A 57,139-nucleotide genomic window follows, 5' to 3' on the forward strand; every position below is an offset into this window, starting at 1 on the left:
GCGTTGACCAGTTTTTCCATCTCGTCCATCGCGGTGCCGCTGCTGACGCCATTCGCGGCTTCACCCACAATCTCCAGCGATGAATAACCGTTGTAGCGTTCAAGCCGCGGTGAACCAGTTTCCCAATGACTGGTGGCGAAAGCGGAGAAGGGCACCATGCCGCCGCTGCTGTTGCGCACGTACCACTTATTAATGTCTTCCGGCAGCATACGATATTCGGCCGCCGCCTGAACGTAGACCTTTTTCACCCGACCGCGATCGAGGAAATCATTCACGTAGCTTGAGCCCCAGGCGGTGGTCAGCGTGTCGTTGATGGTATCGAGTGAGACGCCCAGCGCCTGCGCTTTGCGATCATCAACATCAATCTGCAACTGCGGGCTGTCATCAAGTCCGTTGTGCCGCACCCGCGACAGCGACTTATCATTGGCGGCCATCTCCAGCAGCTTATCGCGCATCGCCATCAGCTGCGTATGCCCGACTCCGGCGTGATCCTGCAGTTGCAGGTCAAAGCCGGATGAGCTGCCCATACCAGTGATCGCCGGCGGGCTACTGGCGATCACCCGGCCCTCTTTGATCTTCTGAAAGGCTTTTGTGGCACGATCGATAATCGCGAATGAGGTGCGATCGGTGCCGGGGCGATCTTCCCAGTTTTTCAGCCGCACAAACAGGCGCGCTACGTTCTGACCGTTACCGCCAGGACCGGCACCGATGGTCGAGAACACCGACAGCACATTGGCTTTCTCTTCAGTCAGATAGTACTGCTCCACTTTTGCCACCACGGCGGCGGTTTGCTCCAGCGTCGCGCCTGCCGGCAACTGGACCTGGGTCAGGAACACGCCGCGATCTTCCAGCGGCAGGAACGAGGTTGGCAGACGCAGAAACAGGAAGGCCATCAGGCCGATAAGCGCCAGATAGAGCAGCAGCCAGCGGCCGCCCTTACGCAGAATGCCCGCCACGCCGTGCTGGTAGCGGTCAGCATTTTTATTGAAGTGACGATTAAACCAGCCGAAAAAGCCGCGACGATCGTGCGACTCGCCGGGCTTCACCGGCCTGAGCAGCGTGGCACACAGCGCGGGCGTCAGGATCATCGCCACCAGCACCGACAGCACCATCGCCGACACAATGGTGATCGAGAACTGGCGATAAATGGCCCCGACCGTGCCGCCAAAAAAGGCCATCGGCACAAATACGGCGGAGAGCACCAGCGCAATACCCACCAGTGCGCCCTGAATCTGGCCCATCGATTTACGTGTTGCGGCGCGCGGCGACAGTCCCTCTTCGCTCATCAGGCGTTCAACGTTTTCCACCACCACGATGGCATCATCCACCAGTAACCCGATCGCCAGCACCATGGCGAACATCGTCAGGGTATTGATACTGAAACCGCAGGCGTAGAGCACGCTGAAGGTGCCCATCAGCACCACCGGCACCGCGATAGTCGGGATCAGGGTAGCGCGGAAGTTCTGCATAAACAGATACATCACGCCAAACACCAGCACGATCGCCTCCAGCAGCGTCTTCACCACATCGGTGATAGAGGCTTTGACGAACGGCGAGGTTTCATAGGCGATTTTCGCTTCCAGTCCGTGAGGAAAATAGTGCGACAGCTCTTCAATACGCGCCCGCACCAGTTTGTCGGTATTCATCTCATTGGCGCCAGAGGCCAGTTTCACCCCTAGTCCGGAAGCGGGCTGGCCGTTGTAGCGGCTGAGGTAGTCATATTTTTCTGCACCCAGCGCTACGCTGGCGACGTCGCCCAGCGTCACTACCGAGCCATCCGGATTGTTTTTCAGGGTAATCGCCCGGAACTGTTCCGGCGTCTGCAGCATCGACTGAGCATTCACCGTGGCGTTAAGCGCCTGTTTCGCGACTGATGGCAGGCCGCCCACCTGACCGACGGCGACCTGGGCGTTCTGCGACTCGATTGCGCTGACCACATCATCGGTGGTCAGGGCGTAGGCGATCAGTTTGTTGGGATCGAGCCAGATACGCATCGCATACTGCGAGCCGTAAGCGTCAACCTGGCCGACGCCATCGATGCGGCTCAGCGGGTCCTGAATGTTACTGGCGACATAATCTGCAATATCCTGCTTATCCATGCTGCCGTCGGTGGAAACAAACGCCACCATCAGGATGTTGCTGTCACCGGTTTTATTGACCGTCACGCCCTGCGACTGCACTGCCTGCGGTAATTTGCGCAGCGCGGACTGCAACTGGTTCTGCACCTGCTGGCGCGCTTCATCCGGATCGGTTCCGGCGGTAAAGGTGAGCGTGATCTGCGCCTGGCCGGTATTACTGCTGTTGGATGACATGTACATCAGGTTATCGATGCCGGTCATGTTCTGCTCGATCACCTGGGTCACGGTGTTCTCCAGCGTCTCCGCCGAGGCGCCAGGGTAGTTAGCCGTAATGCGAACGTTTGGCGGTGCCAGATCGGGATACTGTTCAATAGGCAGCGAAATGATGGAAAGGGTGCCGCAAAGACACAGCAAAATCGCCAGAACCCAGGCAAAGATGGGTCGGTCGATAAAGAAATTCGACATTAAATCGACACTCCTCAGTGCTTTTTTTTTATCAGGAACGAGACCCCAGGAAAGGGTGCACCAGCAGAGCAACCGGATGATCTTCGCCACGATTTCCCGCCGTCACTTACTCTACGTGCGGTCAATTAGGAAATCGTGGAGAAATTGTGGAGAAAGTGTAAATTCCCCGATTATTTAACGATGGCGGCTTTCAAGCCAGAGTACCGTGGCGGCAACGCGTGAGCGCACATCCAGTTTACGCAACAGATTGCGGATATGCACTTTTACCGTCTCTTCCGAAATATGCAGAATGGCGGCAATCTCTTTGTTCGACAGACCGCGCGCAACTTCCTGTAGCACGTCACGCTCACGTTCAGTCAGCTGACGTAACGGATCGGCGCTGTGCTGGCGGTTAGCCAGATAACGGGCGACGCCTTCGCTGAAAACTTTTTCGCCCTGCGAGGCCTGCAGAATCTGCGCCAGCAGGATCTCCGGCTCGCTATCTTTCAGCAGATAGCCATCGGCACCGGCATCGACCATGGTGAAAATATCGCTGTGGGCGTCGGAGACGGTCAGAACCAGAATGCGCGATCCGATGCCTTCATGACGCAGCGCTTTAAGCGTATCCAGTCCCGACATGCCTTTCATATTCAGGTCGAGCAAAATCACGTCGGGTTCCTGCCGGCGCGCTTCTGCCAGCGCTTCAGTACCGTTGTTGGCTTCGGCGATCACCACCAGTCGGGGGTCCAGCGCCAGCAGCTGCCGGATACCCCGGCGCATCAGTGGATGGTCATCAACAATCATCAACGTTAATACGGGCTGTTGCATGTTCTTTTCCTTTTCCCCGATTGGTATCAGGCGGTTATGCGTGCTGCGGCTGACGCGGAAGGCTGCACCGCAGTGGCTTTGCCGTTCGTCAGTGGCCAGAAGGTGTCTGGCGATGGCACATCTACAGAGTTAATCCGCTTCAGAACGTTATTCGAACTGACGCGTCGGACGTGGTGGAAAACGCAGCGCCACCTGGGTGCCGCGAGGCAGAACGCTGATGCTCAGATTGCCGCTTAATCGCTGCGCACGTTCCGCCATAATGGTCAGTCCATAGTGGCCAGGCGGCTCGTCGGTGCTGCTGATGCCGACGCCATCATCGGTGATAGTCAGTAAGTGCTCACCTTGTTCGGTGCGCTGATAATCAATAGTAATGCGCTGTGCGCTGGCGTGACGAATCGCGTTCAGCAACGCTTCCCGCGCGATCTGTAACACATGCACCTGCTGCTGGGCTTCCAGGCTCTCCAGCCCCGGCTGATAGTTAAAGTCAATTTTCGCCCCGACCTGTTCCTGCAGCGAGGCGATCATCGCCTGCATCGCCGCCACCAGATCCGCCTGTTCAATGGTCAGGCGGAAGGTGGTCAGCAGTTCGCGTAACTGGCGATAGGCATCCGCCAGCGCCTGATCAAAGTCAGCAATGATACCGTGTGCGGCCTGGTCAGATTTATCGACGGTGCGCCGCAGCAGCGTGAGCTGTATGCGTAAAAATGAGAGCGACTGCGCCAGCGAATCGTGCAGTTCGCGAGCGATGGTGGTGCGCTCCTCAATTAGCAGCATCTGCTGATACTGCTTCTGCGCCTGCCAGATCCAGATGGCGCGTCCCAGCATCGCTGCCAGGCTGCGCATCAACTCCTCCGGCGGCGAAGAGGCGTGCGCCTGCCAGCGCAATTCACCTGGCTGCTGATCGTCCTGATGCAGCGGTAACCGTCGCCAGTCTGCTGCCGCATCCTCTTCACCGGCGCGAAACTGAAAACGGTCGCTGTCGAGCCGAATCGCCGTGAGTTTCTCGCGGGTCAGAACGTTATCCAGCACCGCTTCAAACAGCGCCGGATGCAGCGGGCTGGCGGTCAGCATTTGCGAGCTGTCATACAGCAGCGACAGCGTGCGGTTCGCCTGGGTGAGATCTTCGGTTTTGGCACGCACCGTACTTTCCAGTAACTGATAGTGCGAATGCAGACGTGTCGCCATGCCGCTGAAGGTGTGCGACAGCACCTTAAGCTCGTTCTGCTGCGCTACGTGCAGCGGCGGAAAATTAAAATTGCCGCTCTCAACATAGCGACTGGCGGTGACCAGCGCGTTAAGCGGGCGTACCACCTGCTGTCGGGTGAAACGAATCGTCATCAGCGCCAGCGCGACAATCGCAATCACGCCCGCCAGGCTACTCGCCGCCACCAGATGCATTTTCAGTTCGGTGTAGCGCTGCAGCCCCAGCACGAAGCGATCGATCTCGCCGACATAGAGCGGCACCTGTTGCTGATAAGCCAGGGTATCACCCTGTTCCAGCCGCTGCTGCAGTGACGGCCAGACCGCACGCAACCGCTGGTAGAGAATTTTCACCTCGCGCGGTACCCAGGGACGATCCAGCTTTTGCAGTACCGGTGCATCAAGCGTTTGCTGGAACAGCACCAGGTGCTCAGCCAGCTGCTGCGGCTGACGGCTGGCATCCCAGGCCATACGGTAGCTCTGCATTCGCAGTGAGCCAGCCAGATTGATCGCCTCGGCATCGCGCTGACTGCTGAAAAGCGTGACCAGCGCCAGACCGGTGGTGAGCAGTGACAGCAGGACGATGGCGCTGAGCGCCTGTGCAATGCTGCGGGTAACGGAACGTTTAACAATCACATGAATAGCCCTGTAAGGAGTGCGGGATTATAAGAGAGCGGTGACGCCACGCAAAGTCCCAATACACTGTTTGTTGCACAACCCGTTACATAAAGTACATAAAATCACCGCAGCTGACCCTTCCCAGGATAACGCGCACAACCCGGGTTAAAAAATAATCACCTTTACATTGATCCTATGTTGCCTTTCATTGCAGCGTTAATAATTCATCCAGTCATTAACGACGTTGCAGATCACATTTTGCAGATCACATTTATGGAGCATCCGATGAAAAAACTGAATGCAGTTCTGGCTGGTGCCCTGTTAGCCACCGCCTCATTTTCGACCTTCGCCGCGCAGCCGGTTGATCGTGAACAGGCGCAAAGTATGCAGAGCATCGGTAGCGTTTCGGTATCGAATGTACGTGGCTCGCTGGATGATGCCAGTCGCCAGCTGTCGCAAAAGGCTGAAGAGATGGGTGCCAGCCACTATCGCGTAATCGGTGTTGATAACCCAGGCGACTCCAGTCTCTGGACCGGCACCGCTGAGATCTACCGCTAAACCGACCCTCCTGTTTCCATCCCTGTAGCTTTTACCGGCCCGTTTGAGGCCGGTTTTTTTGTTTTTGTGCATCAGTACCGATTCTTACAAATCAACCTGTGCAGTTACCCACTATATTTTGCTTCGTTCTTGCAGAACGGGTAGGATTCATCGCCGTTAATTCCCGCGCTGCTTTCGCTAACTCACAGGCAGACGCACAGAGGAAAATACCCCATTTCGCATGGCATAACGCAATCGTTTGGATGTACTGCGAATGATGGTCAGGACAAACAGGAAAGCTATGAAATCGAATAAAAAATCTGCGGCCGAGATGCGCGCTGCAAAAAGACGCTGGCTGAATTCGCACGACAGCGGCTACCAGAAGGCGATGGGCAACCGTCACGTTCAGATGATCGCTATCGGCGGCGCCATTGGTACCGGCCTGTTCCTTGGTGCCGGTGGCCGCCTGCAGGCCGCTGGCCCGGCACTGGCCATTATCTACCTGGTGTGTGGCATCTTCTCATTCTTTATCCTGCGCGCATTGGGCGAACTGGTGTTACATCGCCCCAGCAGCGGCAGCTTCGTCTCTTATGCCCGTGAGTTCCTCGGTGAAAAAGCCTCCTACGTCGCCGGCTGGATGTATTTCGTCAACTGGGCGATGACCGGTATCGTCGACATTACCGCCGTTGCGCTCTACATGCACTACTGGGGCGCGTTTGGCGATGTCCCGCAGTGGGTCTTTGCACTGGGCGCGCTGGCGATTGTGGGTACCATGAACATGATCGGCGTGAAGTGGTTCGCCGAAATGGAGTTCTGGTTCGCGCTGGTCAAAGTGCTGGCGATTGTGCTGTTTCTGGTGGTGGGCGTGGTGTTTCTTGGCACCGGCAAACCGCTGGATGGCAACAGCACCGGTTTCCATCTGATCAGCGATAATGGCGGCCTGTTCCCGCATGGCTTACTGCCCGCGCTGGTGCTGATTCAGGGTGTGGTCTTTGCCTTCGCCTCGATTGAATTAGTCGGTACGGCGGCAGGCGAGTGTAAAGACCCGAAAACCATGCTGCCAAAAGCGATCAACAGTGTGATCTGGCGTATTGGCCTGTTCTATGTCGGCTCAGTCGTGCTGCTGGTATTGCTGTTGCCGTGGAACGCCTATCAGGCGGGTCAGAGTCCGTTTGTGACCTTCTTCTCGAAACTGGGCGTGCCCTATATTGGCAGCATCATGAATATCGTGGTGCTGAGCGCGGCGCTCTCCAGCCTCAACTCCGGCCTCTACTCGACGGGACGTATTCTGCGCTCCATGTCGATGGGCGGATCGGCGCCGAAATTCATGTCTAAGATGAACGGTCAGCAGGTGCCTTATGCCGGCATTCTGGTCACCATCGGCGTTTATGTGATTGGCGTGGTGCTGAACTACTATGTGCCGTCACAGGTGTTTGAGATTGTGCTGAACGTTGCGTCGCTGGGGATTATCTCCTCCTGGGCCTTTATCGTGGTTTGCCAGCTGCGCCTGCGTAAAGCAATCAAAGAAGGCAAAGCGGATGACGTCAGCTTTAAGCTGCCAGGCGCGCCGTTTACCTCATGGCTGACGCTGCTGTTCCTGTTCAGCGTGCTGGTGCTGATGGCGTTTGATTACCCGAACGGCACCTACACCATCGCTTCTATTCCGCTGATCGCGGTGATTCTGGTGCTGGGCTGGTTTGGCGTCCGTAAGCGCGTCAGCGCTATCGCCGAAACCGAACACGATCACCATGAAGAAGAGGCGAAGCCAGTCCGGCTGGCTGACGAAAGCCCGCGTTAATCTCTGCCTGTTATAAAGAAGCCAGCCTGCGTGCTGGCTTTTTTATTGCCGTTCGCCAGCCACCCCGACGGGCGAATTCAGATAGTTTTCCCGCCAGCTTCATCCTATGATGGCAGACTCCCTTTATGCCGTAGCGGAGCAAGCATGTCGTTTAAGATCAATATCATCAAAGATAAGTTGCTGTCTGAAAACTGGTTTGTGCTACGCAACGTCACCTATGACATCACCGACCAGCGTGAGCGGGTGATTCGCCATAAACGCGAAGTCTACGATCGCGGAAACGGGGCGACTATCCTGCTCTATAACCGCGAAAAGAACAGTGTGGTGCTGACGCGTCAGTTCCGCATCGCCACCTGGGTCAACGGTAATCAGGACGGCATGTTAATCGAAGCCTGTGCCGGGTTACTCGACGACGATTCCCCGGAAGATTGTATTCGCAAAGAGGCGATTGAAGAGACCGGCTACGCGGTCGGTGAGGTAGAAAAACTCTATACCTGCTATATGTCGCCGGGCGGCGTTACCGAGCTGATCCATTTCTTCGCCGCCGAATATAATGAATCGTTGCGTGACAATGCGGGCGGTGGCATTGAAGATGAGTCGATCGAGGTGCTGGAGATCGGATTCCCGGAGGCGCTGGCGATGATTAAAGATGGCCGTATCTGCGATGGCAAAACCGTGATGCTGTTACAGCATGCACAGTTAGCGGGCTGGTTAACACCCTGACGCACGCCGGTCATCGATCCAGTTTTATCCTGAGAGCCAACAGCCGATGCGTGGCTTTCGAACCAATCATGCACGCTTTTTAAGCAGTTAACCGCGCTTTCTGGACGGGTTCACAGAATGCGGCCATCAACGGGCCCGTTGATGCGCTATCATCTCCACTCTGAGTATTCGGGGATCGATTTTCTTAATGTCGTATTGGATGAAATCGCTGTGGCTGTCGTCTTCGCTATGGGTTGCCTCTGTGCAGGCCGATCCGTTGCAGAAGTCATTTAACGACTGGCAAATGACCTGCAACAACGCGGCATTCTGCGTGGCACGCAATATTCCGGGTGACAAAGGACTGGTAATGACGATTTCGCGCCATGCGGGCGTCAATGACCGTCCGCTGTTGCGTATTGACTATGGCAGCGCCTACAGCGGCGATCTGCCGGGCGGGCCGCTGCAGGATAATCTGTTACTCGATCAGCGCCGCCTGAAACCCGATCTGAAACACTGGACGGTGGAACCCCATCATCTCGCCACCAGCAACGCCATCGCCATCGATGAGTTTCTTGATCTGGTGCTGGACGCCAAAACCGTGCAGCTCACTTACGATCCCAATGCGCTGATCTCACTTCGCGGCATGAAAGCGGCCCTGCTGCTGATGGATGACGTGCAGGGCAGGGTAAACGGCATGAGCGCCTGGGTTAAGCGCGGCGATCGTGCCAGCTGGGATGTCCCGCCGTCGCCATCCCTGCCGCAGTTACCGCCAGCGCCGCCACCGCCCGCAGCCCTGACCCGCGAAGAGACCAGCGGCCTGATCGACTACGGCACCTGGCGAATTAATACCGACTCCTGCTCGCTGGACCCGATGCGGCGCGAAGTGAGCGTCGCGCCACTGACCGATCAGAAAGCGCTGCTGCTGGTGAGTTGTGAAATGGGTGCGTATAACGTCATCGATCTGGCGTTTGAGGTGACACGCAGCCAGCCCTATGTGGCGCGCGGCGTGACGCTGACCCTGCCGTTTACTCCACCTGGCGGCAGCGAACGGCAGCTTGATCTGATTAATGCCGAGTATGATGCGGCCACCGGACAGCTCTATACCTTCGGCAAAGGGCGCGGACTGGGAGATTGCGGCAGAGCGACACGCTGGCAGTTCGACGGGACGCGGTTTGTACTGGCGGAGTATGCTGAAGAATCGACCTGTGATGCCTGGCACAGCAGCGATGACTGGCCCACCCTGTGGGTAAGCCAGTCCGCGGCAGCAGTACAACAGCGTTAACGAATCGCCTGCACCATCATCGGTGATCCGAGCTGATTCCCCACCAGTTCGGCCAGCATATTGTTAACGCCATCGCTCATCGGCGTGAAGCGGGTGAGCGGTGAACGGGTAACCACCACAAAAACCCCGACGTTATGCTGCGGCACCATCGCCATATAGGTAATGAAGCCGCCACCGCCGCCGGTTTTCTGAATAATGCCGGGACGTCCCTCTTTGGGTCCCATATAGACCCAGCCCATTCCCAGCGCGTCGGCTTTGCCCGGCACATCCATGCCTTCGACTTTGTGTAACTGGTCACGACGATAAATCAGCGTCTGCAGACGATCGATCTGAGGCGTGCGATGGTTCACGGATGAGTTAAGGAACTGCTGCATCCAGCGGCCCATGTCATCTGGCGTGGAGTAGACGCCACCGCTGCCAATCGCCGCCAGGGTATTGTTGCAAGGGCTGGCCCCTTTCTCGGCGACCATCAGGCGGCCGCACTGCTCGGGCGACGGGGTAAAAGTGGTATCTTTCATGCCGAGCGGCCGGGTAATCAGCTGCTGGAACAGCGCCGGATAAGGCGTGCCGGCTGCCCGCGCTAAGGCATCGCTCAGCAGATCGTAACCCAGGTTGGAATAGGCGGCATTGCTGCCCGGCGCGGCTTTAAGCTGGGCGCGCGACAGCCAGTCCCAGCGCTCGCCGCGTGTTGGCCAGACAAACACCGGACGATGCGGTTTACCGCCCGGCTGCTCACGCGGCAGACCGCTGGTGTGGGTCGAGAGGTTAATCAGCCGAATCGGCTGGCCGTTGAAGCTCGGCACCCGGGCGCCCGGTGGCGCATATTTACTCAGCGGATCGTCAAGGCGAATCTGCCCGCGCTCCGCCAGCTTCACCATCACCTCGCTGGTCATCAGCTTACTGAGTGAAGCAATACGAATCAGCGAATCCTTCTGCGGTCGCACATTGTTGCCTGGCCGGGTTTCACCAAAGCTGGCGAAAACGCGCTGATTACCATCAATCGCCACCAGTGCCATACCGGTCGCGCCGCTGCCGTAGAAGATATGTTCTGCATAGCGATCGACAATCTGTGACGCCAGCAGCGGATCGGGCGCGACCTGCGCCATGCTTTTTAATGGAAGCAGAGAAACCATCAAGGCCAGTAAATAAGATGTGCGCATGTTCAACGGAGAGGGCTTCGCTATAGAAACGGAGAAAAATGCTGCCTTAATCTTCAACCTTTGGCAGGCAGCGAACCGCATCATTCCGTCAGACCACAGATAGGAAGAGGCGGGCGGCCAGCGTACAGGCAGCGTAAAGTATGACGGGTCTATAGTAATCAGTTTGCGCGAGGCGTGAAGAGGGGAAAAGAGATTTTTTTCTGTTTCAGGCTATGAGCAGAAATGGCCCTTCCCGCAAGCGCGGGAAGGGCAAAAGCATTAAACTGGCTTGAGTAATGCTTCAGCGTGGCTGACGATGTTTTCAATCGTGAAGCCAAACTCAGGGAACAACTTACCGGCCGGTGCTGATTCACCGAAGGTGGTCATTCCGACAATCGCACCATCCAGGCCGACATACTTGAACCAGTAATCGGCGATACCGGCTTCAACCGCCACCCGCGCTTTCACGCCGCTCGGCAGCACCGATTCACGGTAGGCAGCATCCTGCGCATCGAACAGATCGGTCGACGGCAGTGAGACAACCCGCACTTTATGGCCGCCGGTGGTCAGCTTCTCCGCGGCGCCCAGGGTGATCTCAATCTCCGAACCGGTAGCAATCAGAATCACCTCTGGCGTACCGTCACAATCTTTCAGCACATAACCGCCGCGCTTGATGTTCTCAATCTGCTCTGGCGTGCGCTCTGGTTGCAGCAGGTTCTGACGTGACAGGATCAGCGCCGTCGGGCCGTGATGACGCTCTACCGCCGCTTTCCATGCCACCGCTGTCTCGACCTGATCGCACGGACGCCAGACGCTCATGTTCGGCGTCAGGCGCAGGCTGGCGATCTGCTCAACCGGCTGGTGCGTCGGGCCATCTTCGCCCAGACCAATCGAGTCATGGGTGTAGACCAGAATCTGCCGCGCCTTCATCAGGGCCGCCATACGCGCCGCGTTACGTGCGTACTCAACAAACATCAGGAAGGTTGCGGTGTAAGGAACAAAACCGCCGTGGTGCGCGATCCCGTTACCAATCGCCGTCATACCGAACTCACGCACGCCGTAGTGAATGTAGTTACCGGCCGGATCGTCTTTAATCGACTTCGAGCCGGACCAGATGGTCAGGTTACTCGGCGCCAAATCAGCGGAACCGCCGAGGAACTCAGGCAGTAACTTGCCGTAGGCTTCCAGCGAATTTTGCGATGCTTTACGGCTGGCAATTTTCTGTGGATTAGCCTGCAGGTCATTGATGAATTTGGTGGCTTCTGCTTCCCAGGTCGACGGCATTTCGCCATTCATCCGGCGCTCATACTCCAGCGCCAGCTCAGGATGGGCCTGCTTATAGGCGGCAAATTTCGCATCCCAGGCTTTTTCGCGCTCCGCACCGGCCGCTTTCGCATCCCACTGCTGATAAATATCGGCCGGGATTTCAAACGGCGGATAGTTCCAGCCGAGCTGCTTACGCGTCAGCGCCACTTCTTCCTCACCCAGCGCCGCGCCGTGCGACTCCTCTTTACCGGCTTTGTTCGGCGAACCGAAACCGATAATGGTGCGGCAGATAATCAGTGACGGCTTATCTGTGACGCTCTGTGCCTCTTTAATCGCCTGGCTGACGGCTTCCGGATCGTGTCCGTCGATGTCGCCAATCACATGCCAGTTGTAAGATTCAAAGCGTTTATGGGTGTCGTCGGTAAACCAGCCTTCGGTTTCGCCATCAATGGAAATGCCATTGTGATCGTAGAAGCCGATCAGTTTGCCGAGGCCAAGGGTACCGGCCAGCGAACAGACTTCGTGCGAAATCCCTTCCATCAGACAGCCATCGCCCATGAAGACATAGGTGAAGTGGTCAACGATGTCGTGATCCGGACGGTTAAACTGCGCCGCCAGCGTGCGTTCAGCAATCGCTAAGCCAACCGCGTTTGCCAGTCCCTGACCCAGCGGGCCAGTGGTGGTTTCAACGCCAGGGGTGTAGCCGATCTCCGGGTGGCCCGGCGTTTTTGAATGCAGCTGACGGAAGTTTTTCAGCTCTTCAATCGGCAGGTCATAACCGGTCAGGTGCAGCAGGCTGTAAAGCAGCATCGAACCGTGGCCGTTGGAGAGGATAAAGCGGTCGCGGTCAAGCCAGGCGGGGTTGGTCGGATTGTGCTTGAGGAAGTCGCGCCAGAGCACTTCTGCGATATCTGCCATGCCCATAGGCGCACCGGGGTGACCTGAGTTTGCTTTCTGTACCGCATCCATACTCAGTGCACGAATCGCGTTTGCCAACTCTCTGCGTGAGGACATAAAGTTCTCCCTTGTTAAGAATCAGGGCGGGAAATTCCCGCCCGACTAAAATTGAACACTACAGGCGTGCGGCCAGCACATCTTCCAGCTTCTGCTGGTCAACCGCGAACTGACGGATACCGTCAGAAAGTTTTTCCACCGCCATCGGGTCCTGATTATGTTCCCAGCGGAACTCAGCCTCAGAGAGCGGCGACGGCTGATGGAAGCCTTCGGTTGACGGCTCCAGTTTACGCTCCAGCGGCGCATCGCTGTTCTGCAACTCTTCCAGCAGGTTAGGCGAAATGGTCAGGCGGTCGCAGCCGGCCAGCGCCACAATCTGCTCCACTTTACGGAAGCTGGCGCCCATGATGATGGTGCTGTAGCGATGCTTTTTGTAGTAGTCGTAGATGCGACGAACGGATTTCACGCCCGGATCTTCATCGACCACATAGGGGTCCATCGGTTTGCGGCTGTTGTACCAGTCATAAATGCGGCCAACAAACGGCGAGATCAGGAACACGCCCGCCTCGGCACAGGCCCGCGCCTGGGCAAAGGAGAACAGCAGCGTCAGGTTACAGTTGATGCCATTCTTCTCCAGCTCTTCCGCCGCGCGGATGCCTTCCCAGGTGGAGGCCAGTTTGATCAGAATACGTGAGCGATCGATACCGTGCTCTTCATACAGGCGAACCAGTTTCTCTGCTTTGGTCACACACATGCCACGATCGAAAGAGAGGCGCGCATCCACTTCGGTCGAAACACGGCCCGGTACGCTTTTCAGAATCTCCATACCGAGGTTAATCGCCACTTTGTCACTGGCGTTGATGATCTGCGTCTCTTTGCTGCCGCCCTGTTTTTTGGCGTAGTCAATCGCATCATCGATCAGGTGTTTATAGGCATCAAGACTGGAGGCTTTGAGGATCAGCGACGGGTTGGTGGTGGCGTCTTCCGGGTGGTAATTACGAATCGATTCAATATCACCACTGTCCGCCACCACGGTGGTGAACTGTTTCAGGGCTTCTAGCTGGTTCATTTCTACACTCCTTGAAAAGAAAACATGAAAGCGAAAAGGGAGCACCTCAGGCCTCGGAGCCAATCTATGGCGTGCTTTGCTACCGGGAACGCGAACCCATAACATTGCAACAGACACTTTCGGATGAAAATGCGGTTTCTCTGATTGTTGCGCTGCGAGGCGGTGCGAAGGAGCCGTCATGCGGTGTTAACCGTGGGGTGCGCCATATTCCACCCTTAAGCATAGCAGCCAGGATAAATGACGCAGGCAACACTGTAGCAATCCGTGCCGTATCAGAAGGGGTAGAGGCGGAGAAGGGCGGTGAAACCGCCGCGCGGGCGCAGAGCCACGCGGCGGAAGCGGGGATTATGAGGGCAGATTCAGCCAGTTCTTCACCGGCAGGAAATCACGGTAGAGCGCCGCTTCAGGGGAGTCTTCCGCCGGTTGATAAGCATATTCCCAGCGCACCAGCGGCGGCATCGACATCAGGATCGATTCGGTCCGGCCACCGGTCTGCAGGCCAAACAGCGTGCCGCGATCCCACACCAGATTGAACTCCACGTAGCGGCCGCGACGATAGAGCTGGAACTGCCGTTCCCGATCGCCCCACGGATGATCTTTACGCCGTGCCACAATCGGCTGATAGGCGTCGATAAAGCCGCGGCCCACCGCCTGCATAAAGCGGAAGCACTGTTCAAAGTCGGGCGTATTCAGGTCGTCAAAAAACAGGCCGCCAATGCCGCGCTGCTCATCACGATGCTTCAGGTAAAAGTAGTCGTCGCACCACTTTTTATAGCGTGGATAGATATCGTCGCCGAACGGCTGACAGAGATCGAACGCGGTCTGATGCCAGTGCAGCGCATCCTCTTCGAAGCCGTAGAACGGCGTCAGGTCAAAGCCGCCGCCAAACCACCATACCGGATCGGCACCCGGTTTCTCTGCAATAAAGAAACGCACGTTGGCATGGCTGGTGGGCACGTAGGGATTATGCGGATGGATCACCAGCGACACGCCCATCGCTTCAAAACTGCGGCCGGCCAGCTCTGGCCGGTGCGCGGTGGCTGAGGCCGGCATCTGGTCGCCATGCACGTGCGAAAAGTTGACGCCCGCCTGTTCAAACACTGCGCCGTTGCGCAGCACGCGGCTTTGTCCGCCGCCGCCGCCTGGGCGCTGCCAGCTATCTTCAGCAAAGGCTGCGCCGCCATCTTCAGCCGCCAGTCGGGTACAAATCTCATCCTGCAACGCCAGCAGGAACGCTTTTACGCGGGAAATATCAGCCATCTCTTCGCTTATCGTAAGTGTTAGTCTGCCGCGATTATACGCAAAATCTGGCGGCTTGCATGGCTGCGGCAGGCACAGCGCCATAAACGGTTAGCCGGGATCAGGCATTGCGTCGATCAAATTCGTCAAAGTAATTAACGATGCCACCGGCGATGGCGGCGGCAATTTTCTGACGAAACGCATGAGTCCCGAGCAACTGTTCTTCACGCGGATTAGTAATAAAGGAGGTTTCGACCAGCACCGAAGGAATCGACGGAGACTTCAGTACCGCAAACGCCGCCTGTTCCGTGTGCTGACTGTGCAGATGATGCACCGGCCGAATCTGATCCAGCACATGCTTGCCCAGCGTCAGGCTGTTTTTGATGGTATCGGTCTGAACCAGATCGAACAGGATTTGCTGCAGATAGTGATCCTGCTGCTGGACCTTTTCGCCGCCCAGCTTGTCGGCATCATTCTCGCGCTGCGACAGATAACGCGCCATCGAACTGCTGGCGCCGCGATTAGAGAGAGCAAAGACCGAGGCGCCATTGGCGTCCGGACTGGTGAAACCATCGGCATGGATCGACATAAACAGATGCGCGCCGTGCTGATGGGCAATCTCAACCCGCTGGTAGAGCGGAATGAAATGGTCGCTGTCGCGCGTCAGCCGGACTTCAATGTGCGGATGATTCTGTAACTCACGCTGCACATTGCCGGCAATTTCCAGCACGATATGTTTCTCTTCCGATCCCTCTTCGCCCACCGCGCCGGAGTCGATGCCGCCGTGGCCAGGGTCGAGCATCACGATGCGTTTACCCCCTTTTGCTGGCGGAGCCGGGCGCGGATGACGCGTACTGTTCTGCAGCGCGGCAGACGCCTCTTTGGCCTGAACGGCACGCGGCGATAAAATGGCCAGCGCCAGCCCGGAAAGCAGTAACTGACGACGGTGAATCAAACGTTTAAGCAATTGCATGGACAGGCCCGCTAAGAAAAATCCTGCCGATGTTATAGCGTAACGCTATGCTGGCTGCGATCTCTGAAACATTTCAGGGCATTACTTTGTATTTCAGTCCACGAACAGAAAAATTGCGTTTTTTATTTGCTGCCAGCGAGGCGAGGGTTGCGTGCGCCGAAGAATGCGTGATAATCAGCAAATTGTGCTTAGTTGCAGGTAAAGAAGATGGAAATCCGCGCCTTCCGGCAGGAAGATTTTGAAGAAGTGATCACCTTATGGGAACGTTGCGATTTGTTACGGCCATGGAACGATCCGGAGCTGGACATCGAACGTAAAATGCATCACGACCCCGATCTTTTCCTGGTCGCTGAAGTGGGCGGCGTGGTTGTCGGTACGCTGATGGGCGGTTACGATGGTCATCGCGGTGCGGCATACTATCTGGCGGTCCATCCCGATTATCAGGGCCGTGGTTTTGCCAACGCGCTGATGAACCGGCTGGAGAAGAAACTGATTGCCCGCGGCTGTCCGAAACTGCATCTGATGATCCGTGAAGAGAACGATCAGGTGGTGGCGTTTTACGAGAAGCTCGATTACGAGCCGGTCGATGTGCTGCTCTACGGCAAGCGTCTGATTGAAGATCGTGAATATTAATCCTTCACCCGACTATCTGCCGGATGAATATGACGGCAAAGGGCAGCTGCGGCTGCCGTTTCTTTTTTGGCTGATCCTGTTGCTGCAGGCGCGTACCTGGCTGCTGCTGGTGATGGCGGGGGCCTCACGTCAGCAGGGCAACGATCTGCTGGCACTGTTTTATCCTGACTCGCAGGCGTTCTGGACTGGCCTCGCACTGGGCTTACCGGCGCTGGCGGGTCTGCTGCTGACCGGTTACCGGTCGCGCTGGCCGCGGCTATGGCAACACTGGCGTAGCGTGCTGGCGCTGTCGCTGCTGGTAAATCTACTGTGGCAGGGCGCGCAGTTTGCCCAGGGCGATCTGCTCAGTTCACCACTGCCGCTGCTGCTGACGCTGTTTGATCTGCTGGCGTTGATCTGGCTGCAAAGCAACCGTCGCCTGCGCGACTGCTTTTTGCCTGAACACCATCTTAAATAAACTTTTTGCCGCTTTGCGACTCCAATCAGTTCCGCCTTTCCGGCATCGCATTAACAGGAGTTTTCATGAAAGCTGTTCGTACCACGCTACTGATGGCCACCGTTGTGTTGAGCGGCTGTGCCAGTTCGGGTTCCGGCGCTGACCGTAGCCAGCAGGTAAGCTGGTGGAATCCGCTGAGTTATCACTGGTCTTCGGCGCTGCCGTGGAACTGGTTTGGTTCCTCACTGACCGTGACCGAGCAGGGTGTGGGTGGCGTGACCGCCTCGACCGCCATGAATGAAAGCGCCATCAATGACGGACTGAACGGGGATTACACCCTGCGTCAGGGGATGCGCAGCCACAATGGCGAAGTGGTTTCCTTCTGGCAGGCGCTGAAAGAGGGCGAGGTTAAACTGGTGGTCTACGGTCAGACACAGCCAGAACGGATTGAGGTGATGGACGGCAATATTGCCAGCGCTGATGGCAGCAAAATCGGCGATCTGTTCAGCAATAAATTCAGTAAAGCCTTCGACAACTGCACCTTAGCCAGCGGCACCGATGCGCGTGACGTGGCGTGCCGTGCGCCCGGCAGCCAGCATCTGACCTATGTCTATCATGGCGACTGGCATGGACCGGAAGGTTTGATGCCGTCAGACGATACGCTGAAAAACTGGAAGCTCAGCAAGATCGTCTGGCAACGTTAAGCGCGCCAGCGCTGTTAGCGGCGGCTGGCTAATCGTGGGCCGGTCATCCCCTCTCACTCCTGAATCCTCTGGCGGACGTCACGCGACGTCCGCCTCCGCTTTTGCTGAAAACGGCATAAACTTCGCCGCCGTCTTATGCTTTTTTCGACTTTGAAATCATCAAACGATATATAAAACCGTTACTGGTTTTCACAGAGTTATAAATAAACTGGTGCCTCAGCGGGTGAGATCCGCATCAAACTTTTTCAGGGTGCCAAATGACATTACAAGCGATGAAAAAAATCGTGAGCGGTCTCGCGTTGTCGCTGAGCCTTGCCGGCGCAGCCCATGCCACTGAATTACTTAACAGCTCCTACGACGTATCGCGTGAGCTGTTTGTTGCCCTGAATGCGCCCTTCATCAAGCAGTGGGATGCCAGCCATCCTGCCGATCCGCTGACCATCAAGATGTCACATGCCGGTTCCTCGAAACAGGCACTGGCGATCCTGCAGGGGCTGCGCGCCGATGTCGTGACTTACAATCAGGTCACTGACGTGCAGGTGCTGCATGATAAAGGCAACCTGATTGCGGCGGACTGGAAAAGCCGCCTGCCTAACAACAGCTCGCCGTTCTACTCCACCATGGCGTTCCTGGTGCGCAAGGGCAATCCAAAGCAGATCCATGACTGGTCTGATTTGGCCCGCAGCGACGTGAAGCTGATCTTCCCCAATCCAAAAACGTCCGGCAACGGTCGCTATACCTATCTGGCGGCCTGGGGCGCAGCGGACAAGGCTGATGGCGGCGATCAGGCCAAAACCCGCGCCTTTATGACCCAGTTCCTGAAAAATGTGGAAGTGTTCGATACCGGCGGTCGCGGCGCAACCACGACCTTTGCCGAACGTGGGCTGGGCGATGTGCTGATCAGCTTTGAGTCGGAAGTGAACAATATTCGTAATCAGTACGGTAAAGATCAGTATGAAGTGGTGGTGCCGAAAACCGACATCCTGGCGGAGTTTCCGGTGGCGTGGGTGGATAAAAATGTCGCCCATAACAACACGGCCGACGCGGCCAGCGCTTACCTGAACTATCTCTATACACCCGCCGCGCAGGCGATCATTACCCGCTATTACTATCGGGTGAACAACCCGCAACTGATGGCGGAGCAGAAGGATCGCTTCCCGCAAACCGAGCTGTTCGGGGTTGAAGAGGCGTTTGGCGGCTGGGATAAGGTCATGCAGACCCACTTCGTCAGCGGCGGTGAGCTCGACAAATTGTTAGCGGCGGGGCGCGGATAATGTTTGCAGCCAGCCAGAAACGTGTATTGCCCGGCTTTGGTATCAGCCTCGGCACCAGCCTGCTGTTTACCTGTCTGATTCTGCTGTTGCCGGTCAGTGCCGTGATTATGCAGCTGTCGCAAATGACGCTGCAACAGTACTGGGATGTGGTCACCAATCCACAGCTGATTGCCGCCTATAAAGTGACGCTGCTCTCTGCGGGTGTCGCATCACTGTTCAACGCCGTGTTCGGCATGCTGATGGCGTGGATCCTGACCCGTTATCGCTTTCCTGGCCGGACGCTGCTGGATGGCCTGATGGATCTGCCGTTCGCGCTGCCGACCGCCGTGGCGGGTCTGACGCTGGCCGGACTGTTTTCAGTTAACGGCTGGTACGGACAGTGGTTCGCACATTTTGATATCAAAATTTCCTACACCTGGATCGGCATTGCGATTGCGATGGCGTTCACCAGCATCCCGTTTGTGGTGCGTACCGTGCAGCCGGTGCTGGAGGAGTTAGGCCCGGAATATGAAGAGGCCGCGGAAACGCTCGGCGCAACGCCGTGGCAGAGCTTTCGCCGCGTGGTGCTGCCGGAGGTCGCACCCGCGCTGCTGGCCGGCACGGCGCTCTCCTTTACCCGCAGCCTGGGTGAGTTTGGCGCGGTGATTTTCATTGCCGGCAACATCGCCTGGAAAACCGAAGTGACCTCGCTGATGATTTTTGTCCGGCTGCAGGAGTTCGATTATCCGGCAGCCAGCGCTATCGCCTCGGTGATTCTGGCCGCCTCGCTGATTCTGTTGTTCGCGATTAACACATTACAGAGCCGCTTTGGCCGTCGTCTGGGAGGCCACTAATGGCAGAGGTTTCGCAACTTAATCATGCTGCCCGCCAGCCGGTCAACTGGGGCAAATGGCTGCTGATCGGTATTGGCGCGCTGGTGTCGATACTGCTGCTGGTGGTGCCGATGGCTTCGATCTTCTGGGAAGCACTGAATCAGGGGCTGATTGTCGCCCTTAGCAACCTGGCGGACCCTGACATGCTGCACGCTATCTGGCTGACCGTGATGGTGGCGCTGATTACCGTGCCGGTTAACCTGGTGTTTGGCACGCTGCTCGCCTGGCTGGTGACACGCTTTACCTTTCCCGGACGGCAACTGCTGCTGACGCTGTTTGATATTCCGTTTGCCGTCTCACCGGTGGTCGCCGGTCTGATGTATCTGCTGTTCTGGGGCGTGAACGGTCCGGCGGGCGGCTGGCTGGATGCCCATAACATTCAGATTATGTTTGCCTGGCCTGGCATGGTGCTGGCAACGGTATTTGTCACCTGTCCGTTTGTGGTGCGTGAACTGGTGCCGGTGATGCTGAGCCAGGGCAGTCATGAAGATGAGGCGGCAGTGCTGTTAGGCGCTTCCGGCTGGCAGATGTTCCGTCGCGTCACGCTGCCGAATATCCGCTGGGCGCTGCTGTATGGCATCGTGCTGACTAACGCCCGCGCGATTGGTGAATTTGGTGCGGTCTCGGTGGTATCGGGATCGATTCGCGGTGAGACCTATACCTTACCGCTTCAGATTGAATTACTGCATCAGGATTACAACACCGTTGGCGCGTTCACCGCCGCCGCGCTGTTGACGCTGATGGCAATTGTTACGCTGTTTCTGAAAAGCATTGTGCAATGGCGCTTAGCGCAACAGCACACTCGCTTGCAACAGGAGGGAAATCATGAGCATTGAGATTAACAAGATCAACAAATCCTTTGGTCGCACGTCGGTGCTGAACGATATCTCTCTTGATATTGCCTCGGGCGAGATGGTGGCGTTACTGGGCCCGTCAGGTTCGGGGAAAACTACGCTGTTGCGCATTATTGCCGGGCTGGAACATCAGAACAGCGGTCAGATCCGTTTTCACGGTAACGATGTCAGCCGCCTCCATGCACGCGATCGTCAGGTCGGATTTGTCTTTCAGCACTATGCGCTGTTCCGTCATATGACGGTATTCGACAACATCGCCTTTGGTCTGACCGTGCTGCCGCGCCGGGAACGTCCGTCCTCTGCCGAGATTAAGCAGCGCGTCACCCGCCTGCTGGAGATGGTACAACTGGCGCACCTGGCGAATCGCTTCCCGGCGCAGCTGTCAGGCGGTCAGAAGCAGCGTGTGGCGCTGGCGCGTGCCTTAGCCGTCGAACCGCAAATCCTGCTGCTGGATGAGCCATTTGGTGCGCTGGATGCACAGGTGCGTAAAGAGCTGCGCCGCTGGCTGCGTCAGCTGCATGAAGAGATTAAATTTACCAGCGTGTTCGTCACCCATGACCAGGAAGAGGCGATGGAAGTGGCGGATCGCGTGGTGGTGATGAGCCAGGGCAATATCGAACAGGTGGGTACCCCAGACGATGTGTGGCGCGATCCGGCGACCCGCTTTGTGCTGGAGTTCCTCGGTGAAGTAAATCGCTTTGACGGCGAGATCCAGGGCTCACAATTCCACGTTGGCGCCCATCACTGGCCGCTGGGTTATACCTCAGCGCATCAGGGAGCGGTCGAACTGTTCCTGCGTCCGTGGGAAATTGATGTCTCACGCCGTAGCAGCCTGGAAACGCCGCTGCCGGTGCAGGTACTGGAGATCAGCCCGCGCGGCCATTTCTGGCAACTGGTGGTGCAACCCACTGGCTGGCAGAGCGAGCCGTTCTCGCTGGTCTTTGAAGGCGAGCAGACCGCGCCGATCCGTGGCGAACGCCTGTTCGTTGGCCTGCAGCAGGCGCGTCTTTATCAGGGCGACACCCCGCTGCGCGCAGTTGCCTTTGCTCAGAGCGCCTGATATTTTCTCATCAACACCGGCGGGAGTGTGACTCCCGCCTTTTTTTTGCCATTTTTTTGTAATACGCCAGGAACAACACCGTGACGACTCTCGAAGATACCATCGGCAATACGCCGCTGATTAAGTTGCAGCGCCTGACGCCCGCTAACGGCAGTGAGGTGTGGCTCAAGCTGGAAGGCAATAATCCGGCGGGATCGGTCAAGGATCGCGCGGCCTGGTCGATGATCCATCAGGCAGAGCTGCGCGGCGAAATCACGCCAGGCGATCAGTTAATTGAAGCCACCAGCGGCAACACCGGCATTGCGCTGGCGATGATCGCCGCGATGAAAGGCTATCGGATGCGCCTGCTGATGCCGGACAACATGAGCCAGGAACGGCAGGATGCAATGCGTGCCTACGGTGCCGAACTGGTGTTGGTGTCGCGCGAGCAGGGAATGGAGGGCGCGCGCGACCTGGCGCAGGCGATGGCGGCACGCGGTGAAGGTCGGGTACTTGACCAGTTCAACAACCCCGACAATCCGCTGGGCCATTATCAGACTACCGGCCCCGAGCTGTGGCAACAGTCAAACCAGCGGATGACCCACTTTGTCTCCAGCATGGGCACCACCGGCACCATTACCGGCGTCGGGCGTTACCTGAAAGAGCACAATACCGGCGTGCAGGTAATCGGTTTGCAGCCCAGCGAAGGCAGCAGTATTCCGGGTATTCGCCGCTGGCCGCTGGCCTATCTGCCGGGCATTTACCGGCCTAATCTGGTGGATGATGTGATTGACATGTCGCAGCAGGAAGCGGAAGAGACGATGCGCGCACTGGCAAGACGGGAAGGGATCTTCTGCGGCGTCAGCTCTGGTGGCGCGGTTGCGGGCGCACTGCGTATCGCCGCTGCGCATCCCGGCAGCGTGGTGGTAGCGATCGCCTGCGATCGTGGCGATCGCTATCTCTCCACCGGTCTCTATCAGTAACGTTCTCTCCGCCTGAACCGGCCTGCGCGCGCGTTATCGCTGCCCGCAGGCTTTTTTTTACGTGGCCTGAAGCTGGCTGTGGTGCTAAATCTGTAAGGATCACGTAAATCAGGCTGCGCCTTTTCCCGGCACAGGACAAAATAGCGGCAATTTTGTACGAGAGATAAAAATGAAAATCCTGCTTGTAGATGATGACGTTGAATTAGGCACCATGTTAAGCCAGTACCTGATTGCCGAAGGGTTCGATGCGCAGCTGGTGTTAACCGGCAGCGCCGGCGTTCAGGGCGCGCTGTCCGGACACTATACCGCCATGATTCTGGATATCATGCTGCCCGATATGAGCGGTATCGATGTGCTGCGCCAGGTGCGACAGAACAGCCGCTTGCCGGTCATCATGCTGACCGCTAAAGGCGACAACATCGATCGGGTGATTGGGCTGGAGATGGGCGCGGATGATTACATGCCAAAACCCTGCTATCCGCGAGAACTGGTGGCCCGTCTGCGTGCGGTGCTGCGTCGTTTCGAAGAGCAGGCGCCGCAGCCTGACACCAAAGAGCCGCTGCGCTGGCGCGAGCTGACGCTGAATCCCGCTACCCGCATCACCGAATGGCAGGGTAAAGCGTTTGATTTAACGGCGTCAGAATTTAACCTGCTGGATTTGCTGCTGCGTGCGCCGGATCGGGTGGTATCGAAAGATGAGCTGTCAGAGAAGGGGCTGGGTCGTCCGCGTGAAGCCTATGACCGCAGCGTCGATGTTCATATCAGCAACATCCGTCAGAAGTTAAGCGCCTTAACCGCGGACAGCATCAATATTGAGACCGTACGCAGTATTGGTTACCGTATTCGATGAAGCAAAGCTACCGTGGACGGATGTTCTGGAAGATCCTGATCGGCTTCTGGGTGGTGTTCGTTATCATGAGCCAGTTAATCTGGCTGGGCTTTTCCCTCTCCGGTAAACGCCATGAGCCGCCTGAAATCGTCGCCATCCGTCGTACCGTCGATCTGCAAATGGCCTCGGCGGTGTCGGTGCTGGAGCGGGGCGGGCCTGACGCACTGGAAGATATGATGGCGGGCTGGGAGCCTAACGATCGCCAGTTTTTTACCGTTACCCAGCATTCCCGACCCGCACTTCAGCCCAACCTGCCCGAGCGGCTGAATTTACCGTTTCAGGGACCAATACCTGACCAGGTGGTACGCTGGGTGCACGGCGCGGATGGCAAAGAGTATGAGCTGCGTTACAACATCAAGGGTATGCGCGAAGACAGCAGCATGAATATGATGCCGCGCAAGTTCCTCAATATTCCTGAGCCGATGTTTGTCTTTGCCGGTTCGGTCGGGCTGCTGTTCAGCCTGCTGCTGGCCTGGAACCTGACCCGACCAATGCGTCAACTGCGCGAAGGTTTTTCCCGGGTCGCAGAAGGCGATCTAAGCGTGCGGCTGTTTCCCATGATGCGTAAACGGCACGACGAGATTTCCAACGTGGCGGAAGCCTTCGATGCGATGGTGGAACGGCTGGAGACGCTGGTGCGGGCGCGTGAAGAGTTGCTGCACGATATCTCCCATGAGCTGCGCTCACCGCTGGCGCGGCTGCAGCTGGCCACCGGCCTGGCACGGCAGACGCCGGAAAGCGTCGGCAGTTCGCTCGATCGGATTGATGAGGAGGCGCGTCGGCTGGATAAGATGATCGGCGAGTTGTTAACCCTGTCGCGCGCTGAACATGAAAGCATTCCCGACGAGCAATACTTTGACCTGACCGGTTTACTCGATGCGGTAGTGACCGATGTCCGTTACGAAGCGCAGATCCCGGGTGTCAGGGTCGAGTTTCAGGTGGATAAAGCGGCGGATTATACCGTGCGCGGCAATGCCGAGTTGATACGACGCGGCGTTGAGAATGTGCTGCGTAATGCGCTGCGCTTTTCCCTTCCCGGTCAGCTGATTGACGTTCGTTTAAGTGCGGAGCAACAGTGGCTGGCGATTCGGGTGCGGGATCAGGGACCGGGCGTGGATGAAGAGAAGTTATCCAGCATCTTCGACCCGTTTGTACGGGTTAACTCTCCGCTGATGGGCAAAGGCTATGGTCTGGGGCTGGCAATCGTGCGTAAAGTGGTGCTGGCGCATCATGGCGACGTTAAAGCGATGAACCGACCTGATGGTGGCCTGGAACTGACGCTGCGTTTACCGCGCTGGCAGCAGCCCTGAGTTTTCCCGTCTGTCAGAAACAATAACGGCACCCGAAGGTGCCGTTATGTTTAATCAATGATGCTTACTTCCTGATGCGAATCACCGGCGTTTCGCCGACGGTGACCTGGCCAGACAGCTTAATCAATTCCTTGATTTCATCCATGTTGGAGATGACAACCGGCGTCAGGGTTGATTTTGCTTTCTCTTCCAGCAGCGGTAAATCGAACTCGATGACCACATCGCCTTTTTTGACCTTCTGGCCTTCTTCAGCGATGCGTTTGAAGCCTTCACCTTTCAGTTCAACCGTATCGATACCGAAGTGGACGAACAGCTCAATGCCGTTATCCGATTCGATTGAAAAAGCGTGGTTGGTTTCAAAAATCTTGCCAATAGTGCCATCAACAGGCGCAACCATCTTGTTGCCGCTCGGTTTGATCGCAATACCGTCGCCCACGATTTTTTCTGCAAACACCACATCTGGTACGTCTTCAATATTCACGATTTCGCCTGACAGAGGCGCTACGATATCAATTGTCCCAGCGCTATCTGTTTTTTCGCCAAAAAGTTTAGAAAACAAACCCATGATCTTCTCCTAAGCAGTAATTTGGGGCCAGCATCTCGCAGATTAGCAGAGCGTTTTTTCTTTGATGAACTTGTTAACCAGGTTCATCAAATCATCCGCTGTCGGTTGAGCCAGTGCCTGCTCCGCCAATGCCTTCGCATCTTCGAAATTAGTATTACGAATGATTTTCTTGATGCCAGGGATAGAAATGGCACTCATGCTGAACTCGTCCAGCCCCATTCCCAGTAACAGTAGTGTAGCACGTTCATCACCTGCCAGCTCACCACACATGCCAGTCCATTTGCCTTCAGCGTGAGATGCATCAATGACTTGCTTGATTAAGTTAAGCACTGACGGCGTCATTGGGTTGTACAGGTGCGAGATCAAATCATTACCACGATCGACCGCCAGAGTATACTGCGTCAGGTCGTTGGTCCCAATACTGAAGAAGTCGACTTCCTTCGCCAGATGGTGAGCAATCACGGCCGAAGCGGGGGTTTCCACCATGATGCCGACTTCGATGCTCTCATCAAACGCTTTGCCTTCTTCACGCAGCTGGGCTTTCAGCAACTCCAGTTCCGCTTTCAGGCTGCGCACTTCTTCAACCGAAATGATCATCGGGAACATAATGCGCAGTTTGCCGAAGGATGAGGCACGCAGGATAGCACGCAGCTGAGCATGCAGAATCTCTTTGCGATCCATGGCGATACGAATCGCGCGCCAGCCGAGGAACGGGTTCTCTTCTTTCGGCAGGTTCATGTACGGCAGATCTTTGTCGCCGCCGATGTCCATGGTACGCACGATAACCGCCTGCGAACCCATCGCTTCAGCCACGGCCTTGTAAGCCTGGAACTGCTCTTCTTCGCTTGGCAGCGAGTCACGGTCCATGAACAGGAACTCGGTGCGGTAGAGGCCGACGCCTTCTGCGCCGTTACGCTCAGCACCAGCGATATCGCGTACGGTACCGATGTTCGCGCATACTTCTACCTGATGACCGTCCAGCGTGACCGCGGGCAGATCTTTCAGTTTGGCTAATTCATGTTTTTCAGACAGATACTGGGTCTGTACTGCTTTCAGCTCTTCCTGAAGGGCTTCAGAAGGATTGACGTGAATAGCATTATTAACGCCATCCAGAATCAGGAAGTCGCCGTTTTTGATGTTGGCGGTGACGTTACCGGTACCGACAATTGCCGGGATCTCCAGTGAACGCGCCATGATTGAGGTGTGCGAGGTACGGCCACCCAAATCAGTAATAAAGCCCAGCACCTTTTTCAGGTTCAGCTGAGCGGTTTCAGACGGCGTTAAATCTTTGGCCACCAGAATGGATTCGTCCTGAATAGCGCTCAGGTCAACGATATGCAGACCAAGGATGTTCTGCAGCAGACGTTTACCGATGTCACGCACGTCAGCCGCACGCTCTTTCAGGTATTCGTCATCTAACTCTTCCAGCGCTTTCGCCTGGCCATCAATCACAGAGTAGGCAGCGGCGTCAGCAGAGGCGTGATCTTTTTTGATCAGGTCGATGATTTCCTGCTCCAGCTCTTCATCTTCCAGCAACATGATGTGGCCTTCGAAGATGGCGGCTTTCTCTTCACCGAGGGTTTCACCCGCTTTGACGCGAATCGCTTCCAGTTGTACTGCCGCCTTGCTGCGGCCATCGAGGAAGCGCTGAACTTCCTGCTCAACCTGGTCATCAGAAATTTTCTTGCGGTTGATGACGATCTCGTCTTCTTTCAGCAGCAGTGCTTTGCCGAAAGCGATACCTGGTGATGCTAAAATGCCTGAAATCATAACCTTACCTTTTAATCACGATGGCTGATTGGACTCTATGCGGTGCCATTGTCGCGGGACACGTACTCTACGAAAGCAATAACGCGGACAGATTGTCCGCGATCAAGATGTTTGCACTCAATGGCGCAGAGGAGTCGATTTGCTGGAAAGCTGAGCGGAAGTTACTCCAGTTCAGCCATCAGTTTAACCAGATGCTCAACTGCTTTTTGCTCGTCTTCACCTTCCGCGGAAAGGGTCACGACAGTACCCTGAGTTAAACCCAGCGTCTGCAGTTTGAACAGGCTTTTTGCGCTCGCTGATTTACCGTTAGAGGTCACGGTAATTTCTGACTGGAAAGCTTTGGCTTCTTTTACGAATTGCGCAGCTGGGCGAGTGTGCAGACCGTTTGGTGCGGTAATGGTAACTTCTTGCTGGAACATTCTATTTCCCCAACGTTATCAGGATGAGTGTTTTGGATCTAAAGTCTAGCCTGGAGCCGTCACTTTAGCCTGTGTAGGTGCGCGGGTATAGCGTCATGCTGACCAACGACGCGCATGAATGAATTTTTCAATTCCGTTGCGTGTCAAAAACGATTCTACACGTCACCGGGTAATTATGCCGTTAATCGCCGTTTCGCCAAATCCGTAAATCGATTCAGCTTGATCCACTTCAAAGAGGGATTAATTTCAGGCATCGAAATAATTGGCAGTCTAAATACCAGAGCCACGTCACTGAAATCAATCTGTCTGGTGGTGAAAGTGAGATCTGCACCACAAAAAAGCACCCATTCGGGTGCTTTTTTCTCCATTTTCAGACTTCCGTCCGTTACTGCTGCAGCTCTTTTTCGGTAAAGAGATCGGCAAACAGGGCGGTACTCAGATAGCGTTCGCCGGAAGAGGGGAGAATCACCACGATGTTCTTATTGGCGAAGGCTTCATCTTCCTGCAGCTTCAGTGCCGCAGCTACCGCAGCGCCGGATGAGATACCGGCCAGGATACCTTCTTCTTCCATCAGCTGACGGGCGGTACTGATAGCCTCTTCGTTGCTGATGGCAATCACCCGATCGATCAGGTTCAGGTCAAGGTTACCCGGAATGAAACCGGCACCGATGCCCTGAATTTTATGCGGGCCGGGCTTGATTTCATCACCGGCCAGAGCCTGGGCAATTACAGGAGAATCAGTGGGTTCAACCGCCACTGAAATCAAATCCTTCTTGCCTTTGGTGTTCTTGATGTAGCGGCTCACGCCGGTCAGCGTACCGCCGGTGCCAACGCCGGCAATGAACACATCGACTTCGCCATCGGTGTCTTCCCAGATTTCGGGTCCGGTGGTTTTTTCATGAATTTCGGGGTTCGCCGGGTTGCTGAACTGCTGCAGCAGCACATATTTATCCGGATTACTGGCAACAATCTCTTCGGCTTTGCCGATAGCGCCTTTCATGCCCTTGGCGCCTTCGGTCAGCACCAGCTGTGCGCCCAGCGCTTTCAGCAATTTACGGCGCTCGACTGACATGGTTTCCGGCATGGTCAGCGTCAGTTTGTAACCGCGCGCGGCCGCCACATAGGCCAGCGCGATACCGGTGTTACCGCTGGTCGGTTCAACCAGCTCAACGCCCGGTTTCAGAATGCCACGTTTCTCTGCGTCCCAAATCATATTGGCACCGATACGGCATTTTACGCTGAAGCTCGGGTTACGGGATTCAACTTTCGCAAGGATGCGGCCGTTACCGATGCGGTTCAGGCGAACCAGCGGCGTATGACCAATTGTCAAAGAGTTGTCTTCATAGATCTTACTCATAGCCTGCCCTTAACTGTATGAATTATTGGGAACCCTCTGAGCATACCTGTTCTGCCTGGGTGCGGAAGGAAAGAAATCGCATATCTATATTTCAGCCGGCAATAAGCCCTGCAAAAAAGAGCATAAGGCCAGCTGACGCTGTTAGCGCTGGCCAGTGCGGGCCAGCTGCAGCCGATAGCGATCAACCCACATTGCCGTAGCGCCGCACACAGCCACCGGCATGATGGCGAGGTTAAGAATCGGAATCATCGTGAACAGACTAATCAGGGCGCCAAACTGCATGTTAGCGGTTTTGTGCTGCCGCAAAGCGTTGCGCATCTGCTGGAAAGGCACTTTATGGTTATCGAACGGATAGTCGCAATATTGCACTGACAGCATCCAGGCGCTGAACAGGAACCACAGTACCGGCGCAACGGTCTGGCCGAAGCCGGGAATAAAATAGAGCAGCAGCAGACCGACGGCGCGCGGCAGGTAGTAGCCCAGCTTTTGCAGCTCACGCTTCATAATGCGCGGCACATCCTTAATCAGACCGATCCAGCCGCTGTCGGGAAGGGGCTTACCGGTGAGACGCCCTTCGAGCTGCTCAGCCAGCAGGCCGCAGAATGGGGCCGCGATCAGGTTCGCCAGCGTCGAGAAGAAGTAGCTGAATACCAGCACAATCGCAATCACTGACAGCGGCCACAACAGATAGCTCAGCCACTGTAACCACTCCGGGATCGACGCCATCAGTCGTGGGATCCAGTCGCCGAGGCGATAAAACAGCCAGATAAACGCGCCGCCCAGCATAACGATGTTAATCAGCAATGGCATCACCACAAAACGCCGGATGCCAGGTAAACGCACCAGTTTCCAGCCCTGACTAAAGTAGTGCACACCGTTAAAATTTGAGACGGGATTCTCAAGGGCCATAAAGCCAACTCTCCTGAAGATGTTAAGGCGCGCCTACTATAACCTGGCTTTTTCTGCTGACAATCTGCCGTTTGGGTAAAAAAGCAGCGAGAAAGCATCGATAGGCTATCTTATTTGTCAGAAAAATCCTGTACAGACTTGCACTTGTCTGGCAGGGCAAATACAGTTAGAGGATAAAGTTTGCCGCGGTGGCAAGGTATTGGAACAACAGAGAATACAATGATGCAGGATTTGCGTCTGATATTAATCGTTGTTGGTGCGATCGCCATTATAGCGCTCCTTCTTCACGGGCTGTGGACCAGCCGAAAAGAGCGCTCGTCAGTGTTCCGCGATCGCCCGCACAAACGTCTTAAACAACGTGATGAACATGATGAGCAGGATCTGATTGACGACGAGGACGACGGCGTCGGTGAGGTCCGTGTACGCCCTGAGCGTTCGGCTCATCAGGAACCGCGTTTTGATGAAGTTCGCGATTCACAGCCACAAGCGCCGCGTAAAGCCGCGCCTGCTGAGCCTGTGCGTCAACCCGCACCGCGACCTGCACCGCAGTCTGAACCTGAGAGCGATCCGTTGTTCGATACGGCGCCACAGCCTAAACCACAGCCGCGCCCGGAGCCGGTTCGTCAGCCGCAGCCCGCGCCGACCTTTGTCGCACCGCCGGTACAGGCTGACCCGCTGCTGGATTCAGACCCGCTGGAATCGGTGCAGCCGGAACCGCTGTATCAGGCTGAGCCAGAGCCACAGTCTGAAATCATTGCCGCGCCAGCGCCTGAAACCAAAGCGCCAGCCGAGAAGCCGAAAGAGGCAGTGCTGGTACTGCATGTGGCCGCACACTCCGGTGGCGAACTGAACGGCGAAGCGCTGCTGCAGGGCATTCTGCAGGCGGGCTTCCAGTTTGGCGAAATGAACATTTTCCATCGTCATCTCAGCCCGGCAGGCAGCGGCCCGGTGCTGTTTAGCCTGGCCAACATGGTTAAGCCAGGTTCGTTCAATCCTGACCTGATGACCGACTTCAGCACGCCTGGCATCTCTATCTTTATGATGGTGCCGTCGTACGGTGATGCGAATCAGAACTTCAAGCTGATGTTACAGTCGGCGCAGCGTATCGCAGATGATGTTGGCGGTGTGGTGCTGGATGATGAGCGCCGGATGATGACACCACAGAAGCTGGAAACCTACAAAGCGCGTATTCGCGATGTGGTCGGCGTCTGAGACCTGCGCTAACGGTTATCTGAATTGTTAAAACAAACCCCCGCCTGTCGGGGGTTTTTTATCTGATGGGGCTTTATGAAATCCGTCCAGGATCAAATCACCGAACTGCGCACTACGTTGCGCCATCATGAATACCTCTATCACGTTATGGATGCCCCGGAAATCCCGGACGCCGAGTACGATCGTCTGATGCGCGAACTGCGCCAGATGGAAGAGGCGCATCCCGAACTGATTACCCCTGACTCACCCACTCAGCGGGTCGGGGCCGCGCCGCTGACGGTGTTCGAACAGGTGCGACATGAAGTTCCGATGCTGTCACTGGATAACGCCTTTGATGAAGCGACCTTTCTGGCCTTCAACAAACGGGTGCAGGATCGACTGAAAAACAGTGACGACATCACCTACTGCTGCGAACTCAAGCTGGATGGACTGGCGGTCAGCCTGCTGTATGAAAACGGTTTGCTGGTTCGGGCCGCAACGCGCGGTGATGGCACAACCGGCGAGAATATTACCGCCAACGTGCGCACCATTCGCGCCATCCCGCTGCGGCTGAAAGGTGACAACATCCCGGCGCGACTGGAAGTGCGCGGTGAAGTGTTTATGACCCAGCGCGGCTTTGAAAAGCTGAATGAGGAAGCGCGTCGCACCGATGGCAAAGTCTTTGCCAACCCGCGTAATGCGGCAGCCGGATCGCTGCGCCAGCTTGATCCCCGCATCACCGCTAAGCGTCCGCTCACCTTCTTCTGCTACGGCTTTGGCCTGCTGGAAGGCGGCGAGATCCCGCATAGCCACATGGCGCGGCTGCAACAGTTTAAAGCCTGGGGATTGCCGGTCAGCGACCGGATTCGTCTGGCGCACAACGCGGAAGAGGCATTGGCTTTTTATCGTGAGATTGAGCAACAGCGTCCCGCGCTCGGTTTTGATATCGATGGCGTGGTCATCAAAGTCGATTCACAGGCGTTGCAGGAGCAGCTGGGCTTTGTTGCGCGCGCGCCACGCTGGGCCATCGCCTTTAAGTTTCCGGCTCAGGAGCAGATGACCTGGGTCCGTGACGTTGAGTTTCAGGTCGGGCGTACCGGCGCGATTACTCCGGTGGCGCGACTGGAGCCGGTTCAGGTGGCGGGTGTCATCGTCAGTAATGCCACGCTGCATAACGCCGATGAAATTGAGCGACTGGGCTTACGCATTGGCGACCGGGTGGTGATTCGCCGGGCGGGCGATGTGATCCCGCAGGTGGTCAATGTGGTGGTGACGGAACGTCCCGATGATGCGCGCGAAGTGGTGTTTCCGGCGCATTGCCCGGTCTGTGGTTCGGATGTTGAGCGGGTAGAAGGTGAATCCGTTACGCGCTGTACCGGTGGACTGATCTGCGGCGCCCAGCGTAAAGAGGCGCTGAAGCACTTCGTTTCGCGCCGGGCGATGGACGTCGACGGGATGGGCGATAAGATTATCGACCAGCTGGTAGAAAAAGAGTATGTCAAAACCCCGGCCGACCTGTTCCGTCTGACCGCCGGTCTGCTGACGGGCCTTGACCGGATGGGCCCGAAGTCGGCGCAGAACGTGGTGGATGCGCTGGAGAAAGCGAAGTCGACCACGCTGGCGCGGTTCATGTATGCGCTCGGTATTCGCGAAGTGGGTGAAGCCACCGCCGCTAATCTGGCGAACCATTTTGGTGAACTGGAAAAAGTGATGGATGCCGATCTGGACGCGCTGATCGCGGTACAGGATGTCGGCAAGGTGGTCGCGTCCCACGTGCGAAACTTTATGGAAGAGGAGAGCAACCGCGAGGTGATCCGCCAGCTGGTCGACGAGATTGGCATTCACTGGCCGCCGGTGGTGGTGGTGAGAGCGGAAGAGATCAACAGCCCGTTTGCCGGTAAAACCGTGGTGCTGACTGGCTCGCTGTCGCAGATGAACCGTGATGACGCTAAAGCGCAGTTGACGGCGCTGGGTGCGAAGGTGAGCGGAAGCGTGTCAAAGAAAACCGATCTGCTGATTGCCGGTGAAGCGGCCGGTTCTAAGCTGGCAAAAGCGCAGGAACTGGGGATTGAAGTGATCGATGAAGCGGAAATGATCCGCCTGCTGGGTGCCTGAAATGGATAAGCACCAGCTGGTGGCTATTGCCAATACCGCGATGCCTTTTGGCAAGTACAAAGGGCGGATGCTGATCGATCTGCCTGAGCCTTATCTGCTGTGGTTTGCCCGCAGCGGAGATTTTCCGTCAGGCCCGCTCGGTGAACTGATGCAACTGACGCTGGCGATCAAAATCGAAGGCCTTGAAGGGTTAGTGAAACCGCTCAAGGCCGCTGACTGAAACCAGCCCGCGCCGGCGGGCTGTTTTTTACTTCTGTGACTCCATCACCGAGGCTTTAACCTGCTGAGCCTGTTGCTTCTCACCACTCTTCTTATAGCGTCCGGCGATAAACGAACAGACCATCAACTGAACCTGATGGAAAATCATCAGCGGCAGGACAATGATCCCTACCGTGCTGGCCGGAAACAGAATATTCGCCATCGGGACGCCGTTCGCCAGGCTCTTCTTCGAGCCACAAAACAGCACCACAATTTCGTCGGCGCGCTTAAAGCGGAACAGACGAGATGCCAGCAGGTTGATCAGCAGCACCGCGACCAGCAACAGCACCGATCCCGCCAGAATCCACAGCAGCGTAACCACCCCAACTCGATGCCAGATGCCATTCACGACCGCTTCACTGAAGGCTGAGTAGACCACCAGCAGAATCGATGTCTGATCGGTTTTACCAATCAGGCTGCGGTGTTTCTCAATCCAGCCGCCAATCCAGCGGCGGGAAAGGTGTCCGAGGATAAAGGGCACCATTAACTGCAGCATGATCTTCCCGATCTGTTCAAGACCATCGGTCGGAGCGCTGCTATGCACATCCATCACCAGATTAACCAGCAGCGGAGAGATGAAGACGCCCAGCAGACTGGAGGCGGAAGCGCTGCACACTGCCGCTGCCACGTTGCCGCCCGCGATAGAGGTAAAGGCGATGGCTGACTGCACGGTAGCAGGCAAAATGCAGAGATAAATAAAGCCGGTGTAGATCTCCGGGCCAACGTTAACCGGATGCCACCAGACCAGCAGCAAGCCCAGCGCCGGGAACAGCACAAAGGTGCTGAACATAATCCACAGATGCAGCTGCCAGTGGCTGCTGCCCGCAATGATTTTTTCACGCGAAAGTTTGGCACCGTGCATGAAGAACAGCAGCGCAATAGCGGCAGTGGCGAGATAGTCGAAGATATCGACATAGATGCCTTTCGCGGGCAGGAACGTGGCCAGCAATACGGTGATGATGAGTTTCACCATCATCGGATCGAGCTTTAAAAATCCCATTGTTAAAGTCCGGTTAAATATTGAATGGTAATGATTGTGCGCGAAGCGGGTTTAGAAATAAAATTGATTTATTGAATTAATCTATGAGCTAAATCGATGAATTACACCCTGCGCCAGCTGCGAACCTTTATTGCGGTCGCCCATCACGGCGGTTTCAGTCAGGCCGGACAGGCGATCGGCCTGAGCCAGTCGGCGGTCAGTCACAGTATCAAAGAGCTGGAAGCGGAGATTGGCGTACGCCTGCTGGACCGCACCACCCGGGAAGTGATGCTGACCGAAGCCGGACAGCAGCTGGCGACACGGATGGAGCGATTGCTGGAGGAGATCAATACCACGCTGCTGGATATCCGCAGCTACGGCGAGCAGCGCAGCGGCACGGTACGGCTGGCGGCCAGCCAGACCATTTCAGCCCATCTGGTGCCGCAATGCCTGGCGGCCAGTCAGCAACATTTTCCCGATATCAAAGTGATACTCCACGATCGCGCCCAGCAGTGGGTATTGCAAAGCGTGCGCAACGCCGAGGTCGATTTTGGCATCATCATTGGTCCGCTCAGCGATGCCGATTTCGATTACCTCGCCATTCTCGACGAGCCCTTTCTGCTGCTCTGCCGCGATGACGATCCGCTGGCGCAGGTTGAACAGCCGCAATGGTCCATGCTGGATGGGCGTACGATGGTGCTACAGGATTACGCGTCAGGGAGTCGGGTATTGATTGATGCAGCGATGCAGCAGCAGCAGATTCATGTCGAGGTGGTGCAGGATATTGGGCATCCCGCCACGCTATTCCCAATGGTTGAGGCAGGGATCGGCATCAGCATTTTACCGGCGCTGGCTTTGCCGCTGCCGGCCGGGCGAGCGTTGACGGTGAGGCGTTTGTATCCGGAGATCAATCGCAGCCTGATGCTGATTAAACGCAAAAATCGCTCGCTGACGCCTGCCGCTGAAGCGATCTGGCAAGAGGTGCGCCAGCAGGCAGCGCTGCTGGCGCAACAACGCGCGGTCAGACCGGCGTTTTAGATATAGACGTTCAGCTGGTTAGCGTCAGTGGGACGATTAACCCCGTCCGCTTTGATTTCACCGGTCTGGCTGCTGCTGTCACTTTTCTGCTCAGCCTGTTCAGCTTGCTTCTGTTGCAACTGCGCAATCTGCGCCTCCAGCATGGTGATCTGCGATTCATACATCTGCTGCATTTCAGCTTTCTGTTTGTCCGTCAGATCGGCGTTGCCGGAGAGATCTTTGAGTTGTTTAGTGATGTTCTGAATCTGTTTACTCAGCGCGGCCACCTGCGACGCTACACTGCCGCCGCCGCTGTCACCGCCACTGACTGCACTGCTTAAAATCCCGGATATTGATGACATCATTTTCTCCCTGCAATTAGTCAATAACGTTATCGGCGTGCAGGAAAATGACTTGAGAAGAAAAGTGTCAGGGTGGGGGGAAAAGAGCGGCACGGGCAGAGTAGGGTGAGATGAGTGCGGGTGATGCTGTCGCATCAGCCTGAATCGCTCCCGGCGATTCAGTCGAACCTGCGGCAGGTTCTCATCCGGCACGTTCAGCGCTGTGCCACAGAAACGAAAAAAGCGCCATAAAGGCGCTTTTTTCTGAATTGGTGGGTCGTGCAGGATAAGCCTCGGCCCGTCCCGGGCCTCGCCCTGCGGGTGATGCTGTCGCATCAGCCTGAATCGCTCCCGGCGATTCAGTCGAACCTGCGGCAGTTTCTCATCCCGCACGTTCAGCGCTGTGCCCTGAAAACGAAAAAAGCGCCATAAAGGCGCTTTTATCTGAATTGGTGGGTCGTGCAGGATTCGAACCTGCGACCAATTGATTAAAAGTCAACTGCTCTACCAACTGAGCTAACGACCCGAAGTGGTGGGTGATGACGGGCTCGAACCGCCGACCCCCTCCTTGTAAGGGAGATGCTCTACCAACTGAGCTAATCACCCACTTCGTACTGCTTAACAGGCGTGTATCACACTAAGATATGGTGGGTGATGACGGGTTCGAACCGCCGACCCCCTCCTTGTAAGGGAGATGCTCTACCAACTGAGCTAATCACCCATATCTTATATCCTGTTCACTGCGGGCCACTGGTTTAGAGTGGTGGGTGATGACGGGCTCGAACCGCCGACCCCCTCCTTGTAAGGGAGATGCTCTACCAACTGAGCTAATCACCCCCGCTGTGTGGAGTCGCATTATAGGGATAGTAGATTTTGAGTCAACGCTTTTTAAAACATAAATGTGCGTTCGGTTTATTTTTAAACATCCTGTCGCGCTTTTAGTCAATGTGCTGGTTTTACTGGCAGAAAAGGCCCTTTTCCTGGGGCGCAGGCGGCGGGCACGCATTGAGGATTCACCGCCAGATGCTAGAATGTGCCCACTATTTCGCGTCTAACCTGTTTTTTGTCATCCAGACAGAGAACCCGCGCATTTAAGGCAATACTCAATGAAAATCAAAACTCGCTTCGCGCCCAGCCCTACCGGCTATTTACATGTGGGCGGCGCTCGTACCGCACTTTACTCCTGGCTCTTCGCCCGCCACAACCAGGGCGAGTTTGTGCTGCGTATTGAAGATACCGATCTGGAGCGCTCCACACCGGAAGCCATTGAAGCCATCATGGATGGCATGAACTGGCTGAGCCTCGACTGGAACGAAGGCCCGTATTACCAGACCAAACGCTTCGATCGCTACAACGCGGTGATTGATGAGATGCTGGCAGCGGGCACCGCGTATAAATGCTACTGCTCGAAAGAGCGCCTCGAAGCCCTGCGTGAACAGCAGATGGCAGATGGCGAAAAACCGCGTTATGACGGCCGCTGCCGTGACAGTCATGAGCATCACGCCGCCGATGAGCCGTGCGTGGTGCGTTTCCGCAACCCGCAAGAGGGTTCGGTGATTTTTGACGACCAGATCCGCGGTCCGATTGAATTCAGCAACCAGGAGCTGGATGATCTGATCATCCGCCGCACCGACGGTTCACCGACCTATAACTTCTGCGTGGTGGTGGATGACTGGGATATGGGAATTACCCACGTTATCCGTGGCGAAGACCATATCAATAACACCCCGCGTCAAATCAACATCCTGAAAGCGATTGGCGCGCAGGTGCCGGTTTATGCACACGTATCGATGATCCTCGGTGATGACGGCAAGAAGCTCTCCAAACGTCATGGCGCCGTTGGCGTGATGCAGTACCGCGATGATGGTTACCTGCCGGAAGCGCTGCTGAACTACCTGGTCCGCCTCGGCTGGTCCCACGGCGATCAGGAGATCTTCAGCGTTGCCGAGATGACCGAGCTGTTTACGCTGGATGCGGTCAGCAAATCGGCCAGTGCCTTTAATACAGAAAAACTGCAGTGGCTGAATCACCATTACATTAATGCGCTGCCGCCAGAATATGTTGCGACCCATCTGCAGTGGCATATTGAAGAACAAAAAATTGATACCCGCACCGGTCCGGAACTGGCGAAGCTGGTTGGCCTGCTGGGTGAACGTTGCAAAACGCTGAAAGAGATGGCCGCTTCCTGCCGCTATTTCTACGAAGATTTTGCAGAGTTTGACGCCGATGCCGCGAAAAAACATCTGCGTCCGGTAGCGCGTCAGCCGCTGGAAGTGGTGCGTGACAAGCTGGCAGCCATCAGCGACTGGACAGCCGAAAACGTTCATCAGGCGATTCAGAGCACCGCAGATGAGCTGGAAGTCGGGATGGGGAAAGTAGGTATGCCGCTGCGTGTGGCGGTAACGGGAGCGGGTCAGTCACCCGGTCTGGATGTCACCGTTGAAGCGATTGGTCGGAGCCGCAGCGTCGCGCGTATTGAGCAGGCGCTGGCTTTCATCAGTGAGCGTGAAGCGCAGGCCTAAACAAACCAGCCGGAAGCAGTCTGCTTCCGGTTTCTTTTACTCTTCACTGATATCCAGCCGCTGCAGTATCCCTTTTATTCCAATCCGTAGGATGAGTGCTGAAAGCTTTTGCTGTTCAGCCGGACTCATTTGCTGGAGGGTACGCAGTAATAGTGTTGTTGAATCGGCCGGGACATGATATCTGGCGACTGGCTCATGCAGATTCCGCGTCGACTGAATGAACTTTTCCACGCGTTCATCAATATGAATGAGTCGCGCTTTGCCGCCCTGAACCCCAGGCCTGAGCTGGGTGGTCCAGTTTTCGCGCTTAACCCACTTGTTCACTGTCTGTCGGCTGACGCCTGTCTCCATGGCGAGCTCGGCAGGTGTGAGCCATTCCTTTTTCACATCACTTTCCCTGATAATGATCTTTTACTCTTCGCTAATCCCCAGCCGCAGCAAAACACCCTTGATCCCTTCACGTAATATTAATGCGGTGAACTGATCCTGCTCTGCCTGACTCATTTGCTGGACGGAACTTATTAATAACGCAGGCAATGATTGAGGCGCTGTACCATAGGTTGCTGAGGGTTCGTTCAGATTGCGCGTTGACTGGATGAAATTTTTTACACGCTCATCAATATGGATCAGGCGAGCCTTACCGCCTTGTACACCGGGCTTCGGCGTGGTGGTCCAGTTTTCCCGCTTGATCCATTTGTTCACCGTTTGCCGACTGTAACCCGTTTCCGCCGCCAGCTCTTCGGGAGTGAGCCATTCCTTTTTCACGATGCTGTCCCTGTTAAATACATTAGCAGTACATATTACAGCAAAACGTAACGGGTGAAAGTAACTGAAGGTGAAATTGCCTTTTGCCACTCGACAAAAGGCAAGCGTTGATTTATTGCACGCTGCTGGCCGGTTCAACCGCCGGACGGAACGCGAGGAAGTAGGCCAGACCGACGAAAACTGCACCGCCGACGCCATTACCTAAAAACACCGCCACGAAGTTGGGGAAATATTCTGCCCAGCTCATCTGGCCGGCGAAGATGGCGGCCGGAATGATAAACATATTCGCGACAACGTGCTGGAAGCCGATGGCAACAAAGGCCATCACCGGGAACCACATGCCAAAGATTTTCCCGACCACATCTTTACTGGCGAATGCCAGCCAGACCGCCAGACAGACCAGCCAGTTACAGCCGATGCCCGATATAAAGGCGTGCAGGAAGTCGGCGTGGACTTTTGCTGACGCGATCGCCACCGTCTTCTTCAGGTAATCTCCTTCGGTCATGCCCAGCATGTGACCAAAGAACCAGGCCACCGCCACGCTGCCGAGGAAGTTGGCCAGCGTCACCCAAAACCAGTTACGCGCCACGCTGAAAAACGAAATACGACGGGCAAACCAGGCAACCGGTAAGGTCATCATATTGCCGGTCAGCAGCTCGCCGCCGGCCAGTACTGTCAGAATCAAACCGACCGGGAAGACCGCTGCGCCCAGCAGGCCGCCGAATGAACCCCAGTCAGCAGGCAGAGAGTTAATTACATGCAGATCCAGCAGGAAGCCGGTAGCTATAAAGGCACCCGCCATAAAGCCGAGGATCAGAAGGATGCTGACAGGCGCACGGCTTTTAGCCACGCCGGCCTGGATCGCCAGTTGTGCGATTTCTTTTGGTGTATGCAGCGACATATTATCTCTATAGTTTTTTTTGATTAATGGGACGGTAAACGCCTGGTGGACGCGCGGCTGGCGGGAGAGGGTCCCGGTGGCCGCTTAATTAGCGCGCTAAGTTTTGCATGGGGAAAAGCTGAAGACAAGAAAATTCCTATAACATATTTAACCCTGATTTAACCTGGCGGCCGTCTGAATAACATAAAAAAAGCGATCAGAGCCGACAGGTCACGTTTGGGCCGTTGCCATGCTGCTGAAACCGCTAAGGTTGCCGCCTTTTTCAGCGATCAGACACAGAATGTGATTTTGCCGTTGACACCCTGGAGGGGGTTTCATATTATGCCGTCCGTCGCTTAACGCGACAGTTTTTCGGTTCGGGGCTATAGCTCAGCTGGGAGAGCGCCTGCATGGCATGCAGGAGGTCAGCGGTTCGATCCCGCTTAGCTCCACCAAACTTCTTCCCAAAAGTTTGGCACTGAAAAACGATTCCAGATGTGGGGGTATAGCTCAGCTGGGAGAGCGCTTGCATGGCATGCAAGAGGTCAGCGGTTCGATCCCGCTTATCTCCACCATTTTTCTGACACGTCGCTGTCAACATTTCCGAATCCGACTTTTCGCTTAACGGCGTAATCTTTCCCTGTCTGACATTCTTCCCCTGGATTTTTTGCTGCAGGCTAAACCTCGCGGATCAGGCGCATGGCCTGTGCGTAGCCTCGCGCTACCTTCCGGTATGCTCATCCGTTGCTTCAGAGGACGTTCAGCACAGAGCTTCCCGCACGGCGTCAGCCCAGATTTACGAGTCGCAGAAAAGGTTGCAGGATGAGAAAAGAAGAAGCAGAAAAGCAGAGGGAAGAGAAGGGCGAGACGGGCTCGCCCTTTTAGATCAGAACGCCAGCACCAGACCGGCAATCGCGGCAGAAAGCACACTGACCAGCGTCGAGCCGTACAGCAGTTTCAGACCAAAGCGGGAAACCACATTACCTTGCTCTTCGTTCAGGCCTTTGATCGCGCCCGCGACGATGCCGATAGAGGAGAAGTTAGCGAACGACACCAGGAACACCGACAGGATGCCTTCGGCGTGCGGTGAGAGCTGACCGGCGATTTTCTGCAGATCCATCATCGCCACGAACTCATTCGACACCAGCTTGGTCGCCATAATACTGCCAACCTGCAACGCTTCACCTGCCGGCACGCCCATCACCCAGGCAAACGGATAGAAGACATAGCCCAGCACGCCCTGGAAGGTGATACCGAAGATCACGTCAAACAGCGCATTCAGACCCGAAATCAGCGCGATAAAACCGATCAGCATCGCGGCCACAATGATGGCAACGCGGAAACCGGCCAGAATGTATTCGCCCAGCATTTCAAAGAAGCTCTGACCTTTATGCAGATCCTGCAGTTGCAGATCTTCTTCACTGTCGACGCGGTAAGGGTTGATCAGTGACAGCACAATAAAGGTACTGAACATGTTCAGTACCAGCGCCGCGATCACATATTTAGGCTGCAGCATGGTCATGTAAGCGCCGACAATCGACATAGAGACGGTCGACATCGCGGTGGCTGCCATGGTGTACATCCGGCGCTGTGACATCTGGCCGAGGATATCTTTATAGGCGATGAAGTTTTCTGACTGTCCCAGTATCAGAGAACTCACGGCGTTAAAGGACTCCAGTTTGCCCATGCCGTTGACTTTCGACAGCACGGTACCGATGCCACGGATCACCCACGGCAGGATGCGGAAGTGCTGCAGAATACCGATCAGCGCAGAGATAAAGACGATCGGGCACAGCACGTTGAGGAAGAAGAAGGCCAGGCCTTTATCATTCATGTTGCCGAAGACAAAGTTGGTTCCTTCCGCCGCATATTTCAGTAGATGGTCGAACACACCGGCGAAGCCTTTGACGAATCCCAGTCCCGCTTCTGAGTTCAGGAAGAACCAGGCGAGCACAATTTCAATCACCAGAAGCTGTATAATGTAGCGAATGCGAATACTTTTACGATCGTGGCTGACCAGTAACGCCAGCACACCGACCACCACCAGTGCTAAAAGAAACTGCAAAATATGGGACATGGTTGCTCCAAATTTGAGGAGGGTTGTATTTTGCTGCGTATTCTATGTAACGCGTTACTTAAAAACGAGATCTGAACCACAATATAAGTATTCGCTATCACCTTATCTTGCAGAAAACTCTTAGCGATCACGTCTCGTTTACAAAACCTTCACAGTAGATAACCACAAATTTATTGTCTATATTTTGCACCGGGCGTAGAGTGACATCGTTGCTCACATTTTTAGCACTCACTTCCTTTACTGTAAGATATAGCAATGGCTATACTTTATAGCAGCATCTATTTCACCAATAACTAAAACCGAATTTCACTTGCTCTTGCTTCCTCCTAAGCTTGCCGGGGTAGGCAAATGTTCAGACAGGGTACCAGATATGTTTGAAAGTCGTACCGCCGAGCGCGCCGCTCGCGGAGTAAGAAAAGTCAAACTCGCACTGTTGGGACCCGCGTTTATTGCCGCTATCGGCTATATCGATCCGGGCAACTTTGCGACCAATATTCAGGCTGGTGCGGCGTACGGCTATAAACTGCTGTGGGTGGTGGTATGGGCCAACATCATGGCGATGCTGATCCAGCTGATGTCCGCCAAACTGGGCATCGCCACCGGTAAAAACCTCGCTGAACATATTCGTGACCGCTTTCCCCGGCCGGCGGTCTGGTTCTACTGGGTACAGGCGGAAATTATCGCCATGGCGACCGATCTGGCGGAATTTATCGGCGCGGCACTGGGGTTCAAGCTGCTGCTGGGCATCTCATTAATGCAGGGCGCGGTGCTGACCGGTATCGCCACCTTCCTGATCCTGATGTTGCAGAGTCGCGGGCAGAAGCCGCTGGAACTGGTGATTGGCGGGCTGCTGCTGTTTGTCGCCGCCGCCTATATCGTTGAGCTGTTCTTCTCACAGCCAAAAGTGAGCGAACTGGTGATCGGTATGGCGCTGCCGTCGTTACCGACTTCCGATGCGGTGTTCCTTGCGGCTGGCGTGCTGGGCGCAACTATCATGCCGCACGTCATCTATCTGCACTCTGCGCTGACGCAGGGGAAAAGCAGTGACAGCAAAGGACAGCGTTATTCATCGACCAAACTGGACGTGGCGATTGCCATGACCATTGCCGGATTCGTTAACCTGGCGATGATGGCTACCGCGGCGGCCGCTTTCCACTTTAGCGGCCACAGTAAAATTGCCGAACTCGACCAGGCTTACCTGACGCTACAGCCGTTACTGGGTGAGGCCGCGGCGATCGTGTTTGGCCTCAGCCTGGTGGCCGCCGGTTTATCCTCAACGGTAGTGGGAACGCTGGCGGGACAGGTAGTGATGCAGGGCTTTATTCGTTTCCATATTCCGCTCTGGGTGCGCCGCACGGTGACCATGCTGCCCTCCTTTATTGTTATCTGGGCGGGCTGGGACCCCACGCGCATTCTGGTGATGAGTCAGGTGCTGCTCAGCTTTGGTATTGCGCTGGCATTAATTCCGCTGCTGGCGTTCACCGGCAACCGCGAACTGATGGGCGATGAGATGGTTAACTCGCGTCTGATGCAGCTGACCGGCTGGGTGATTGTCGCGCTGGTGATTACGCTGAACATCTATCTGCTGGTGGGCCAGGCGCTGGGGTTGTAGCGGCGTCAGGCAAACAAAAACGCCCGGTTATGCCGGGCGTTTTGCATTAATTCGGACTGCTTAATGATGGTCGCGGCCACGGTGATCGTGATGATCATGGCGGTCATGATGATCGCGGCGATACTGATGGTCCCAGCGGCGATCCCGGTCACGCTGATGCCAGCGACGTTCACGCTCCCACTCCTGATGACGACGCCACTCTTCATGACGCCACCAGCGGCGGTCATTCCATGAGTAACGGTCGTTCCACCAGCGCGGTTCACGCCAGCGGCCGCCATCCCAGTAATAACCACGGCGATCGCGATCGCCGAGATGTAAGGTCACACCGGGGGCCAGAGTAATAGAGGCGCTGGAAGCCTGTGCCGTGTGCATTGCCAGCGGTGACAGCATGGTCAGCAAGGCGGCAAACAAAAGAGCTCTTTTCATTTTTATCTCCTCATCAACAGTCTGATGCTGTTGCGGCGCAGCGATGATGCCTGCGTATTGCTGTTGTTACCGCTTCATTGTGTCGGAAGATTGTGAGGAAATTGGGGAGAAAAGGGGGATTGAGACAATTCTGGCGCAGAAAAGCCCGGCCTGCGCCGGGCGAACAACATTAAAGCAGGGCTGACTCAATCGCGGCTAATTCCGCCTCATCAAACTGACGATTGGCGAGCATGGTTACCGCATCATCAATCTGGGCGGTTTTACTGGCCCCAATCAACACCGAGGTCACCCGCTCATCGCGCAATACCCAGGCCAGCGCCATCTGCGCCAGCTTCTGACCACGCTGCAGGGCAATCTCGTTCAGCTTGCGGACTTTTTCCATCTTCTCATCGGTCAGTTGATTCTCGCTGAGGAATTTACTGCCGCTTGCCACCCGCGAATCTTCGGGAATGCCCTGCAGGTAGCGATCGGTCAGCACACCGCCCGCCAGTGGTGAAAACGCGATGCAGCCGACGCCCGCTTCACCCAGCGTCTGAATCAGACCCTGCTCCGGCGTGCGTTCGAACATCGAATAGCGCGGCTGGTGGATCAGGCATGGCGTACCGAGATCGCGCAGAATGGCAATCGCCTCTGCGGCGCGATCGGCCGGATAGTTCGAGATGGCGGCGTATAACGCTTTGCCCTGTCGCACCACCTGATCCAGCGCGCGCATGGTCTCTTCCAGCGGCGTTTCCGGGTCCGGGCGATGATGATAAAAAATATCGACGTACTCCAGCCCCATGCGTTTCAGGCTCTGGTCGAGGCTGGAAATCAGGTATTTACGCGATCCCCAGTCACCATAGGGACCGTCCCACATGGTATAGCCCGCTTTGGTCGAGATAATCAGCTCGTCGCGATGGGCGCGAAAATCTTCCCGCAGAATGCGGCCAAAATTCTCTTCCGCAGAACCCGGCGGTGGACCGTAGTTATTGGCTAAGTCAAAGTGAGTGATGCCGTGATCAAAGGCATGACGCAGCAACGTGCGGCTGTTGTCTACCCGGGTACTGTCGCCGAAGTTATGCCACAGCCCAAGTGAGATAGCGGGAAGTTTAATGCCACTGCGGCCGCTACGGCGGTATTCCATCTGCTGATATCGGTCGGGACGAGGGAAAGACGACATTCAACGCTCCTGGGTCAAAAACGGGGATTTGTGCCAAAAGGATAGCAGTGTATACGGTTACACTCAGTGACAACGCGCCGCAGATCGCATAATTACAGAGTAATCCGCCACCGTAACGGCGGCTTGCCAGGCGTTGTGGCTGGCCTTGTCGCGACTTTTCTCGCCAATTTTGCAGCTTGTCAGATACTTAACCGGACTCTCCCTGAAAAGGAATGCGCTATGTCCGTTTTTACTGTTGGTGATTACCTGCTGGCTCGTCTGCAGGAGATTGGCGTGCAGCATCTGTTTGGCGTGCCGGGTGACTACAATCTGCAATTTCTGGATCGGGTCATCGATCATCCGGTTATCCACTGGGTAGGTTGTGCTAATGAGCTCAACGCCGCCTACGCCGCAGACGGTTATGCCCGTTGCCGCGGCGCAGCGGCACTGCTGACGACCTTTGGCGTGGGTGAACTGAGTGCCATCAACGGCATTGCCGGTAGTTACGCCGAACATCTGCCGGTGATCCACATTGTTGGCGCGCCCGCGACCCGGGCGCAGCAGCAGGGCGATTGTGTGCACCATTCGCTGGGGGACGGTGACTTCCGTCATTTTATCCGAATGGCGGAAGAGGTGAGTGCCGCAACGGCCCTGTTGACGGCGGAAAATGCCACGACAGAGATCGATCGGGTGATTGTCAGCGCGCTTCAGATGCGCCAGCCCGGCTATCTGTCGCTGGCGGTGGACGTGGCGGCCTGCGAGGCTGAGCCGCCAACGCAGCCATTAAACCTGACTAACGCCTCATCAGATTCGGCGCGGAAGGCCTTCCGGCAGGCCGCAGAGCAGTTGCTGGCACCGGCACAGCGGGTTTCGTTACTGGCGGACTTTCTGGCGTTGCGCTGGCAGCAGCAGTCAGCGCTGGCCGCACTGCGACAGCAGCGCGCCATCCCCTGCGCCAGCTTACTGATGGGAAAAGGCGTGCTGGATGAGCAGCAGCCAGGCTTTGTCGGCACCTATGCGGGCGAGGGCAGCGCGGGTCAGGTTCGGCAACAGATTGAGCAGGTTGATGTGACGATCTGTGTTGGCGTGCGCTTTACCGACACCATCACCGCTGGCTTTACCCAGCAGTTTTCCGCTGAGCAACTGATCGATCTGCAGCCGCACAGTGCCAGCGTCGGCGGGAAAACGTTTTCACCGCTATCAATGGCCGACGCGCTCAGCGAACTGAATGGCCTGTTCGCGCGTTATGGTCAGCAGTGGCAGACCGGACCGGAAATGCCCGCCGCCGCGCCGGTTGAGGAGGCGGCAATCATCAGCCAGCAGGCTTTCTGGCAGAAGATGCAGGATTTTCTGCAGCCGGGCGATGTGATTCTGGCTGAACAGGGCACGGCGGCGTTTGGTGCTGCCGCGTTGCGTTTGCCAGCGCAGGCACAGTTACTGGTTCAGCCATTATGGGGATCAATCGGCTATACTCTACCGGCAGCGTTTGGCGCGCAGACCGCCGATCCCGATCGTCGGGTGATCCTGATTATCGGCGACGGTTCGGCCCAGCTGACCATTCAGGAATTAGGCTCAATGCTGCGCGACCAGCAGCATCCCATCATTTTTCTGCTGAATAATGAAGGATATACCGTTGAGCGAGCCATTCATGGCGCAACACAACGTTACAATGATATCGCCCAGTGGAACTGGACGGCGCTGCCGCAAGCCCTTAGCCTGCACGGCCAGGCACAGAGCTGGCGGATCAGTGAAACGGTCCAGTTACAGGAGGTGATGGCGCGGCTGGCACGACCACAATATCTCACGCTGGTTGAGGTGGTGATGCAGAAAGAGGATTTACCGCCGCTGCTGAGAAAAGTGACCGCCTGCCTGAATCAACGTAACGGCGGATAGATTCAGATAGTTGCCGCTGTGCAGGTCAGGCTATCGCGGTTAGGCTGTAGCGCACCTGAGTAAGACGCTCACCAATCGCACCGGTGAGCGTTGTTGTTTTATGGGCAGGATTTTATAGTGTCCTCCAACTCTTTAAGACCCCAAGCGGAGCAACAGAAGAATGACAACCTATGCCTTGGTCGGCGATGTCGGCGGCACCAACGCCCGTCTCGCCCTGTGTGAGGTGGAAAGCGGCAGCATCTCCCAGGCCAAAACATTCTCAACATCAGAGTACGACAGCCTCGAAGCCGTCATCCGCCATTATCTTGATGAACAACAGCAGGATGTTAAAGATGGTTGTATTGCCATCGCCTGCCCGATTACCGATGACTGGGTTGAAATGACCAACCACGACTGGGCATTTTCGACGCGCCAGCTGAAAGAGAACATCGGTTTTGAACACCTGGAAATCATTAACGACTTCACTGCGGTATCCATGGCGATCCCGATGCTGACTGCCGAAAACGTGATTCAGTTCGGTGGCGGTGAGGCGGTGAAAGATAAGCCTATCGCTATCTATGGCGCCGGTACCGGCCTTGGCGTCAGCCATCTGGTTCATGTCGACAAGCGCTGGGTGAGCCTGCCGGGCGAAGGCGGTCATGTCGATTTCGCCGCCAACAGCGAAGAAGAAGACCAGATCCTGGAAGTGCTGCGTGAAGAACTGGGCCATGTTTCAGCGGAACGCGTGCTTTCGGGTGCCGGCCTGGTTAACCTCTATCGCGCTATCGTTAAAGTCGACAATCGCGTACCGGAAAACCTGAAGCCGAAAGATGTCAGTGAACGTGCGCTGGATGATAGCTGCACCGACTGTCGTCGCGCGCTCTCGCTGTTCTGCGTCATCATGGGACGCTTCGGCGGCAACCTGGCGCTGAATCTCGGCACCTTTGGCGGCGTCTATATCGCCGGCGGTATCGTGCCGCGCTTCCTTGAGTTCTTTAAAGCGTCAGGTTTCCGGGCGGCGTTTGAAGACAAAGGCCGTTTCCGTGACTACGTTGCCAGCATTCCGGTTTACATGATTACCCACGATCAGCCGGGTCTGCTGGGTGCCGGTGCGCACCTGCGTCAGACGCTGGGCCGCGAACTCTGATCTGCCGTTAGTCCGCGATACCGCTTTCCGACCTGGCCTGCCGGGTCGGGAAGTGCGCTAACGCCATTCCCCTGTTACAACCGCATTAACTGACGAAACAGCTTCACTTTGCTGCGGCTGACCGGTACCTGAAACTCCAGGTCACGCAGCTTCAGCAGATAGGTGTTGTTAAACCACGGCTCGATCTCGCGAATTTTATTCAGGTTTACGCAGTAAGAGCGGTGGCAGCGGAAAAACTGCTGCTCCGGCAGACGTGAACAGAACTCGGTAATATTCATCGACATCACATAGGATTCGCGCCGGGTATAAACAAACGTCAGCTTCTCATGTGCTTCCACATAGTAAATATCATTCACGTCGGTGACGATAATGCGCTCATCTTTCAGCAGGTTCACCGTCTGCGGCACGGCGGCAACGGCGGCATTGCTTACCGCCTGCTGAGTCTGCCCGGCAGCTTCAAGTTTATTAAGCATGGTGACAATGCGTGACTCATGATAGGGCTTGAGGATGTAGTCGAACGCTTCCAGTTCAAACGCCTCGACCGCATGTTCTTTCCAGGCGGTGATAAACACAATCAACGGCTTGTGGGCAAACTGACTGATATTCTGCGCCAGCAACATCCCGTCAAGCGACGGAATATTGATATCGAGAAAAATCACGTCGACCCGATGCTGCTGCAGATACTTCAGCACGTCGAGACCGTCATCAAAGCAGGCTTCGATCCGGATTTTGCTGTGCTGCTGGATCATCCAGCTCAACTCCTGCTGGGCTAAAAACTCGTCTTCGACAATGATCGCTTTCATAACAGATTCTCCGCCAGCCGCTGGCCGTTTTTACTCAGCATAAAGGCGATTTCGGTACCGGGCTGATGCCGTACGATAGACAATCCCTGACCCGATAACAGCTTGACCCGATGATGAACATTCAACAGGCCGATTTTATTGCCGGGCATCTCATTACGGGCCACCCGTGCCATTACCTCATCGCTGATTCCCTGGCCGGTATCGCGTACCGCGATCCGCACCCGATCGCCCAGGTCCCGAACGCTCAGCGTCACCACGCCTTTACCTTTACAGGGCTGGATGCCGTGCACGATAGCATTCTCCACCAGCGGCTGAATCAGCAGGCTGGGCAGCAGGAAATGCAGATCTTCATCAACGTCATAAATCATCGTCAGCTTGTCGCCAAAGCGTGCCTGTTCAATGGCGATATAATCCTTCACCTGCCACAGCTCTTTACGGATGTCGATCAGCTCATCGTCATTCAGTTCGAGGTTATAGCGCAGATAGCGCGACAGATTGATCACCAGCTGGCGGGCGGTATCGGGATTAAGGCGGATGGAAGAGGAGATAGCGTTCAGGGCATTAAACAGAAAATGAGGATTTATTTTACTTTGCAGAGCGCGCAGTTCCGCTTTATTGGCCATCTCACGCAGCTGCTCAGCGCGTGAAACTTCAAGCTGGGTTGAGATAATCTGTGAAAGCCCAATCGCCATCTCCTTCAGCGAACCGGTTATACGGTGGGCCCGGCGGTAATAAATTTTCAGCGTGCCGGTCACTTTGCCTTTTTCCCACAGCGGGATAACGATCATGGAGTGAATATCTTTGGTGCGGTACGCTTCGTCATTGTTTCTGATGATGATTTTACCGCTGGCGATCGCCTGAGCGGTGGTCGGGCTGATGTCTTCATCCCCCTGCTGATAGTTCTGCTCGCCGTAGCCCACATAGGCCAGAATCTGTTTTTTGTTGGTCATCGCCACCGCGTCAGCGTTGATATCGCGGCGGATAATGTCACAGATATTGCGCAGCGACTCGCTGTTAACCTGACGAAACAACGGCAGGGTTTTATTGGCGATCTCCAGCGCCAGCTTGGCCTGGCGGGCAGCGATGGCCTCTTTTTCGCCCTCAACGCTCTGCACCAGCAGCACAATCAGGCCAATGCTGGAAGCGCCGAGAATCATCGGGAGCGCAATCTCCGACACGATAGCCAGCCCGAGTGAGGTCGGGCGCGCCCAGAGGATAATCAGCAGCATGGTCAGGCTCTCGCACAGCATCCCGCCGAGGATACCGACTCGCCAGCGCTGCTCTTTCACCACTCGCCGGTTAATTCCGCCCGCCACAAAACCGGCAATGATGCTGGTGATCAGACAGGGCACTGAGGTTACGCCGTGGATATCAATTAAAAAGCGGTGCAGGCCGGCAATCACGCCGGTCGCGATACCGACCCACGGCCCAAACAGAATGCCGCCCGCCATCACGGCGATCACCCGCACATTCAGCAGCGAGCCATCGACATCCACCCCGGACCAGGTACTGAATAAGGCAAACAGCGAAAAGATGACGGTGACGACCGCCTTTTCATAGCCGGTGTGTTCATCTTTTTGCAGCAGCTGGCGAAACAGCCGGGTGCGCGTCAGGAAGAACAGGCAGATCAGCATCAGTGCAGCGCGGTCAAATACGGCCAGTAACATCGTAAAGTGAGAGGACACAGGCGACTCATCGGCAAAGGAAAGTGAACCTATGATAAAAAATGTGATCGTGATGCGCTAGCATCCCGGTTCGCCGCCATGCCGGAAGATGTTTCAGATCAACTCTGGCAGGCGAATCGCAAAAAGCGGAAAGCCTGAGTGCTATAAAGGGGAACAGTTTTTCCGCCTGACCGCACTGGTCGCGGCCAGGGCGTTTTGCTATGTTGCGCGATGAAGCGAGGCAGAGACTGTCGATACATCGCGCCCATCGGGAGCAGAAAATGCATTTAGTCACCGCCAGATTAACCCTGAGTAAACTCCAGCCAGAGGACTGGCAACTGTTCCGCGCCGTCCATCAGGACCGCGACACCATGACCTGGGTCAGCGAAATTCCTGACGAAGCGGATATCCGTCAGCGCTTTAATGAGCGGCTGGCCCCCTGGCAGGCCAGTAGTTTTCACATGCTCTGTCTGGTGGCCCGCCGCAATGACAGCGGCGAGCCGATTGGCCTGTTTGGCTGCAGCCCGGAGTGGGAGCCCTATCGTCAGGCGGAGGTAGGCTACATGCTGCTGCATCGCCACTGCGGTCAGGGTTTTGGCAGCGAGGCGCTGGCGGCGCTGTGTCAGTTCTTATTTGAAGCCGATTTCCATAAGCTCAAAGCGATGGTGATTGAAGGCAACCAGGCGTCACGGCGCATTCTGGAAAAAAATGGCTTTCAGCTTGAAGGGACGCTACGGGATAATTATCTGCTGAACGGCTGCTGGGTAAACGATTGGCTGCTGGGACGGCTGAATCCGCAAAAATAAAAATATTTTCCGCCACCCTCGACAACGTTGTGATTGTCACGTTATGTTCTTGAGAGGTCACCGCAGTGACCAGCGTCGCTCGGACGGTCCGGGCGCTAACGTACTCCAGAGGACATCATGGCTGATAACAGCACACCCCGTCGTTTCTCACGTATCGAACGTCTCCCCCCTTACGTTTTCAACATCACCGCTGAACTGAAGATGGCTGCGCGTCGGCGCGGCGAAGATATCATCGACTTTTCAATGGGTAATCCGGATGGGGCCACGCCGCCGCACATCGTTGAGAAGTTGTGCCAGGTCGCACAGCGTGACGATACCCACGGCTATTCGACTTCGCGCGGCATTCCTCGCCTGCGCCGGGCGATTTCACGCTGGTACGCCGAGCGTTATCAGGTGGAGATCGATCCGGAATCAGAGGCGATTGTCACCATCGGCTCAAAAGAGGGGCTGGCGCACCTGATGCTGGCGACGCTGGATCACGGTGATACCGTGCTGGTGCCGAATCCCAGCTATCCGATCCACATTTACGGTGCCGTGATTGCTGGCGCGCAGGTCCGTTCGGTACCGCTGGTGGCGGGTGTCGACTTCTTTAATGAGCTGGAACGCGCCATCCGCGAAAGCTATCCCAAGCCGAAAATGATGATCCTCGGCTTTCCCTCTAACCCGACCGCGCAGTGCGTAGAGCTGGACTTCTTTGAGCGCGTCATTGCGCTGGCGAAGCAGTACAACGTGCTGGTTATCCACGATCTGGCCTATGCCGACATCGTTTACGATGGCTGGAAAGCGCCGTCGATTATGCAGGTGCCCGGTGCGCGTGACGTCGCGGTTGAATTTTTTACCCTGTCAAAAAGCTACAACATGGCGGGCTGGCGCATTGGTTTTATGGTCGGTAATAAAGAGCTGGTCGCTGCGCTGGCCCGGATCAAGAGTTACCACGATTACGGTACCTTCACCCCGTTGCAGGTAGCGGCGATCGCCGCACTGGAAGGCGATCAGCAGTGCGTACGCGATATCGCTGAGCAGTATAAACGCCGCCGTGATGTGCTGGTCAAAGGGCTGCATGAAGCGGGCTGGATGGTCGACAATCCCAAAGCCTCAATGTACGTCTGGGCGAAAATCCCTGACCATTACGCTCATCTGGGATCGCTGGAGTTTGCCAAACATATGCTGCAGGAAGCCAAAGTGTGCGTCTCGCCCGGTATCGGATTCGGTGACTACGGCGATACGCATGTACGCTTTGCGCTGATTGAAAACGGTGACCGGATTCGTCAGGCGGTGCGGGGGATTAAAGCGATGTTCCGTGCCGATGGCGTGTTGCCGGGCAGCGTAAAAAATCTGGAAGAAGAGATCTGACAGCCAACTGGGGCGACAAACCTGTCGCCCCCTGGCGGCACTGTCACGCCATTACTTCAGCAGCAGAACAAAGGTTCCGAACCAAAGCAACGCGAAAAAAGATATTCCCATCAAGGCATATTTCACAAAGCAACTCCTCTGAGCGGTTACGATGATGGCGATCCCAGGCCAGTGCAACGCGAACAGATGTGGAAAAAAGATCGCCGCCTGGACTAACGGTCTGCTTTTTTCCGGGTCGATCTGAATAATTCAGAACAGGATCGAGCGCTAATTTACGCGTAATCCCGCCTAAATGAAATAGGTCCGTTCTGAGATATTCCTCACAAATTTACTGCACTTCGATTTCCGGGATCGCCGACATGCCTACACGCAATTGCGCCAGATGTGGTTGGTCACTTTCCAGCACAATTTTCACCGGCAGACGCTGAACGACTTTAGTGTAGTTGCCTGTTGCGTTATCGGGGGCGATCGCCGAAAAAGTTGCGCCAGTGGCGGGAGCGATGCTGTCCACGTGACCGGTAAAGGTCTCGCCGGGTAAAGCGTCGATATGGATACGCACCCGCTGTCCTGGCCGCACGTCGCTGAGCTGCGTCTCAAGAAAGTTAGCGGTGATATAGGTCTGCTGCAGCGGCACCACGGCCAGCAGACGCGTCCCGGCTGAGACGTAGGCGCCGGTACGCACCGAACGCTGACCCACCATGCCGTCAACGGGCGCAGTAATGCGCGTGTAGGAGAGATTCAGCACGGCCTGATCGACACTGGCTTTCGCCGCCGCCACATCAGCTTCCGCTGAGCGCACCGCCGCCTGCAATACGCCAACCTGTTTCATTGCCGATGCCAGCGCTGCCTGACTCTGGCGAACGGCCGCCAGTGCCGAGCGCTGGGTAGAGCTCGCTTTCTGCTGATCGTCAGCGGCCACGGTGCCGCTTTTATACAGGCGATTGTAACGATCGGCGCTCTGGCCAGCGTACTGCGCCGACGCCTGGCTGGCGGCCACGCTGGCTTTTTGCTGCTCAATCACCGACTGCTGCTGCTCCAGTTGCGCCTGGCTGCTCAGCAGTTTCGCCTCGCTAACCTGCAGGTCGGCTCTGGCGCTCTCCAGCGCCACGCGATAGTCACGATCGTCGAGCGTGGCCAGCAGTTCACCCGCTTTAACCTGCTGATTATCCGCGACCCGCACGCTGTTGATATAGCCTGACACCTTCGGTGCAACCAGCGTGTAATCGGCATTGACGTACGCATCGTCGGTACGGTGATCGTTACGGGTCATCAGCGACCAGACGAACCAGGCGATAGCCAGTAACACCAGCAGTAGCAGACTCAGCAGCACCGTTTTTCTCATTATTAAAGCACGCATATTCAGTTATTCCGGGATGGGGGTTGGATCAGCGTCTGGGGCGGCCAGACACGTTTAGGCAGGATGGCCGTCAGTAAAAGCAGGCACGCAGCAAAGCCGGTCAGCATCAGCCAGCTATCACTCAGGCTTAGTACAGTCGCCTGATGCTTAACCAGCGTGGCGAAACCGCTGATGTTTTCGCTGGCGCTGATGCTGCCATCCGGCAACAGCGGCTGACTGCTGCTGGCCTCACTGCTGACGGTCGCGGTCATCAGCCACGGACGACTGGCCGCCTGATTAATTAAAATGCTGGAGTGGAACTGCTCGCGGTGGCTGAGAAACACTTCCACCAGCGTCGAGGCGGCAATGCTGGAGAAGCCGCGCACGGTGTTAAACATCGCCGAGGCGAACGGGCCTTCGGGAGGCGCAACCACGCTGGTGGCGCTCATCAGAATCGGTAAGATCACCATCGGCTGTCCAAACGCCTGCAGAATCTGCAGCAGCCAGAAGTTTTGTCGTGCCCAGTCGCTGGTGACCTGCATCCCCAGCAGACAGGAAGTCACCAGCAGGCCAGCACCGGCCGCCAGCATCCAGCGGCAGTCGATCCAGCGGATGTTCAGCAACGCCGCGATCAGCGGCGCAATCAACAGCTGCGGCAGGCCAACCGTCAGCGCCAGCGGCGCAAATTGCAGGGTACGGAATCCTTCAACCTGCGCAAAATAGGCGGAAGGCAGCGCCGAGCCTGACAGTGAAAGCGTCAGGACGCAGGCCAGCGCCAGTAATCCGTGCGTCAGATTGTGGCGTTTCAGCATCTGCAACTTAAACAGCGGCAGCGGATGGAACCACTCATTGATCAGGAACACCAGCAGCAGCGGCAGCGCGGCCAGCAGCATTCCGGCGATCAGCGGCGAGTTAAGCCAGTCGAGGCGTTCGCCCTGGGTCAGCACCAGAATCAGTAAAGCGATGGCGCTGCAGCCGGTCACCATGCCGAACAGATCGATCTGCTGGAAGCGTTCGGTGCGCAGCGGGTCCTGCGGCAGCCCCCAGCCCGTCAGCAGCATGGCGATTAGCATCCCGGGCACGATCTGCCAGAACACCATCATCCAGCTGACGTGATCGGTCCACAGCGACGCCAGTGAGGCGGCCATGTTCGGCCCAAAAGTGGCGGTCAGCGCATAGCCGGCAAGGCCAAACAGCTTGAACGGCGGCGGCAAAAAGCGCAGGGCGACGGTCATCAGCATCGGCGGCAGGGCACCACCAAACAGTCCCTGCAGTACCCGCAGCGCGATAAACAGGGTTGGATCTGGCACCAGCGGCAGCGCTATACCGGTCAGCATAAAGCCCGCTGAAACGCCAAGCGTAAAGCGCCGTAGCGATAGCGTGACGGCAAACCACGGCGCGATCATCATCGCCGCCACTTCCGCCGCCTGATAACCGGAGATAATCCAGCTACCCTGATCGTAGCTGATGCCGGTCGCGGCGCGGATGTCAGCCAGCGCAAGATCGCTGACGCGATCGTTCAGTCCGGAAGTCAGTGCGGCAATCAATACGCCGACTAATCCCAGCGCCAGACGCAGCGTAAAGGGGTGAGGTGCCGGCACGGTGGCTGGCTTAGCATTCATAGCAGGTTGTCTCGTTATTTTTTGATGCAGTGTATTGCGATGTGATACAGGCTGCAATATTACATCCCGGTATGGTGTATTGCAATGTGGTACAGGCTGTAAAAAGTGCGGCGATCGCGCTACAGTAAGGCAGCTTAAAAAGGACGACGCTATGGCTCATCAACCCTCCAGCCGTGAGGATGAAAAAACGGGCGGTATTCAGGTCATCGCCCGTGCGGCAAAAATTCTGAATGCGCTGGGCGAACAGCCGGGCGGCATGAGCCTGGGTGAGATTGCTCAGGCGGTCGATCTGCCACGCTCTACCGTGCAGCGGATTGTTGCCGCGCTCGACAGTGCAGAACTGGTCCGCAGCAGCGGTGCGGGCGGACTGCGGCTGGGACCGGCATTGCTGAAGCTGATCTCCAGCGTGCATACCGATGTGGTCGATCTGGTCCGGCCGCTGCTGGAAAAACTCTCTGCCGATACCAATGAAACCGTCTCGCTGGCGCGCGCCAGCGGTACCCAGCTGGCTATCGTTCACTGCGTGGTGGCTTCGCGTGAACTGCGCGTGGTACCGCACATGGGCCTTAATCTGCCGCTTTACAGCACCTCCGGCGGACGGGCGCTGCTGGCATTAGAGTGCGATAAAGATGTGCGGGTGATTGTCGGCGAAGCCTGGCGGGAATTAACCGAGATGACGGTGAAAACCCTGCCGCAACTGCTGCAATTGATCAATGAAGTCCGTGAAACCGGCATCGCCGTGGATCGCGGGGAAACGCTGGAAGGCATCTCAACCATGGCGTTTGCTCTTGATACGCTGTTTGGCCGCTTCTCTGTCTCTTTGCTGGTGCCCTCTGCACGCTTTCACCGACACGAAGCGCGTTATCGTGATGAAATGCTGAAGTGTAAAGAGGCGCTGGTACGTGAAATTGGCAAAATCGCCGCTGTAGAAGGATAAGCATTCGATGAAAACCTTATTAATGGCCATTGATCATTCGCCGGTTGCGGAAAAAGTGGTTGCCCTGACGATTGAAGAAGCTCTGGCACACCGCGCCGAAGTGGTGGTGCTGTGTTGCGTCGATCCGGCTTACTCCT

53 protein-coding genes, 6 tRNA genes and 1 other RNA gene (2 of these 60 cut by a window edge) are annotated in these 57,139 nt (G+C 56.2%); 28 read left to right on the forward strand and 32 right to left on the reverse strand.

Features of this window, described 5'->3' with window-relative positions:
- The 3 genes from acrD to narQ form a co-directional block, all read right to left on the reverse strand.
- On the reverse strand, positions 1-2,543 hold the 5' portion of the coding sequence (acrD, locus tag LZU96_RS05765; RefSeq protein ID WP_233987425.1) for a multidrug efflux RND transporter permease AcrD. 574 nt of this gene lie to the left of the window's left edge; the window shows 2,543 of its 3,117 coding nt (coding positions 1-2,543); its start codon is at positions 2,541-2,543; the stop codon falls past the left edge of the window.
- 174 nt (positions 2,544-2,717) lie between these two features.
- Complete coding sequence (locus LZU96_RS05770; RefSeq protein ID WP_233987426.1) at positions 2,718-3,350, reverse strand: response regulator; 633 nt, start codon at positions 3,348-3,350, stop codon at positions 2,718-2,720.
- A gap of 147 nt (positions 3,351-3,497) precedes the next feature.
- Positions 3,498-5,186 carry a nitrate/nitrite two-component system sensor histidine kinase NarQ gene (gene narQ / locus LZU96_RS05775; RefSeq protein WP_233987427.1) on the reverse strand — a complete coding sequence of 563 codons (1,689 nt, stop codon included), beginning with the start codon at positions 5,184-5,186 and terminating at the stop codon, positions 3,498-3,500.
- 267 nt (positions 5,187-5,453) lie between these two features.
- Here narQ and LZU96_RS05780 point away from each other — a divergent pair, with 267 nt between their 5' ends.
- From LZU96_RS05780 to LZU96_RS05795, 4 genes are all read left to right on the forward strand, one after another.
- Positions 5,454-5,726 (forward strand): YdgH/BhsA/McbA-like domain containing protein, encoded by a 273-nt coding sequence (locus tag LZU96_RS05780; protein ID WP_233987428.1) that lies wholly within the window; start codon positions 5,454-5,456, stop codon positions 5,724-5,726.
- 280 nt (positions 5,727-6,006) lie between these two features.
- Positions 6,007-7,503: an L-asparagine permease gene (ansP, locus tag LZU96_RS05785; RefSeq protein ID WP_233987429.1), complete on the forward strand. Its 1,497-nt coding sequence runs from the start codon at positions 6,007-6,009 to the stop codon at positions 7,501-7,503.
- A gap of 144 nt (positions 7,504-7,647) precedes the next feature.
- The gene (gene nudK, locus LZU96_RS05790; RefSeq protein WP_233987430.1) at positions 7,648-8,226 is read left to right on the forward strand and encodes a GDP-mannose pyrophosphatase NudK; all 579 of its coding nucleotides are present in this window, start codon (positions 7,648-7,650) and stop codon (positions 8,224-8,226) included.
- A 187-nt stretch (positions 8,227-8,413) separates the two neighbouring features.
- A complete protein-coding gene (locus LZU96_RS05795) occupies positions 8,414-9,487 on the forward strand; it encodes a DUF1176 domain-containing protein (protein WP_233987431.1) in 1,074 nt (357 codons plus the stop codon).
- Here LZU96_RS05795 and ampH read toward each other — a convergent pair.
- From ampH to amiA, 5 genes are all read right to left on the reverse strand, one after another.
- The gene (gene ampH / locus LZU96_RS05800; protein ID WP_233987432.1) at positions 9,484-10,647 is read right to left on the reverse strand and encodes a D-alanyl-D-alanine-carboxypeptidase/endopeptidase AmpH; all 1,164 of its coding nucleotides are present in this window, start codon (positions 10,645-10,647) and stop codon (positions 9,484-9,486) included. The genes LZU96_RS05795 and ampH overlap by 4 nt on opposite strands.
- 258 nt (positions 10,648-10,905) lie before the next feature.
- Entirely contained in the window at positions 10,906-12,906 is a 2,001-nt protein-coding gene (gene tkt, locus LZU96_RS05805) for a transketolase (protein WP_233987433.1), read from the reverse strand.
- 58 nt (positions 12,907-12,964) lie between these two features.
- Positions 12,965-13,915 carry a transaldolase gene (gene tal, locus LZU96_RS05810; protein WP_031375846.1) on the reverse strand — a complete coding sequence of 317 codons (951 nt, stop codon included), beginning with the start codon at positions 13,913-13,915 and terminating at the stop codon, positions 12,965-12,967.
- Between the two features lie 345 nt (positions 13,916-14,260).
- Positions 14,261-15,175, reverse strand: a complete 915-nt coding sequence (gene hemF / locus LZU96_RS05815; protein ID WP_233987434.1) for an oxygen-dependent coproporphyrinogen oxidase — start codon at positions 15,173-15,175, stop codon at positions 14,261-14,263.
- A 100-nt stretch (positions 15,176-15,275) separates the two neighbouring features.
- A complete protein-coding gene (gene amiA, locus LZU96_RS05820) occupies positions 15,276-16,127 on the reverse strand; it encodes an N-acetylmuramoyl-L-alanine amidase AmiA (RefSeq protein WP_233987435.1) in 852 nt (283 codons plus the stop codon).
- A 207-nt stretch (positions 16,128-16,334) separates the two neighbouring features.
- On the opposite strand from amiA, the gene LZU96_RS05825 reads away from it, so the two are divergent.
- The 10 genes from LZU96_RS05825 (at position 16,335) to LZU96_RS05870 (ending at position 25,121) form a co-directional block, all read left to right on the forward strand.
- Positions 16,335-16,760 (forward strand): GNAT family acetyltransferase, encoded by a 426-nt coding sequence (locus LZU96_RS05825; RefSeq protein WP_233987436.1) that lies wholly within the window; start codon positions 16,335-16,337, stop codon positions 16,758-16,760.
- Positions 16,750-17,217: a DUF2919 family protein gene (locus LZU96_RS05830; protein WP_233987437.1), complete on the forward strand. Its 468-nt coding sequence runs from the start codon at positions 16,750-16,752 to the stop codon at positions 17,215-17,217. The genes LZU96_RS05825 and LZU96_RS05830 overlap by 11 nt, the downstream gene beginning before the upstream one ends.
- A gap of 65 nt (positions 17,218-17,282) precedes the next feature.
- Positions 17,283-17,900, forward strand: coding sequence for an RpoE-regulated lipoprotein (locus tag LZU96_RS05835; protein WP_233987438.1), 618 nt, complete (start codon positions 17,283-17,285; stop codon positions 17,898-17,900).
- 257 nt (positions 17,901-18,157) lie between these two features.
- Positions 18,158-19,174: a sulfate ABC transporter substrate-binding protein gene (locus tag LZU96_RS05840; protein ID WP_233987439.1), complete on the forward strand. Its 1,017-nt coding sequence runs from the start codon at positions 18,158-18,160 to the stop codon at positions 19,172-19,174.
- Positions 19,174-20,007, forward strand: a complete 834-nt coding sequence (gene cysT / locus LZU96_RS05845) for a sulfate/thiosulfate ABC transporter permease CysT (protein ID WP_233987440.1) — start codon at positions 19,174-19,176, stop codon at positions 20,005-20,007. The genes LZU96_RS05840 and cysT overlap by 1 nt, the downstream gene beginning before the upstream one ends.
- Entirely contained in the window at positions 20,007-20,882 is an 876-nt protein-coding gene (gene cysW / locus LZU96_RS05850; protein WP_233987441.1) for a sulfate/thiosulfate ABC transporter permease CysW, read from the forward strand. Before cysT ends, cysW begins: the two co-directional genes overlap by 1 nt.
- Entirely contained in the window at positions 20,872-21,960 is a 1,089-nt protein-coding gene (cysA, locus tag LZU96_RS05855) for a sulfate/thiosulfate ABC transporter ATP-binding protein CysA (protein WP_233987442.1), read from the forward strand. The genes cysW and cysA overlap by 11 nt, the downstream gene beginning before the upstream one ends.
- A gap of 80 nt (positions 21,961-22,040) precedes the next feature.
- Entirely contained in the window at positions 22,041-22,922 is an 882-nt protein-coding gene (cysM, locus tag LZU96_RS05860; protein WP_233987443.1) for a cysteine synthase CysM, read from the forward strand.
- Positions 22,923-23,091: 169 nt separating this feature from the next.
- Positions 23,092-23,772: a response regulator transcription factor gene (locus LZU96_RS05865; protein ID WP_233987444.1), complete on the forward strand. Its 681-nt coding sequence runs from the start codon at positions 23,092-23,094 to the stop codon at positions 23,770-23,772.
- The gene (locus LZU96_RS05870; protein ID WP_233987445.1) at positions 23,769-25,121 is read left to right on the forward strand and encodes an ATP-binding protein; all 1,353 of its coding nucleotides are present in this window, start codon (positions 23,769-23,771) and stop codon (positions 25,119-25,121) included. Before LZU96_RS05865 ends, LZU96_RS05870 begins: the two co-directional genes overlap by 4 nt.
- A 64-nt stretch (positions 25,122-25,185) precedes the next feature.
- On the opposite strand, the gene crr is transcribed toward LZU96_RS05870, so the two are convergent.
- From crr to cysZ, 6 genes are all read right to left on the reverse strand, one after another.
- Complete coding sequence (gene crr / locus LZU96_RS05875) at positions 25,186-25,686, reverse strand: PTS glucose transporter subunit IIA (protein ID WP_008926530.1); 501 nt, start codon at positions 25,684-25,686, stop codon at positions 25,186-25,188.
- A 42-nt stretch (positions 25,687-25,728) separates the two neighbouring features.
- On the reverse strand, positions 25,729-27,456 hold the full coding sequence (gene ptsI / locus LZU96_RS05880; RefSeq protein WP_233987446.1) for a phosphoenolpyruvate-protein phosphotransferase PtsI: 1,728 nt from the start codon (positions 27,454-27,456) through the stop codon (positions 25,729-25,731).
- Positions 27,457-27,617: 161 nt separating this feature from the next.
- A complete protein-coding gene (gene ptsH, locus LZU96_RS05885; RefSeq protein WP_003848868.1) occupies positions 27,618-27,875 on the reverse strand; it encodes a phosphocarrier protein Hpr in 258 nt (85 codons plus the stop codon).
- A 173-nt stretch (positions 27,876-28,048) separates the two neighbouring features.
- Positions 28,049-28,243 carry a hypothetical protein gene (locus LZU96_RS05890; protein WP_233987447.1) on the reverse strand — a complete coding sequence of 65 codons (195 nt, stop codon included), beginning with the start codon at positions 28,241-28,243 and terminating at the stop codon, positions 28,049-28,051.
- A gap of 17 nt (positions 28,244-28,260) precedes the next feature.
- A complete protein-coding gene (gene cysK, locus LZU96_RS05895; RefSeq protein ID WP_233987448.1) occupies positions 28,261-29,232 on the reverse strand; it encodes a cysteine synthase A in 972 nt (323 codons plus the stop codon).
- 141 nt (positions 29,233-29,373) lie between these two features.
- Positions 29,374-30,141: a sulfate transporter CysZ gene (gene cysZ / locus LZU96_RS05900; protein ID WP_233987449.1), complete on the reverse strand. Its 768-nt coding sequence runs from the start codon at positions 30,139-30,141 to the stop codon at positions 29,374-29,376.
- Between the two features lie 219 nt (positions 30,142-30,360).
- On the opposite strand from cysZ, the gene zipA reads away from it, so the two are divergent.
- From zipA to LZU96_RS05915, 3 genes are all read left to right on the forward strand, one after another.
- Positions 30,361-31,353, forward strand: a complete 993-nt coding sequence (zipA, locus tag LZU96_RS05905) for a cell division protein ZipA (RefSeq protein ID WP_233987450.1) — start codon at positions 30,361-30,363, stop codon at positions 31,351-31,353.
- Positions 31,354-31,428: 75 nt separating this feature from the next.
- Positions 31,429-33,447 (forward strand): NAD-dependent DNA ligase LigA, encoded by a 2,019-nt coding sequence (ligA, locus tag LZU96_RS05910; protein WP_233987451.1) that lies wholly within the window; start codon positions 31,429-31,431, stop codon positions 33,445-33,447.
- A 1-nt stretch (position 33,448) separates the two neighbouring features.
- A complete protein-coding gene (locus LZU96_RS05915; RefSeq protein ID WP_233987452.1) occupies positions 33,449-33,667 on the forward strand; it encodes a DUF3820 family protein in 219 nt (72 codons plus the stop codon).
- A 27-nt stretch (positions 33,668-33,694) separates the two neighbouring features.
- Here the strand turns inward: LZU96_RS05915 and LZU96_RS05920 are convergent, their stop codons facing one another.
- Entirely contained in the window at positions 33,695-34,705 is a 1,011-nt protein-coding gene (locus LZU96_RS05920) for a bile acid:sodium symporter family protein (protein ID WP_233987453.1), read from the reverse strand.
- A gap of 96 nt (positions 34,706-34,801) precedes the next feature.
- Here LZU96_RS05920 and LZU96_RS05925 point away from each other — a divergent pair, with 96 nt between their 5' ends.
- Positions 34,802-35,722 carry a LysR family transcriptional regulator gene (locus LZU96_RS05925; protein WP_233987454.1) on the forward strand — a complete coding sequence of 307 codons (921 nt, stop codon included), beginning with the start codon at positions 34,802-34,804 and terminating at the stop codon, positions 35,720-35,722.
- Here the strand turns inward: LZU96_RS05925 and LZU96_RS05930 are convergent.
- The 6 genes from LZU96_RS05930 to LZU96_RS05955 form a co-directional block, all read right to left on the reverse strand.
- Positions 35,719-36,063 carry a FlxA-like family protein gene (locus LZU96_RS05930; protein WP_233988137.1) on the reverse strand — a complete coding sequence of 115 codons (345 nt, stop codon included), beginning with the start codon at positions 36,061-36,063 and terminating at the stop codon, positions 35,719-35,721. The two genes, LZU96_RS05925 and LZU96_RS05930, sit on opposite strands and share 4 nt — an antisense overlap.
- A gap of 249 nt (positions 36,064-36,312) precedes the next feature.
- Positions 36,313-36,449: non-coding RNA, RtT sRNA (locus LZU96_RS05935), on the reverse strand.
- Between the two features lie 43 nt (positions 36,450-36,492).
- A tRNA-Lys gene (locus LZU96_RS05940) sits at positions 36,493-36,568 on the reverse strand.
- A gap of 4 nt (positions 36,569-36,572) precedes the next feature.
- Positions 36,573-36,648: transfer RNA gene (locus LZU96_RS05945), tRNA-Val, on the reverse strand.
- Positions 36,649-36,687: 39 nt separating this feature from the next.
- A tRNA-Val gene (locus LZU96_RS05950) sits at positions 36,688-36,763 on the reverse strand.
- A 40-nt stretch (positions 36,764-36,803) separates the two neighbouring features.
- Positions 36,804-36,879, reverse strand: a tRNA-Val gene (locus tag LZU96_RS05955).
- Between the two features lie 269 nt (positions 36,880-37,148).
- Here LZU96_RS05955 and gltX point away from each other — a divergent pair.
- Complete coding sequence (gene gltX, locus LZU96_RS05960; protein WP_233987455.1) at positions 37,149-38,564, forward strand: glutamate--tRNA ligase; 1,416 nt, start codon at positions 37,149-37,151, stop codon at positions 38,562-38,564.
- Between the two features lie 36 nt (positions 38,565-38,600).
- Here the strand turns inward: gltX and LZU96_RS05965 are convergent, their stop codons facing one another.
- The 3 genes from LZU96_RS05965 to LZU96_RS05975 form a co-directional block, all read right to left on the reverse strand.
- Positions 38,601-38,951, reverse strand: a complete 351-nt coding sequence (locus LZU96_RS05965; RefSeq protein WP_233987456.1) for a YfeC-like transcriptional regulator — start codon at positions 38,949-38,951, stop codon at positions 38,601-38,603.
- A 24-nt stretch (positions 38,952-38,975) separates the two neighbouring features.
- On the reverse strand, positions 38,976-39,329 hold the full coding sequence (locus LZU96_RS05970; protein ID WP_233987457.1) for a YfeC-like transcriptional regulator: 354 nt from the start codon (positions 39,327-39,329) through the stop codon (positions 38,976-38,978).
- Between the two features lie 112 nt (positions 39,330-39,441).
- Positions 39,442-40,230 (reverse strand): formate/nitrite transporter family protein, encoded by a 789-nt coding sequence (locus LZU96_RS05975; RefSeq protein ID WP_233987458.1) that lies wholly within the window; start codon positions 40,228-40,230, stop codon positions 39,442-39,444.
- Between the two features lie 358 nt (positions 40,231-40,588).
- On the opposite strand from LZU96_RS05975, the gene LZU96_RS05980 reads away from it, so the two are divergent.
- Positions 40,589-40,664: transfer RNA gene (locus tag LZU96_RS05980), tRNA-Ala, on the forward strand.
- 44 nt (positions 40,665-40,708) lie between these two features.
- Positions 40,709-40,784, forward strand: a tRNA-Ala gene (locus tag LZU96_RS05985).
- Between the two features lie 311 nt (positions 40,785-41,095).
- Here LZU96_RS05985 and LZU96_RS05990 read toward each other — a convergent pair.
- Entirely contained in the window at positions 41,096-42,286 is a 1,191-nt protein-coding gene (locus LZU96_RS05990) for a NupC/NupG family nucleoside CNT transporter (protein WP_233987459.1), read from the reverse strand.
- Positions 42,287-42,656: 370 nt separating this feature from the next.
- Here LZU96_RS05990 and LZU96_RS05995 point away from each other — a divergent pair, with 370 nt between their 5' ends.
- Entirely contained in the window at positions 42,657-43,898 is a 1,242-nt protein-coding gene (locus tag LZU96_RS05995) for an Nramp family divalent metal transporter (protein WP_089561698.1), read from the forward strand.
- A 60-nt stretch (positions 43,899-43,958) separates the two neighbouring features.
- Here LZU96_RS05995 and LZU96_RS06000 read toward each other — a convergent pair whose 3' ends face one another.
- Together LZU96_RS06000 and mgrA are read right to left on the reverse strand one after the other, a co-directional pair.
- Entirely contained in the window at positions 43,959-44,324 is a 366-nt protein-coding gene (locus LZU96_RS06000; protein WP_233987460.1) for a DUF2502 domain-containing protein, read from the reverse strand.
- A 169-nt stretch (positions 44,325-44,493) separates the two neighbouring features.
- Positions 44,494-45,483: an L-glyceraldehyde 3-phosphate reductase gene (gene mgrA / locus LZU96_RS06005; protein ID WP_233987461.1), complete on the reverse strand. Its 990-nt coding sequence runs from the start codon at positions 45,481-45,483 to the stop codon at positions 44,494-44,496.
- 219 nt (positions 45,484-45,702) lie between these two features.
- On the opposite strand from mgrA, the gene ipdC reads away from it, so the two are divergent.
- Both ipdC and glk read left to right on the forward strand, forming a co-directional pair.
- Positions 45,703-47,355 (forward strand): indolepyruvate decarboxylase, encoded by a 1,653-nt coding sequence (ipdC, locus tag LZU96_RS06010; RefSeq protein WP_233987462.1) that lies wholly within the window; start codon positions 45,703-45,705, stop codon positions 47,353-47,355.
- Positions 47,356-47,515: 160 nt separating this feature from the next.
- Complete coding sequence (gene glk, locus LZU96_RS06015; protein ID WP_233987463.1) at positions 47,516-48,481, forward strand: glucokinase; 966 nt, start codon at positions 47,516-47,518, stop codon at positions 48,479-48,481.
- Between the two features lie 74 nt (positions 48,482-48,555).
- On the opposite strand, the gene LZU96_RS06020 is transcribed toward glk, so the two are convergent.
- Both LZU96_RS06020 and LZU96_RS06025 read right to left on the reverse strand, forming a co-directional pair.
- Complete coding sequence (locus LZU96_RS06020; protein WP_233987464.1) at positions 48,556-49,284, reverse strand: LytR/AlgR family response regulator transcription factor; 729 nt, start codon at positions 49,282-49,284, stop codon at positions 48,556-48,558.
- The gene (locus LZU96_RS06025; protein ID WP_293003178.1) at positions 49,281-50,951 is read right to left on the reverse strand and encodes a sensor histidine kinase; all 1,671 of its coding nucleotides are present in this window, start codon (positions 50,949-50,951) and stop codon (positions 49,281-49,283) included. The genes LZU96_RS06020 and LZU96_RS06025 overlap by 4 nt, the downstream gene beginning before the upstream one ends.
- A 278-nt stretch (positions 50,952-51,229) precedes the next feature.
- Between LZU96_RS06025 and LZU96_RS06030 the strand changes: the two genes are divergently transcribed.
- Positions 51,230-51,754, forward strand: coding sequence for a GNAT family N-acetyltransferase (locus tag LZU96_RS06030; RefSeq protein WP_233987466.1), 525 nt, complete (start codon positions 51,230-51,232; stop codon positions 51,752-51,754).
- A gap of 117 nt (positions 51,755-51,871) precedes the next feature.
- A complete protein-coding gene (gene alaC, locus LZU96_RS06035; protein WP_233987467.1) occupies positions 51,872-53,107 on the forward strand; it encodes an alanine transaminase in 1,236 nt (411 codons plus the stop codon).
- Positions 53,108-53,158: 51 nt separating this feature from the next.
- Here the strand turns inward: alaC and ypdK are convergent, their stop codons facing one another.
- The 3 genes from ypdK to LZU96_RS06050 form a co-directional block, all read right to left on the reverse strand.
- A complete protein-coding gene (ypdK, locus tag LZU96_RS06040) occupies positions 53,159-53,233 on the reverse strand; it encodes a membrane protein YpdK (RefSeq protein WP_099257831.1) in 75 nt (24 codons plus the stop codon).
- A gap of 202 nt (positions 53,234-53,435) precedes the next feature.
- Positions 53,436-54,464: an HlyD family secretion protein gene (locus LZU96_RS06045; protein ID WP_233987468.1), complete on the reverse strand. Its 1,029-nt coding sequence runs from the start codon at positions 54,462-54,464 to the stop codon at positions 53,436-53,438.
- Between the two features lie 2 nt (positions 54,465-54,466).
- A complete protein-coding gene (locus LZU96_RS06050) occupies positions 54,467-56,065 on the reverse strand; it encodes an MFS transporter (protein ID WP_233987469.1) in 1,599 nt (532 codons plus the stop codon).
- A 151-nt stretch (positions 56,066-56,216) separates the two neighbouring features.
- Between LZU96_RS06050 and LZU96_RS06055 the strand changes: the two genes are divergently transcribed.
- On the forward strand, positions 56,217-57,002 hold the full coding sequence (locus tag LZU96_RS06055) for an IclR family transcriptional regulator (RefSeq protein WP_233987470.1): 786 nt from the start codon (positions 56,217-56,219) through the stop codon (positions 57,000-57,002).
- Positions 57,003-57,009: 7 nt separating this feature from the next.
- On the forward strand, positions 57,010-57,139 hold the start of the coding sequence (locus tag LZU96_RS06060; protein WP_233987471.1) for a universal stress protein. It continues 323 nt past the right edge of the window; the window shows 130 of its 453 coding nt (coding positions 1-130); its start codon is at positions 57,010-57,012; the stop codon falls past the right edge of the window.

The sequence above is a fragment of the Pantoea agglomerans genome, assembly GCF_021397715.1.
GTDB lineage: Bacteria > Pseudomonadota > Gammaproteobacteria > Enterobacterales > Enterobacteriaceae > Pantoea > Pantoea astica.

Coding starts and splice junctions, on each gene's coding strand:
- LZU96_RS05770 (WP_233987426.1), bottom strand. CDS start 3,350: ATGCAACAGCCCGTATTAACGTTGATGATTGTTGATGACCATCCACTG.
- LZU96_RS05780 (WP_233987428.1), top strand. CDS start 5,454: ATGAAAAAACTGAATGCAGTTCTGGCTGGTGCCCTGTTAGCCACCGCC.
- ansP (WP_233987429.1), top strand. CDS start 6,007: ATGAAATCGAATAAAAAATCTGCGGCCGAGATGCGCGCTGCAAAAAGA.
- nudK (WP_233987430.1), top strand. CDS start 7,648: ATGTCGTTTAAGATCAATATCATCAAAGATAAGTTGCTGTCTGAAAAC.
- LZU96_RS05795 (WP_233987431.1), top strand. CDS start 8,414: ATGTCGTATTGGATGAAATCGCTGTGGCTGTCGTCTTCGCTATGGGTT.
- ampH (WP_233987432.1), bottom strand. CDS start 10,647: ATGCGCACATCTTATTTACTGGCCTTGATGGTTTCTCTGCTTCCATTA.
- tkt (WP_233987433.1), bottom strand. CDS start 12,906: ATGTCCTCACGCAGAGAGTTGGCAAACGCGATTCGTGCACTGAGTATG.
- tal (WP_031375846.1), bottom strand. CDS start 13,915: ATGAACCAGCTAGAAGCCCTGAAACAGTTCACCACCGTGGTGGCGGAC.
- hemF (WP_233987434.1), bottom strand. CDS start 15,175: ATGGCTGATATTTCCCGCGTAAAAGCGTTCCTGCTGGCGTTGCAGGAT.
- amiA (WP_233987435.1), bottom strand. CDS start 16,127: ATGCAATTGCTTAAACGTTTGATTCACCGTCGTCAGTTACTGCTTTCC.
- LZU96_RS05825 (WP_233987436.1), top strand. CDS start 16,335: ATGGAAATCCGCGCCTTCCGGCAGGAAGATTTTGAAGAAGTGATCACC.
- LZU96_RS05835 (WP_233987438.1), top strand. CDS start 17,283: ATGAAAGCTGTTCGTACCACGCTACTGATGGCCACCGTTGTGTTGAGC.
- LZU96_RS05840 (WP_233987439.1), top strand. CDS start 18,158: ATGACATTACAAGCGATGAAAAAAATCGTGAGCGGTCTCGCGTTGTCG.
- cysT (WP_233987440.1), top strand. CDS start 19,174: ATGTTTGCAGCCAGCCAGAAACGTGTATTGCCCGGCTTTGGTATCAGC.
- cysW (WP_233987441.1), top strand. CDS start 20,007: ATGGCAGAGGTTTCGCAACTTAATCATGCTGCCCGCCAGCCGGTCAAC.
- cysA (WP_233987442.1), top strand. CDS start 20,872: ATGAGCATTGAGATTAACAAGATCAACAAATCCTTTGGTCGCACGTCG.
- LZU96_RS05865 (WP_233987444.1), top strand. CDS start 23,092: ATGAAAATCCTGCTTGTAGATGATGACGTTGAATTAGGCACCATGTTA.
- LZU96_RS05870 (WP_233987445.1), top strand. CDS start 23,769: ATGAAGCAAAGCTACCGTGGACGGATGTTCTGGAAGATCCTGATCGGC.
- crr (WP_008926530.1), bottom strand. CDS start 25,686: ATGGGTTTGTTTTCTAAACTTTTTGGCGAAAAAACAGATAGCGCTGGG.
- ptsI (WP_233987446.1), bottom strand. CDS start 27,456: ATGATTTCAGGCATTTTAGCATCACCAGGTATCGCTTTCGGCAAAGCA.
- ptsH (WP_003848868.1), bottom strand. CDS start 27,875: ATGTTCCAGCAAGAAGTTACCATTACCGCACCAAACGGTCTGCACACT.
- LZU96_RS05890 (WP_233987447.1), bottom strand. CDS start 28,243: ATGGAGAAAAAAGCACCCGAATGGGTGCTTTTTTGTGGTGCAGATCTC.
- cysK (WP_233987448.1), bottom strand. CDS start 29,232: ATGAGTAAGATCTATGAAGACAACTCTTTGACAATTGGTCATACGCCG.
- cysZ (WP_233987449.1), bottom strand. CDS start 30,141: ATGGCCCTTGAGAATCCCGTCTCAAATTTTAACGGTGTGCACTACTTT.
- zipA (WP_233987450.1), top strand. CDS start 30,361: ATGATGCAGGATTTGCGTCTGATATTAATCGTTGTTGGTGCGATCGCC.
- ligA (WP_233987451.1), top strand. CDS start 31,429: ATGAAATCCGTCCAGGATCAAATCACCGAACTGCGCACTACGTTGCGC.
- LZU96_RS05915 (WP_233987452.1), top strand. CDS start 33,449: ATGGATAAGCACCAGCTGGTGGCTATTGCCAATACCGCGATGCCTTTT.
- LZU96_RS05920 (WP_233987453.1), bottom strand. CDS start 34,705: ATGGGATTTTTAAAGCTCGATCCGATGATGGTGAAACTCATCATCACC.
- LZU96_RS05925 (WP_233987454.1), top strand. CDS start 34,802: ATGAATTACACCCTGCGCCAGCTGCGAACCTTTATTGCGGTCGCCCAT.
- LZU96_RS05930 (WP_233988137.1), bottom strand. CDS start 36,063: ATGTCATCAATATCCGGGATTTTAAGCAGTGCAGTCAGTGGCGGTGAC.
- gltX (WP_233987455.1), top strand. CDS start 37,149: ATGAAAATCAAAACTCGCTTCGCGCCCAGCCCTACCGGCTATTTACAT.
- LZU96_RS05975 (WP_233987458.1), bottom strand. CDS start 40,230: ATGTCGCTGCATACACCAAAAGAAATCGCACAACTGGCGATCCAGGCC.
- LZU96_RS05990 (WP_233987459.1), bottom strand. CDS start 42,286: ATGTCCCATATTTTGCAGTTTCTTTTAGCACTGGTGGTGGTCGGTGTG.
- LZU96_RS05995 (WP_089561698.1), top strand. CDS start 42,657: ATGTTTGAAAGTCGTACCGCCGAGCGCGCCGCTCGCGGAGTAAGAAAA.
- LZU96_RS06000 (WP_233987460.1), bottom strand. CDS start 44,324: ATGAAAAGAGCTCTTTTGTTTGCCGCCTTGCTGACCATGCTGTCACCG.
- mgrA (WP_233987461.1), bottom strand. CDS start 45,483: ATGTCGTCTTTCCCTCGTCCCGACCGATATCAGCAGATGGAATACCGC.
- ipdC (WP_233987462.1), top strand. CDS start 45,703: ATGTCCGTTTTTACTGTTGGTGATTACCTGCTGGCTCGTCTGCAGGAG.
- glk (WP_233987463.1), top strand. CDS start 47,516: ATGACAACCTATGCCTTGGTCGGCGATGTCGGCGGCACCAACGCCCGT.
- LZU96_RS06020 (WP_233987464.1), bottom strand. CDS start 49,284: ATGAAAGCGATCATTGTCGAAGACGAGTTTTTAGCCCAGCAGGAGTTG.
- LZU96_RS06025 (WP_293003178.1), bottom strand. CDS start 50,951: ATGTTACTGGCCGTATTTGACCGCGCTGCACTGATGCTGATCTGCCTG.
- LZU96_RS06030 (WP_233987466.1), top strand. CDS start 51,230: ATGCATTTAGTCACCGCCAGATTAACCCTGAGTAAACTCCAGCCAGAG.
- alaC (WP_233987467.1), top strand. CDS start 51,872: ATGGCTGATAACAGCACACCCCGTCGTTTCTCACGTATCGAACGTCTC.
- LZU96_RS06045 (WP_233987468.1), bottom strand. CDS start 54,464: ATGCGTGCTTTAATAATGAGAAAAACGGTGCTGCTGAGTCTGCTACTG.
- LZU96_RS06050 (WP_233987469.1), bottom strand. CDS start 56,065: ATGAATGCTAAGCCAGCCACCGTGCCGGCACCTCACCCCTTTACGCTG.
- LZU96_RS06055 (WP_233987470.1), top strand. CDS start 56,217: ATGGCTCATCAACCCTCCAGCCGTGAGGATGAAAAAACGGGCGGTATT.